50 protein-coding genes (1 of these 50 running past the window's edge) are annotated in these 55,778 nt (G+C 71.4%); 28 read left to right on the forward strand and 22 right to left on the reverse strand.

Annotation, left to right across the window (positions count from 1 at the left end; translation table 11 throughout):
* Positions 1–523, forward strand: a 523-nt coding sequence (locus tag ACLBYE_RS06815) for a DUF1236 domain-containing protein (RefSeq protein WP_447693570.1), incomplete at its 5' end; no start/stop codon positions are given.
* Between the two features lie 54 nt (positions 524–577).
* Here the strand turns inward: ACLBYE_RS06815 and hrcA are convergent.
* Positions 578–1,633, reverse strand: a complete 1,056-nt coding sequence (gene hrcA / locus ACLBYE_RS06820; RefSeq protein ID WP_020091867.1) for a heat-inducible transcriptional repressor HrcA — start codon at positions 1,631–1,633, stop codon at positions 578–580.
* A gap of 167 nt (positions 1,634–1,800) precedes the next feature.
* Between hrcA and rph the strand changes: the two genes are divergently transcribed.
* From rph to hemW, 3 genes are read left to right on the forward strand one after another with little or no spacing between them, the layout of a single operon-like run.
* The gene (gene rph, locus ACLBYE_RS06825) at positions 1,801–2,514 is read left to right on the forward strand and encodes a ribonuclease PH (RefSeq protein WP_447693571.1); all 714 of its coding nucleotides are present in this window, start codon (positions 1,801–1,803) and stop codon (positions 2,512–2,514) included.
* Positions 2,511–3,140 (forward strand): RdgB/HAM1 family non-canonical purine NTP pyrophosphatase, encoded by a 630-nt coding sequence (rdgB, locus tag ACLBYE_RS06830; protein WP_447693572.1) that lies wholly within the window; start codon positions 2,511–2,513, stop codon positions 3,138–3,140. The genes rph and rdgB overlap by 4 nt, the downstream gene beginning before the upstream one ends.
* Positions 3,141–3,166: 26 nt before the next feature.
* Positions 3,167–4,354 (forward strand): radical SAM family heme chaperone HemW, encoded by a 1,188-nt coding sequence (gene hemW / locus ACLBYE_RS06835; RefSeq protein ID WP_447693573.1) that lies wholly within the window; start codon positions 3,167–3,169, stop codon positions 4,352–4,354.
* On the opposite strand, the gene ACLBYE_RS06840 is transcribed toward hemW, so the two are convergent.
* Entirely contained in the window at positions 4,355–5,620 is a 1,266-nt protein-coding gene (locus tag ACLBYE_RS06840; RefSeq protein WP_447693574.1) for a penicillin-binding protein activator, read from the reverse strand.
* A 135-nt stretch (positions 5,621–5,755) separates the two neighbouring features.
* On the opposite strand from ACLBYE_RS06840, the gene rsmI reads away from it, so the two are divergent.
* On the forward strand, positions 5,756–6,727 hold the full coding sequence (gene rsmI / locus ACLBYE_RS06845; protein WP_447693575.1) for a 16S rRNA (cytidine(1402)-2'-O)-methyltransferase: 972 nt from the start codon (positions 5,756–5,758) through the stop codon (positions 6,725–6,727).
* Positions 6,724–7,113: a YraN family protein gene (locus ACLBYE_RS06850; protein WP_447693576.1), complete on the forward strand. Its 390-nt coding sequence runs from the start codon at positions 6,724–6,726 to the stop codon at positions 7,111–7,113. Before rsmI ends, ACLBYE_RS06850 begins: the two co-directional genes overlap by 4 nt.
* 38 nt (positions 7,114–7,151) lie before the next feature.
* Here ACLBYE_RS06850 and ACLBYE_RS06855 read toward each other — a convergent pair whose 3' ends face one another.
* The 3 genes from ACLBYE_RS06855 to ACLBYE_RS06865 form a co-directional block, all read right to left on the reverse strand.
* Positions 7,152–7,541, reverse strand: coding sequence for a response regulator (locus ACLBYE_RS06855; protein ID WP_012319888.1), 390 nt, complete (start codon positions 7,539–7,541; stop codon positions 7,152–7,154).
* Between the two features lie 270 nt (positions 7,542–7,811).
* Positions 7,812–8,921, reverse strand: coding sequence for a L,D-transpeptidase family protein (locus ACLBYE_RS06860; protein WP_447693577.1), 1,110 nt, complete (start codon positions 8,919–8,921; stop codon positions 7,812–7,814).
* 76 nt (positions 8,922–8,997) lie between these two features.
* On the reverse strand, positions 8,998–9,981 hold the full coding sequence (locus tag ACLBYE_RS06865) for an extensin family protein (RefSeq protein WP_447693578.1): 984 nt from the start codon (positions 9,979–9,981) through the stop codon (positions 8,998–9,000).
* A 183-nt stretch (positions 9,982–10,164) separates the two neighbouring features.
* Here ACLBYE_RS06865 and ACLBYE_RS06870 point away from each other — a divergent pair, with 183 nt between their 5' ends.
* Positions 10,165–12,234, forward strand: a complete 2,070-nt coding sequence (locus ACLBYE_RS06870; protein ID WP_447693579.1) for a M3 family metallopeptidase — start codon at positions 10,165–10,167, stop codon at positions 12,232–12,234.
* An 84-nt stretch (positions 12,235–12,318) separates the two neighbouring features.
* On the forward strand, positions 12,319–13,212 hold the full coding sequence (locus tag ACLBYE_RS06875) for a hypothetical protein (protein ID WP_447693580.1): 894 nt from the start codon (positions 12,319–12,321) through the stop codon (positions 13,210–13,212).
* 24 nt (positions 13,213–13,236) lie between these two features.
* Here ACLBYE_RS06875 and ACLBYE_RS06880 read toward each other — a convergent pair whose 3' ends face one another.
* Complete coding sequence (locus ACLBYE_RS06880) at positions 13,237–13,455, reverse strand: hypothetical protein (RefSeq protein ID WP_012319883.1); 219 nt, start codon at positions 13,453–13,455, stop codon at positions 13,237–13,239.
* A 174-nt stretch (positions 13,456–13,629) separates the two neighbouring features.
* Positions 13,630–14,022, reverse strand: coding sequence for a DUF2267 domain-containing protein (locus tag ACLBYE_RS06885; protein ID WP_012319882.1), 393 nt, complete (start codon positions 14,020–14,022; stop codon positions 13,630–13,632).
* Positions 14,023–14,238: 216 nt separating this feature from the next.
* On the opposite strand from ACLBYE_RS06885, the gene ACLBYE_RS06890 reads away from it, so the two are divergent.
* From ACLBYE_RS06890 to ACLBYE_RS06915, 6 genes are all read left to right on the forward strand, one after another.
* Positions 14,239–14,982, forward strand: coding sequence for a (Fe-S)-binding protein (locus ACLBYE_RS06890; RefSeq protein WP_447693581.1), 744 nt, complete (start codon positions 14,239–14,241; stop codon positions 14,980–14,982).
* Positions 14,979–16,550 carry a lactate utilization protein B gene (locus ACLBYE_RS06895; RefSeq protein ID WP_447693582.1) on the forward strand — a complete coding sequence of 524 codons (1,572 nt, stop codon included), beginning with the start codon at positions 14,979–14,981 and terminating at the stop codon, positions 16,548–16,550. The genes ACLBYE_RS06890 and ACLBYE_RS06895 overlap by 4 nt, the downstream gene beginning before the upstream one ends.
* Complete coding sequence (locus ACLBYE_RS06900) at positions 16,547–17,152, forward strand: LutC/YkgG family protein (RefSeq protein ID WP_447693583.1); 606 nt, start codon at positions 16,547–16,549, stop codon at positions 17,150–17,152. The genes ACLBYE_RS06895 and ACLBYE_RS06900 overlap by 4 nt, the downstream gene beginning before the upstream one ends.
* Positions 17,153–17,370: 218 nt before the next feature.
* Entirely contained in the window at positions 17,371–18,231 is an 861-nt protein-coding gene (locus tag ACLBYE_RS06905) for a transglutaminase-like domain-containing protein (protein ID WP_447693584.1), read from the forward strand.
* Positions 18,232–18,967: 736 nt separating this feature from the next.
* Positions 18,968–20,698, forward strand: coding sequence for a dihydroxy-acid dehydratase (gene ilvD / locus ACLBYE_RS06910; RefSeq protein ID WP_091677132.1), 1,731 nt, complete (start codon positions 18,968–18,970; stop codon positions 20,696–20,698).
* Entirely contained in the window at positions 20,685–21,587 is a 903-nt protein-coding gene (locus tag ACLBYE_RS06915) for a tetratricopeptide repeat protein (RefSeq protein WP_447693585.1), read from the forward strand. Before ilvD ends, ACLBYE_RS06915 begins: the two co-directional genes overlap by 14 nt.
* 7 nt (positions 21,588–21,594) lie before the next feature.
* Here the strand turns inward: ACLBYE_RS06915 and ACLBYE_RS06920 are convergent, their stop codons facing one another.
* Together ACLBYE_RS06920 and xth are read right to left on the reverse strand one after the other, a co-directional pair.
* Positions 21,595–22,218: a glutathione S-transferase family protein gene (locus ACLBYE_RS06920; RefSeq protein WP_447693586.1), complete on the reverse strand. Its 624-nt coding sequence runs from the start codon at positions 22,216–22,218 to the stop codon at positions 21,595–21,597.
* A gap of 23 nt (positions 22,219–22,241) precedes the next feature.
* Positions 22,242–23,036 carry an exodeoxyribonuclease III gene (xth, locus tag ACLBYE_RS06925; RefSeq protein WP_447693587.1) on the reverse strand — a complete coding sequence of 265 codons (795 nt, stop codon included), beginning with the start codon at positions 23,034–23,036 and terminating at the stop codon, positions 22,242–22,244.
* A 95-nt stretch (positions 23,037–23,131) separates the two neighbouring features.
* Here xth and ACLBYE_RS06930 point away from each other — a divergent pair, with 95 nt between their 5' ends.
* The 3 genes from ACLBYE_RS06930 to glpX all read left to right on the forward strand — a co-directional run bounded on the left by ACLBYE_RS06930 (position 23,132) and on the right by glpX (position 26,373).
* Entirely contained in the window at positions 23,132–23,818 is a 687-nt protein-coding gene (locus ACLBYE_RS06930; protein ID WP_447693588.1) for a ceramidase domain-containing protein, read from the forward strand.
* Between the two features lie 109 nt (positions 23,819–23,927).
* On the forward strand, positions 23,928–25,244 hold the full coding sequence (locus ACLBYE_RS06935; RefSeq protein ID WP_447693589.1) for a homoserine dehydrogenase: 1,317 nt from the start codon (positions 23,928–23,930) through the stop codon (positions 25,242–25,244).
* Positions 25,245–25,389: 145 nt separating this feature from the next.
* On the forward strand, positions 25,390–26,373 hold the full coding sequence (gene glpX, locus ACLBYE_RS06940) for a class II fructose-bisphosphatase (protein WP_447693590.1): 984 nt from the start codon (positions 25,390–25,392) through the stop codon (positions 26,371–26,373).
* A 57-nt stretch (positions 26,374–26,430) separates the two neighbouring features.
* On the opposite strand, the gene ACLBYE_RS06945 is transcribed toward glpX, so the two are convergent.
* The gene (locus ACLBYE_RS06945; protein WP_447693591.1) at positions 26,431–27,378 is read right to left on the reverse strand and encodes a L,D-transpeptidase; all 948 of its coding nucleotides are present in this window, start codon (positions 27,376–27,378) and stop codon (positions 26,431–26,433) included.
* 511 nt (positions 27,379–27,889) lie between these two features.
* On the opposite strand from ACLBYE_RS06945, the gene ACLBYE_RS06950 reads away from it, so the two are divergent.
* The 4 genes from ACLBYE_RS06950 to ACLBYE_RS06965 all read left to right on the forward strand — a co-directional run bounded on the left by ACLBYE_RS06950 (position 27,890) and on the right by ACLBYE_RS06965 (position 32,719).
* Positions 27,890–29,140, forward strand: coding sequence for an MFS transporter (locus tag ACLBYE_RS06950; RefSeq protein ID WP_447693592.1), 1,251 nt, complete (start codon positions 27,890–27,892; stop codon positions 29,138–29,140).
* 222 nt (positions 29,141–29,362) lie between these two features.
* The gene (locus ACLBYE_RS06955) at positions 29,363–30,655 is read left to right on the forward strand and encodes an MFS transporter (protein WP_447693593.1); all 1,293 of its coding nucleotides are present in this window, start codon (positions 29,363–29,365) and stop codon (positions 30,653–30,655) included.
* Positions 30,656–30,661: 6 nt separating this feature from the next.
* Positions 30,662–31,882 (forward strand): CaiB/BaiF CoA transferase family protein, encoded by a 1,221-nt coding sequence (locus ACLBYE_RS06960; RefSeq protein WP_447693594.1) that lies wholly within the window; start codon positions 30,662–30,664, stop codon positions 31,880–31,882.
* A 24-nt stretch (positions 31,883–31,906) separates the two neighbouring features.
* Positions 31,907–32,719: an enoyl-CoA hydratase/isomerase family protein gene (locus ACLBYE_RS06965; protein ID WP_447693595.1), complete on the forward strand. Its 813-nt coding sequence runs from the start codon at positions 31,907–31,909 to the stop codon at positions 32,717–32,719.
* A 252-nt stretch (positions 32,720–32,971) separates the two neighbouring features.
* On the opposite strand, the gene ACLBYE_RS06970 is transcribed toward ACLBYE_RS06965, so the two are convergent.
* The 4 genes from ACLBYE_RS06970 to dctP all read right to left on the reverse strand — a co-directional run bounded on the left by ACLBYE_RS06970 (position 32,972) and on the right by dctP (position 36,694).
* Positions 32,972–33,439: a YbaK/EbsC family protein gene (locus tag ACLBYE_RS06970; protein ID WP_447693596.1), complete on the reverse strand. Its 468-nt coding sequence runs from the start codon at positions 33,437–33,439 to the stop codon at positions 32,972–32,974.
* A 194-nt stretch (positions 33,440–33,633) separates the two neighbouring features.
* Positions 33,634–34,986, reverse strand: a complete 1,353-nt coding sequence (locus ACLBYE_RS06975; RefSeq protein WP_020091896.1) for a TRAP transporter large permease — start codon at positions 34,984–34,986, stop codon at positions 33,634–33,636.
* On the reverse strand, positions 34,983–35,675 hold the full coding sequence (locus ACLBYE_RS06980) for a TRAP transporter small permease (RefSeq protein WP_447693597.1): 693 nt from the start codon (positions 35,673–35,675) through the stop codon (positions 34,983–34,985). Before ACLBYE_RS06980 ends, ACLBYE_RS06975 begins: the two co-directional genes overlap by 4 nt.
* A complete protein-coding gene (gene dctP, locus ACLBYE_RS06985; protein WP_020091898.1) occupies positions 35,672–36,694 on the reverse strand; it encodes a TRAP transporter substrate-binding protein DctP in 1,023 nt (340 codons plus the stop codon). The genes ACLBYE_RS06980 and dctP overlap by 4 nt, the downstream gene beginning before the upstream one ends.
* Positions 36,695–36,887: 193 nt before the next feature.
* Here dctP and ACLBYE_RS06990 point away from each other — a divergent pair, with 193 nt between their 5' ends.
* Both ACLBYE_RS06990 and ACLBYE_RS06995 read left to right on the forward strand, forming a co-directional pair.
* Entirely contained in the window at positions 36,888–37,541 is a 654-nt protein-coding gene (locus ACLBYE_RS06990; RefSeq protein ID WP_056528436.1) for a GntR family transcriptional regulator, read from the forward strand.
* Between the two features lie 183 nt (positions 37,542–37,724).
* Complete coding sequence (locus ACLBYE_RS06995; protein ID WP_447693598.1) at positions 37,725–38,654, forward strand: class I SAM-dependent methyltransferase; 930 nt, start codon at positions 37,725–37,727, stop codon at positions 38,652–38,654.
* Between the two features lie 31 nt (positions 38,655–38,685).
* Here the strand turns inward: ACLBYE_RS06995 and ACLBYE_RS07000 are convergent, their stop codons facing one another.
* From ACLBYE_RS07000 to ACLBYE_RS07020, 5 genes are all read right to left on the reverse strand, one after another.
* On the reverse strand, positions 38,686–39,366 hold the full coding sequence (locus ACLBYE_RS07000; protein ID WP_447693599.1) for a GntR family transcriptional regulator: 681 nt from the start codon (positions 39,364–39,366) through the stop codon (positions 38,686–38,688).
* A 21-nt stretch (positions 39,367–39,387) separates the two neighbouring features.
* On the reverse strand, positions 39,388–42,375 hold the full coding sequence (locus ACLBYE_RS07005) for an FAD-binding and (Fe-S)-binding domain-containing protein (RefSeq protein ID WP_447693600.1): 2,988 nt from the start codon (positions 42,373–42,375) through the stop codon (positions 39,388–39,390).
* Positions 42,376–42,583: 208 nt separating this feature from the next.
* Positions 42,584–44,389 (reverse strand): IlvD/Edd family dehydratase, encoded by a 1,806-nt coding sequence (locus ACLBYE_RS07010; RefSeq protein ID WP_447693601.1) that lies wholly within the window; start codon positions 44,387–44,389, stop codon positions 42,584–42,586.
* 156 nt (positions 44,390–44,545) lie between these two features.
* Entirely contained in the window at positions 44,546–45,313 is a 768-nt protein-coding gene (locus ACLBYE_RS07015) for an SDR family oxidoreductase (RefSeq protein WP_447693602.1), read from the reverse strand.
* 2 nt (positions 45,314–45,315) lie between these two features.
* Positions 45,316–46,029, reverse strand: coding sequence for a GntR family transcriptional regulator (locus ACLBYE_RS07020; RefSeq protein ID WP_447693603.1), 714 nt, complete (start codon positions 46,027–46,029; stop codon positions 45,316–45,318).
* A gap of 119 nt (positions 46,030–46,148) precedes the next feature.
* On the opposite strand from ACLBYE_RS07020, the gene ACLBYE_RS07025 reads away from it, so the two are divergent.
* The 5 genes from ACLBYE_RS07025 to ACLBYE_RS07045 are packed head-to-tail and all read left to right on the forward strand — an operon-like array spanning position 46,149 to position 52,716.
* Positions 46,149–47,408 carry an ABC transporter substrate-binding protein gene (locus ACLBYE_RS07025; protein ID WP_020091906.1) on the forward strand — a complete coding sequence of 420 codons (1,260 nt, stop codon included), beginning with the start codon at positions 46,149–46,151 and terminating at the stop codon, positions 47,406–47,408.
* Between the two features lie 7 nt (positions 47,409–47,415).
* On the forward strand, positions 47,416–48,291 hold the full coding sequence (locus tag ACLBYE_RS07030) for a branched-chain amino acid ABC transporter permease (protein ID WP_447693604.1): 876 nt from the start codon (positions 47,416–47,418) through the stop codon (positions 48,289–48,291).
* Positions 48,292–48,305: 14 nt separating this feature from the next.
* Positions 48,306–50,864 carry a branched-chain amino acid ABC transporter ATP-binding protein/permease gene (locus ACLBYE_RS07035; RefSeq protein ID WP_447693605.1) on the forward strand — a complete coding sequence of 853 codons (2,559 nt, stop codon included), beginning with the start codon at positions 48,306–48,308 and terminating at the stop codon, positions 50,862–50,864.
* A complete protein-coding gene (locus ACLBYE_RS07040; protein WP_447693606.1) occupies positions 50,861–51,784 on the forward strand; it encodes a 3-hydroxyacyl-CoA dehydrogenase in 924 nt (307 codons plus the stop codon). The genes ACLBYE_RS07035 and ACLBYE_RS07040 overlap by 4 nt, the downstream gene beginning before the upstream one ends.
* A gap of 2 nt (positions 51,785–51,786) precedes the next feature.
* Complete coding sequence (locus ACLBYE_RS07045) at positions 51,787–52,716, forward strand: BKACE family enzyme (RefSeq protein WP_012319850.1); 930 nt, start codon at positions 51,787–51,789, stop codon at positions 52,714–52,716.
* Positions 52,717–52,892: 176 nt separating this feature from the next.
* Here ACLBYE_RS07045 and ACLBYE_RS07050 read toward each other — a convergent pair whose 3' ends face one another.
* The 3 genes in view from ACLBYE_RS07050 to ACLBYE_RS07060 are tightly spaced (at most 37 nt apart) and all read right to left on the reverse strand, a layout consistent with a single transcriptional unit that may run on beyond the window.
* The gene (locus ACLBYE_RS07050) at positions 52,893–53,174 is read right to left on the reverse strand and encodes a DUF167 domain-containing protein (protein ID WP_447693607.1); all 282 of its coding nucleotides are present in this window, start codon (positions 53,172–53,174) and stop codon (positions 52,893–52,895) included.
* A 10-nt stretch (positions 53,175–53,184) separates the two neighbouring features.
* Complete coding sequence (locus ACLBYE_RS07055) at positions 53,185–54,552, reverse strand: FAD-binding oxidoreductase (RefSeq protein ID WP_447693608.1); 1,368 nt, start codon at positions 54,550–54,552, stop codon at positions 53,185–53,187.
* Between the two features lie 37 nt (positions 54,553–54,589).
* Positions 54,590–55,778: the 3' portion of a fumarylacetoacetate hydrolase family protein gene (locus ACLBYE_RS07060; protein WP_447693609.1), read on the reverse strand. Its footprint extends 5 nt past the window's final position; only the last 1,189 of its 1,194 coding nucleotides appear in the window; its start codon lies off the right edge, out of view; the stop codon is at positions 54,590–54,592.

Raw genomic sequence — 55,778 nt, forward strand, 5'->3', positions numbered from 1 at the left:
GCCGGCGGGTCGCGGCGCCGAGGGACCGGGTCGCCCGGGCGGCGCGGCCGAGCGCAACGGACCGGCGGACCGGGGCGGCCCGGCCGCGAATCCCGGTGCCAACGAACGCGGTGACCGGGGAGGTGACCGGGGCGGTCGCGAGCCGGGTGCCGGACCCGAGCGGGGCAATCGCGACGCGGCCGGTCCCGAGCGCGGCGGTCGCGGTCCGGCCGGCGAACGGGACGGCCGTGCCGGTGCCCGCGACCGGGGCGCCGTCCGCGGCGCTGTCGGCCGCCTCGACACCCGCCAGCGGACCGAGTTCCGCAGCTCGATCACGCGTCTGGGCGTCTCGCCGCTCCGGGACGTGGCTTTCGGCTTGGCGATCGGCACCGCGATCCCGCGCTCGGTCAGGCTCCACAGGCTGCCGCCGGCGATCATCGAACTGGTGCCGGAATACGAGGGCTACGACTTCGTCCTGGTCCGCGACGACATCGTGATCATCGATCCCGACACCTACGAGATCGTGGACGTGATCCCGGCCTGATTCGGCAATCACGGCAACTTCGGCGTGCCGGGCGGATCCTCTGCCCGGCGCCCTCTACCGCCCGCCGTCGAGGAGCTTCGACACCACGCGCGCCGTGTAGTCGACCATCGGCACGATCCGCGCGTAGTTCAGCCGGGTCGGACCGATGACGCCGACGACGCCCACGATCTTCTGCGAGCCGTCGCGGAACGGCGCCGCGATCAGCGAGGATCCGGAGAGCGAGAACAGCTTGTTCTCCGAGCCGATGAAGATCCGCACGCCCTCGCCGCCCTCGGCGCGGGACAGGAGATCGATCACGTCCTTCTGGGTCTCCAGATCGTTGAACAGAAGGCGGATCCGCTCGAGATCCTCCACCGCGCGCAGGTCGTCGAGCAGGTTTGCCTGCCCGCGCACGATCAGCTGGCGGGCCTCCGTCGGGCCGACCGGCGTGGCGAGCCCGGCGTCGACGAGGCGCTCGGTGATCGCGTCGAGCTCCCGCTTCATCGCCTTGCGGCCGGCCTCGATCTCGGCGCGCAGCGTGCCGAGGGTGCGGCCCTGCAGGCGCGCGTTGAGGAAGTTCGTCGCCTCCTGGAGGGCGCCGGCCGGCAGGCCCGCCGGCAGGTCCACGAGGCGGTTCTCCACCGAGCCGTCGTCCGAGACGAGGATGACGAGGGCGCGGGCCGGATCGAGGCGCACGAACTCGATGTGCTTCAGGTTGACGTTTGCCTTGGTGGTCAGGACGACCCCGGCGCCCCTGGAGACGCCGGACAGCATGGTCGAGGCCTCGGCCAGGGCCGAGTCGAAGGTGTGACCCGAGGCGGCGGCGCGCATCTGCGCCTCGATGCGCGCCTGCTCGTCCTGGCTGACGTCGCCGAGCTCGAGCATCGCGTCCACGAAGAAGCGCAGGCCGAGCTCCGTCGGCAGGCGGCCGGCGGAGGTGTGCGGCGCGAAGATGAGGCCGGAATGCTCCAGATCCGCCATGACGTTGCGGATCGAGGCCGGCGACAGCGCCATCGGGAGGATGCGCGCGAGATTCCGGGAGCCGACCGGCTCGCCGGTCGTGAGGTAGCTCTCGACGATCTGCCGGAAGATCTCCCGGGCACGCTCGTTGAGGGCGGCGAGCGCCTGCATCGCTTGGCCGTTCGAGAAGTTGGGACTGGGGTGTGTCACGGGGTCATCCTGTGGTCCGATCATGTCCAACCGTCCCGCGCGGATCAATCCGTACGGCGATGCTTGCCCGCGGTGGCGCGGCGGCCTAAGAGCCCGGCCCTCGACACTCTCGACAGAAGGGGCCCGCGATGCGGCCTTCCAAGCGTGCCGCCGACGAGTTGCGGCCCGTGAGCCTGGAGCGCGCGGTCTCGCGCTACGCCGAGGGCTCCTGCCTCGTCAGCTTCGGCAACACCCGGGTGCTCTGCACCGCGTCGCTGGAAGAGCGCGCGCCCCCGTGGCTGCGCGGTTCCGGCAAAGGCTGGGTCACGGCCGAGTACGCCATGCTGCCGCGTGCGACGCACGAACGCACCCGCCGCGAGGTCGGTTCCGGGAAGCCGTCGGGGCGGACCCAGGAGATCCAGCGGCTGATCGGCCGGTCGCTGCGCGCCGTCACCAACCTCCCGGCCATGGGCGAGCGCCAGATCACGATCGATTGCGACGTGATCCAGGCCGACGGCGGCACCCGCACCGCCGCGATCACGGGCGCCTGGGTGGCGCTGCACGATTGCTTCGCCTGGATGCGGACTCGCTCGATCATCTCCGTCGACCCGCTGCGCGACCACGTCGCCGCCGTCTCGTGCGGCCTCTACAAGGGCATGCCGGTCCTCGACCTCGACTACGCCGAGGATTCGGCGGCCGAGACCGACGCCAACTTCGTCCTCACCGGCCGCGGCGGCATCGTCGAGGTGCAGGGCACCGCCGAGATGGAGCCCTTCACGCAGGAGCAGCTCCTCGAGCTGCTCGGCCTCGCCCGCGCCGGCACCGAGCGGCTGGTCGCCCTGCAGAAGGAGGCGATCGCGTGAGCCGGCGTCTGACCGGGAAGGTGGTGATCGCCACGCACAATGCCGGCAAGCTCGCCGAGATGCGCGACCTGCTCGCGCCGTTCGGGATCGAGGCCGTGTCGGCGGGCGAGCTCGGCCTGCCCGAGCCCGACGAGACCGGCACGATGTTCGCCGAGAACGCGGCGATCAAGGCGCGGGCGGCGGCCGACGCCACCGGGCTGCCGGCCTTCGCGGACGATTCCGGCCTGTGCGTCGACGCCCTCGACGGCGCGCCCGGCATCTTCTCGGCCCGCTGGGCCGGCCCGACCAAGGACTTCACCGGCGCGATGGCGCGGATCTTCGCCGAGCTCGACCGGCGCGGCGCCTCCGACCGCCGGGCGCACTTCGTGTCCGCCCTCGTGCTGGCCTGGCCGGACGGGCACACCGAGCTGTTCGAGGGGCGGGTCTTCGGCGACCTCGTCGCCGCGAAGGGCTCCGCGGGCTTCGGCTACGACCCGATCTTCCGGCCAGACGGCCACGACCGCACCTTCGGCGAGATGAGCGCCGAGGAGAAGCACGGGGTCGACTGGCAGAAGGGGCTGGGCCTGTCGCACCGGGCGCGGGCCTTCGTCGAGCTGAGCCGCGCCTGCCTCGCGCCCGGCGCCTGATTGCCAAACGGGTCGCGGGCGCTCACATGCCCGCCATCATGTCATCGACCGGCCCGGACCATCCGACCCGCGACGCGGGCTTCGGGATCTACCTGCACTGGCCCTTCTGCGCCGCGAAGTGCCCGTACTGCGACTTCAACAGCCACGTCCGCCACGCGGGCGTGGACGAGCCGCGCTTCCTGGCGGCCTTCCGCGCCGAGATCGCCCACAGCGCCGCCCGCACGCCGGGCCGGACCGTGACCAGCATCTTCCTCGGCGGCGGCACGCCCTCGCTGATGCGGCCCGCGACCGTGGCCGGCCTGCTCGACGCGGTGGCGGCGCACTGGGCGGTCGCGCCGGACGCGGAAGTGACCCTCGAGGCAAACCCGTCGAGTGTCGAGGCGGGCCGCTTCCACGGCTACCGCGCCGCCGGGGTCAACCGGGTGTCGCTCGGGATCCAGGCCCTCGACGACGCCTCGCTGCGGACCCTCGGGCGCCTGCACGACACCGCGCAGGCCCTCGACGCGATCGCGCTGGCGCAGTCGGCGTTCGCGCGGACCTCCTTCGACCTGATCTACGCGCGGCCCGGACAGACGCCGGAGATGTGGCGGGCGGAGCTTAGCGACGCGCTCGCGCGGGCCGCCGAGCACCTCTCGCTCTACCAGCTCACCATCGAGCCCGGGACGCCGTTCCACGGGCTCGCCGCCGCCGGCAAGCTGGTGACGCCGGACGACGAGGTCGGCCGCGCCCTCTACGACGTCACCCAGGAGCTCTGCGCCAAGGCCGGCCTTCCGGCTTACGAGATCTCGAACCACGCGCGGCCCGGCGCGGAATCGCGGCACAACCTGCTCTACTGGCGCTACGGCGAGTATGCCGGGATCGGTCCGGGCGCCCACGGACGGCTCGTGACGGGCCGGGGCCGGATCGGGACCGTGACGGAGCGGTCGCCCGAGGCGTGGCTCGCCCGCGTCGAGGCCGAGGGCCACGGGATCGTCGAGACCGAGACCCTCTCGGCCGCCGACCAGGCCGACGAGTTCCTGGTGATGGGCCTGCGCCTGCGCGAGGGGATCGATCCCGACCGCTACGCGGCGCTCAAGGGCCGGCCGCTGAACGGCAACCGGATCGGCGTGTTGATCGGGGACGGCCTGCTCGAGCGGCTGCCGGGCGGCCGCATCGCCGCCACGGCGCGGGGGGCGCTGGTGCTCAACGCCCTGGTCGCCGAGCTCGCCGCCTGATCAGATCGCGGGCTTGGCGAGGACCCGGGGTGCCGGGCTGACGGGCGTCGCGGCGTTGTTGCGGATCTCGTAGACCGCGAGGGACCGCTCGCTCTGACCGTCCGGCCGGAACCGGAACGTCCCGTCGACGCCGGCGAAGCCCAGGCCGTTGGTCAGGGTGCTCTCGGCAAAGCGCTGCGAGCCGTAGCGCCGCGACAGGGCCGCGGCGAGCAGCACCGCGTCGTAGGCGAGCGAGGCCACCCGCGGCGGGACGGCGCCGAACCGGGCCTGGTAGCGCGCGCTGAAATTCGAGAAGCCGACGCGGTCCGGCGCGGCGAAGCGGCCGCCCTGGAGGGCCGGCAGCGCGAACAGTGCCGGCTCGTTCCAGAGGGCGGTGCCGAGGGGGCGCACCCGGGCCGGCGAGAAGCCCGCCTTCGTCAGCGCGGCCGCCACGGCGGGCATCGCGTCCGCGGTCTCGGGGATGAACAGCGCGTCGGCGGTGGCGCCGGGCCCGGCGATCACCCGCGCGAGCCGCTCGACCGCCGGGCCGGGCGCGCCGGCCGGGTAGCGCTCCACGGCGGCGACCCGCGCGCCCTTCCGGGCGACGACTTCCCGGAACGCCGCCTCGACGGCGTTGCCGTAGGCGGTCTCGGGGATCAGCGCCGCGAAGGACCTCTTCCCGCCCGCGACCGCGTCCTCGACCACGCGGTCCACCTCCGGCTGCGGCAGGAAGCTCAGCAGGTAGACCCCCTGGTTCGCCACGGTCGCGTCCGTGGAGAAGCCGATCACCGGCTTGCCGGCGGTCCTGGCGACGGCCGCGGCGGCCTGCACGCTGCCGGCGAAGAGCGGGCCGAGCACGATCTCGGCGCCCTGCCGCAGCGCCTCCTGGGTCGCCTCCCGGGCGCCGTCTGGACTGCCCCGGTCGTCCTCGACGATGAGCGTCAGGTCGGGCTGCTGGGCCTCGTCGTAGGCGAGCTGCGCCGCGTTGCGCATGGCGGCCCCCACGGTCGATCCCTGGCCGGTCAGCGGCAGCACCAGGGCGACCTTCACCGAGCCCGCCCCGATGCGACCGCCGCCGCCCGCGGCCGGCATCGGCGGCGCTGCGGGCGCGGCGCCCGGCGCATCCGGCACGGCGGCCGGCGGTGACAGCTCGGCCTGCGGCCCGGTCGCGCGCCGCGCGAGGTCGCTGCCGACGCAACCGCCGAGCGAGAGCAGGATCGCGCAGAGCGCGGCGGTCTGGGCGGTGACACGCACGAGACGGTCCCGCGCGCTTGTCGGGCGCGCCATGGCGCGTACTCCTTCGGGCAGGCTCCGCAGCCTGACCGGCGGATTCTCAAATGTAAACGCGGCGGCGGGGACTTGCCCCCCGGCCACGCGGCCTCGCCGCGACGAGAGGCGACCAGTGTGGCAAGATCGCCGGTGATGACCCGCAGATTCGACGACCCGGGGCCCGCCGCCCCGACCCGAGCTCCGTCCCAGAAGCTCGCCCCCGACCGCCCGCGCAGCACGACCTTCACGGCCTTCGGCCTCGCGAGCGAGACCGAACCCCTGTCGCCCGGCCTGCACATCGTGGCGACGCCGATCGGGAACCTGCGCGACATCACCATCCGGGCGCTGGCGACCCTGGCGGCCGCCGACGCGGTCCTGGCCGAGGACACCCGCGTCACCCGGAACCTGCTGGCGCATTACGGGATCACGACGCCGCTGCTCGCCTATCACGAGCATTCCAACGACGCGGTGCGCGAGCGGATGGTGGCGCGGCTCGACGCCGGCGAGGCCCTGGCGCTGGTCTCGGATGCCGGGACGCCGCTCGTCTCGGATCCCGGCTACAAGCTGGTCCAGGCCGCCATCGAGGCCGGGATCGCCATCACGCCCGTCCCGGGGCCGTCCGCGGTGATGACCGCGCTGGTCGCGGCGGGCCTGCCGACCGACCGGTTCTTCTTCGAGGGCTTCCTGCCGCAGAAAGCCGGAGCACGGCGCAATCGCCTGGAGGCGCTGATCCAGGTTCCCGGCACCCTGGTCCTGTTCGAGTCGCCGCATCGCCTCCCCGACATGCTGACCGACGCCGCCGCGGTGCTCGGTCCGGAGCGGCCGGCGGCCGTGACCCGCGAGCTGACCAAGCTCTACGAAACCATCCGGCGCGATACGTTGGGCAGCCTGAGCGCGCGCTTCGCCCAGGAGGGACCGCCGAAGGGGGAGATCGTGGTGATCATCGGTGCGGCGACGGCGCCGGAGCGCAGCGCGGATTCGGATGCCGCCCTCGACGCCCTGATCCTGGCGGCGCTGGAGCGGCACTCGATCAAGGATGCCGCCAGCCTCGTGTCCGACGAGACCGGTCAGCCGCGGCGCCTCGTCTATACCCGGGCGCTGGCGCTGGCGCGGGACCAGGGATGACCGGGGCCCTGCCGGATCGGGCCGGCCGGCGCCGCGCCGCCTACCGGCTCGGCCACCGCGCCGAGTGGCTGGCGCTCGCCGCGCTGATGCTCAAGGGCTACTGGCCGATCGGCCGGCGCGTCAGCGTCGCGGGCGGCGAGATCGATCTCGTCGTCCGGCGCCGGAAGACCGTCGTGTTCGTGGAGGTGAAGGCGCGGGCGCGCCGCGACGACGCCCGGGAGGCGATCGACGCCGCCAAGCGGCGGCGTTTCTCCCGCGCGGTCCGGGCCTGGATCGGTCGCAACGCGTGGTGTGCCGGGTCGACGTTCCGGGCCGACGCCGTGTTCGTCGGATCCCGCACCTGGCCCGCCCATGTCGAGCGGGTCTTCACCATCGAGGGGCTCTGACGGGCGGCCCGACGCCGCCGGAGCCGCCGCGCCGGGTCTCAGTCCCGGGCGGCGCGGATCGCCCCGATCAGGGTCCGCTTCAGGTCGGCCTGGCTGAACGGCTTCTGGACGACGGGCCTGTCGCGGAACGGCTCGCGGATGCCGGCACCGCCGTAACCGGTCGAGAAGACAAGCGGAAGGTCGCGCTTGGCGATGGCCTCGGCCACCGGGTAGATCGGCTCACCCGCCACGTTCACGTCGAGAATGGCGACCTCGAACGCTTCCTGCGACGCCATCTCCAGCGCGGAGGACAGCCGCGCGGCCGGCCCGACCACGGCGCAGCCGAAATCGAGGAGCATGTCCTCCAGCAGCATCGAGATCGCGGCCTCGTCCTCGACGACGAGAACACGGACGCCGTTGAGGACGTCGTCGTTGGGGTCAGCAATCACGCCGGGCCGTCTTCCCTTCGAATGCCCCCGTCGCCGGGGATCTTGCCATGCGGCTGGTCACGCCTTGCGCACCGCGTGAGCAGCGTCCGGACGGGTGAACGCGGCCCGAGGGTCAGCCCGCGAGACAACCTGAGGCGTCGCCCGTAATGCGCAATGTGTCAAGCGTTCCCGGCCCGTTCCGACACCCAGACCGGGCGCTATGTTAACCGATGATACATTTTTGTGCGGACGGCTTCGCGCGGGCGTACGCGTGTGCCGCCACGCGGCCGCTCAGTCGTCCTTGAACGAGACCTTGGCGCCCCGTGTCACATGCGCGGCGAGGTCGCGGGCGTTCCAGTTGGTCAGACGGATGCAGCCGTGGGACTCCGTCTTCCCGACCTTCTCGGGCTCCGGCGTCCCGTGGATCCCGTAACTCGGGATCGCCAGGTCGATCCAGACCAAGCCGACCGGGTTGTTGGGTCCCGACTGGATGGTGAATTTGTGCTGCGCCTTCACGCCCTTGAACGCGTATTTCGGGTTGTAGGTATAGTCCGGGTCGAACGCGACGCCCTTCACCTTGGTCTCGCCGCTCGGGGCCGGCTTCTCGGCACTGCCGATCGACGCGGGATAATAGGCCACGAGCTTCCCGTCGGCGCCGTAGGCGCGGACGTCGCGGCTCGACTTGTCGACCTCGATGCGTTCGACCTTCGGCTCCTGGGGCAGATCCTTGGCCTTCGGCTTGTCCGTGCCCATCGGGTCCACCGCCGCGACCGCGATGGTCGTGCCGGCCTTGTCCAGGGGCTTGCCAGGATTGAGTGCGCTGACGAGGTCGCGGCTCATGTGGAAGCGCTCGGCCAGCATCTCGCGGGGATTGGTGTAGCCCAGCGACTTGAGCTCGGCCTGCTCCTCCATCTTGGGCGGGATCCGCTCGACGTAGGGGCCCGCGGCGTCGGCCTCGGTGAGCGTGTAGTCCGTGACAGCGGGCTTGTCGCTGGTCGCCTGGAGCTTGTCCCAGATCTCGGGCGTCAGGGTCTCGCCGGCGGGAAGCCCCTGGGCCACCGCGAAGGCCGAGAGGGCGTGCCGGTAATTGTCGCCCTTCCGGCCGTCGATCGCGCCGGGATAGAAGCGCGCGCGATCGAGCAGCACCTGGGCCTTGACGATCAGCGGATCGGGCTTCTCGTCCGACGACTTGACCCGACGCGCCTTCTCGGACTTCGAGCCCTCGGTCTTCCCGGCGCCCGCCTGCGCCAGGGTCGCGGCGTTCACCGCCTCGGCGGTCAGCGCCGGCGGCTGCGCCGTCTCGGCCTTCCGGCCCTTCCCCGTCCGGGCAGCCGCGCCGTGTGCGGCCAGACAGCTCGCCAGGAGAGCCACGCAGACCGGCCGCCAAGGTTTCGGGATCATCGCCGTCGTCATTCCAGGGAGCGGGCGCGCTCCCGAGCCGAGAAATGCCGGACCTGCGGGAACGTTCCACGCCGCTCTACTGGCACAGGCGGTGACCGCCGTTGCGCTCTCGCTCGTCGAGGTGGAAATGGTTGGCGTGGGCGGCGTTCGAGCCCGGGCCGAGGACGGTGCGGAAGAAGCCGCAGGCCTTGGCGCGCACCGCGCCGATGAACTGCGCCTCCTCGGAACCGTCCGGCATCGCCTTGACGGGGATGCTCGCGCGTCCCGCGAAGGCGAAGCCCATGATGTCGGCGGCGTTGGCGAAGGCGTGCTCGCTGAGCTTGGCGTCGACGTCGTGGTTCTGTCCCCGGCAGACATAGGAACCGCCGAGTTCGAGCGCGCTCAGCGGATGCTTCAGCGTTCGATCGGCCTCGATCTGCACTTCCGTGACCCAGCGCGCCAGAGCCTCGGCGGTCCGGCAGGTGAGCGTGGCGCCCTGCGGCAGCGCCACCCCGTCGGCGAACTTCGTCACCTTGAGCGGCAGCGGCGCGGTGCACTGGCCTTCGGAGATCGCCGGCAGCGGCTCGAACTCGACCCCGAGACGCTTGAGGCGCGTCCGGCAGGCGGAATCGTCCGGCGGTGTCACCTTGAGCGCCAGGGCGGCCGCGCCCGACAGCTCGGGCGGCCGCGCGGGCGGCGCCGGCGGCGGTGAGGGGATCTCGGGCTTCGCGGTTTCCTTCGCGGTTTCCTTCCCGGCTTCCTGACCGACCTCCGGCGGCTTGTCCCGGCCGGTCTCTCTCGACGGCTCCCGGGCCGGGTCCTTGCTCGGCTCCTTGCTCGGCTCAGCCACGGCGGGTTTCAGCTCGGGCGGCCGCGCCGGCGGCGTCGGTGGCGCTGGCTCGGCGACGGGCGGCTTCAGCGCCTCGGGGCGCTCCGGCGGCAGGGGCGGGGGCGTCGGCACCGTGGCCGCCGGCGTTTCGACGGCGTCGACCGGCGTGGCCGGGAGGGCGAGCCCCGCGGCGAGGGCGCCGCCCGCCAGGAGCGTCGCGGATCGGAGGATCGACAGGCTGCGTCCCGGCATGGGGCCTCGAAGCGTGGGCGTTGGCCTCTACAACGGGCGAGACGCCATTCGGATCGCCCGGACCCGGTTGACGGCCGCGCCGATCGGACCACTGTCTTCCGGATCGCGCCGGCACACCCCATGTCGGCGGACCGGCGGCGCGAACGCTCGCGCCGTCGCGTGGACGTCGAGATCGAGGACTGCATGTCGGACGCAGCTGATGCCGGGCTCCCGAGCCTGCCGCCAGACAATCCCTTCCGCGAGGCGCAGTGGAGCACCCCGCACGGCCTCCCGCCCTTCGAGCGGATCCGGCCGGAGCATTACCGGCCCGCGTTCGACGCCGCCCTGGCGGCCCACGATTCCGAGATCCGCGCCATCGCGAACCAGTCCGCTCCCGCCACCTTCGGCAACACCGTCGAGGCGATGGAGCGGGCCGGCCTCGCCCTCGAGCGCGTCGCCGGCGTGTTCTACAACCTGACCGGCAGCCACACGAACCCCGAGCTGCAGGCCATCGAGCGGGAGATCGGGCCGAAGCTCGCCCGGCACGGCAGCGCCATCTACCTCAACCCCGAGCTCTGGGCCCGGATCTCGGCGATCGACGCCGAGGGCCTGAGCGCGGAAGAGCGCCGGGTCCTCGACCGGTACCGGATCCGCTTCCGCCGTTCGGGGGCGGATCTGGGACCCGAGGACAAGGCCCGCATCGCCGAGATCGCGGCGCGCATGTCGGAGCTCGGGACCACGTTCAGCCAGAATCTCCTGGCCGACGAGAGCAGCTTCACCCTGCCGCTGCAGGGCGAGGAGGATCTGGCCGGCCTGCCGCCGTTCCTGCGGGCCGCGGCCGAGAGCGCCGCGAAGGAGCGCGGCCTCGACGGTCACGTCATCACCCTGTCCCGCTCGCTGATCGAGCCGTTCCTGGTCTGCTCGACCCGGCGCGACCTGCGCGAGCGCGCCTACGCGGCCTGGACGCGGCGCGGCGAGAACGGCGGCGCGACCGACAACCGGGCGATCATCGCGGAGATCATCCGGCTGCGCGCCGAGCGGGCGCGGCTCCTCGGATTCGAGAGCTTCGCCCATTTCGCCCTCGACGACACGATGGCGGCGAGCCCGGACGCGGCGACCGGGCTGCTGCGGGACGTGTGGACGCCGGCCCGCGCGCGGGCGGCGGAGGAGCGCGACCGTCTCCAGGCCACCATCCAGGCGGAGGGGCACAACTTCGCCCTCCAGGCGCACGATTGGCGGCACTACGCCGAGAAGGTGCGGCGCGCCGAGCACGACCTCGACGAGAGCGAGATCAAGGCGTACCTGCCGCTGGAGCGGATGATCCAGGCGGCGTTCGACACGGCCTCGCGGCTGTTCGGGCTGACCTTCACGGAACTCGCCGACGTGCCGCGCTACCATCCCGATGTCCGGGTCTGGCGGGTCGGCAATCCGGACGGGTCCGAGGTGGGCCTGTACCTGGGCGACTACTTCGCCCGCGCCTCGAAGCGGTCCGGCGCCTGGATGAGCGCCTTCCGCTCGCAGGAGCGCCTGAACGGGACGGTCACGCCGATCATCGTCAACGTCATGAACTTCGCCAAGGCGCCCGACGGCGAGGCGACGCTGCTGTCCTTCGACGACGCGCGCACCCTGTTCCACGAGTTCGGCCACGCCCTGCACGGGCTGCTCTCGGACGTGACTTACCCGCTCCTGTCCGGGACGGCGGTGTCGCGCGACTTCGTGGAGCTGCCCTCGCAGCTCTACGAGCACTGGCTGGAGCAGCCGGAAGTCCTGCGGACCCACGCGCGCCACCATCGCACGGGCGAGCCGATGCCCGACGCCCTGCTGCGGAAGCTGCTCGCCGCGCGGACTTTCAACCAGGGTTTCGCCACCGTGGAGTACACGTCCTCGGCGATCGTCGACATGACCCTGCACCTCTCGGCGGAGGGCGAGGGCGGTCTCGACGTGCCCGCCTTCGAGGCCGAGGCGCTGCGGCGGATCAGCATGCCGGCCGAGATCAGCATGCGGCACCGGACGCCGCACTTCGCCCACATCTTCTCGGGGGACGGCTACGCCGCCGGCTACTACAGCTACCTCTGGTCTGAGGTGCTGGACGCCGACGCCTTCGACGCGTTCCGCGAGGCCGGCGACATCTTCGATCCGGAGACGGCGAAGCGGCTGCGCACCTTCGTGTACGGGGCCGGCAACCTGCGCGACCCGCGCGAGGCCTACACGGCCTTCCGCGGGCGGATGCCGAGCATCGAGCCGCTCCTGAAGAAGCGCGGGCTCGCGGCCTGAGCGACTGGCGTGCGGTAAGGGTTTCGTAAACAAACGTCCTTAACGAACGCTTGCAGCGCGAGGCCGCGTGCGGAGTTCGGGGCGATGACGAAGATCGAAGCCAAGCAGGGCGTTTCCCAGGGCATCTCGCCGGCCGACCTGCTCAAGGCCGCGGTGACCGGCAAGACCGACGCCGCGGCCGCCGCGACCGAGACCGCGGCCTCGCCGGCCAGCGGGAAGTTCGCGCTGGCGTCGCTGTCGCACCTGGATCCGAAGCGGTTCGCGGTCCCGGGGGCGACCCTCGCGCTCGGCGTCCTCCTGGGCGGGGGCGTGATGGCGCTCTCCCGCCCGGCCTCGGTCCGGCCCGACGCGCTCGCGGCCCTCGAGACGACGCTCGATGCCGGCCGCACCGAGACCGTGCGCCTCGCCGCCGACATCGCGCAGCTCCACAACGTGCTCGCGGACCTGCGCGCCTCGACCGACGTGGCGCGGAAGGAGGCGGCCAGCCGCAGCACCGCCCTCGGCGAGCGCCTGGCGCAGGTCGACAAGGGCCTGAACGGCAAGATCGCGGCCCTCGGCGAGCGGCTCGATCAAGTCGAGCGCGACCACAACACACGCCTCAGCGGCCTCGCCGCGCAGCTCGACCGCCGCGCGGCCGCGACCCCGGCCGCCGCGAAGGCGGAGCCGACCCAGACCGGCAGCATCGGGGAGCCCGCCCGCGCCGCCGAGGCGAAGCCCGAGGTCAAGGTCGCGGACGCCAAGGTGGGCGAGCCGAAGGCGAAGCCGGCCGCGCCCGACAAGCCGCCGGTCATCGAGGGCTGGGCCCTGCGGGACGTCTACGAGGGCACCGCGATCCTGGAGAATCGCCGGCGCCGCCTCGTCGAGGTCGCGCCCGGCGACGTCATCCCGGGCGTCGGCCGCGTCGAGGGCGTCGAGCGCCACGGTCGGGAATGGGTGGTGGTGACCCGCCAGGGTCTCGTCACGGCGCAGGCCTGGTAGGCCTCGGCGCGACCGCCGGGTGCCTCAGCGGCCCGTGAACCCGGTCGGCGCCAGCTCGCCAGGCGCGATCGGGAAGCGCGGCTCGATCGTCATCGGATCGGCCAGAGCCGCCGCGCGCTCTGCCCGCCTGCGCCCGTGCCGCAGGGCCCGGGTCTGCGCCGCGCGGGTCGGGTGCAGGATGGCAGCGAGCAGGGACTGCCCTTCGAACTCGCTGTCCAGGTTCTTGGCTTCGAAGACGGGCATGGCCGGCCTGCTTGAGTGCGGTGCCGGACACTGCCGAAGGCGTCGATCCGGGCCACATCCCCAATAACGGGGATCGCGTGGACAGGTTCCGTCAAGCTTTCGCTCCGCAACCTCTTTTTTACTTTCGTCCAGGCGTCACCCGAATGCAGTGCGGCCGCGCACACCGGCCCGCGGTCAGACGAACTGGTTCAGCCCCGGGATCGAGCCGATGATCGGGCCCATCGCGTCCTCGCCGACCTTCTCGCGGCCGAAGGCGAACAGCTCCTGGCCGAGCGGCTGCATCTGACCCATCGGCACGCCGGCGGCCATCAGCTTCTGGCCGAGCGCCATGACGCCGCCGCCGCCCATCATGCCGCCGAGCATGCCCATCAGGCCGCCGCCGCCGCTCTCGCCGGCATTCGACTCGGCGATCAGCGCCTCGGAGCCCGGCAGGGCCGCCAGGAGCTGGCCGACCTCGGCCGCGGGCCCTTCCTTCTGCAGGAAGGCCAGGATGTGCCCGATGGCGGTCTGAGCGGTCGCGGCGTCGAGCCCGGTGCGGGTGGTGACGCGGGCGAGCAGTTCTTCCATGGTGATGATCTCTTCGGAACGCTTCCAGACGTCCTTCGACTCTGAGGCGTCGGAAATCAAGCGCGCGGCATCGCTTCCCAGGAAAACTCCCCGGTTACAGCGGGCACGGTGCCGCAGCGCGCGACCTCGCCAAGGGCCGCCCCTTCCGGTAGACCCTCGGTCAGTCTTGAACCGTTCCAGGCCGCCGGGCCGGGTGATCCAGGGAGTTGCCGGACCATGCGGGTCGGCCTGTTCGTGCCGTGCTACGTCGACGCCTTCGAGCCCGAGGTCGGGATCGCCACCCTCGAGCTCCTCGAGCGCCTGGGCTGCACGGTCGAGTACCCGTTCGACCAGACCTGCTGCGGCCAGCCGATGACCAACACCGGCTGCCACGCCGAGGCCGCCGCGACCGAGGCGCTGTTCGTCAAGAACTTCTCCGGCTTCGACTATATCGTCGCCCCGTCGGGCTCCTGCGTTCACCAAGTGCGGGAGCACCTGACGGCGATCCCGCAGACCGACGAGGTCCGCCACGTCCGCGCCAGCACCTACGAGCTCGTGGAGTTCCTGCACGATGTGCTGAAGGTCGAGGACCTGCCCTGGGCGAACTTCCCCCACAAGGTCGCCTATCACACCAACTGCAATGCCCTGCGCGGCATCCACCACGCGCGGCCGACCGAGCTGGTGAAGCCCTACTACTCGAAGCCCCTCGACCTGCTGCGCCTCGTGAAGGGGGTCGAGCTCGTCGACCTCGCCCGGCCGGACGAGTGCTGCGGCTTCGGCGGCACCTTCTCGGTGTTCGAGCCCGCCGTCTCGGCGAAGATGGGCTACGACAAGGTCGCCGATCAGAGCCGGGCCGGGGCCGCCTACGTCGTCTCGGCGGATTCCTCCTGCCTCATGCACCAGAAGGGCTGCGCCGAACGGCTCGGCTTGCCGCTCAAGTACATCCACATCGCGCAGGTGCTGAACGGAGCCGCCGCATGAGCGCCGAGGATCTCAACTCCCGCGAGCGCGAAGGCGTCATCCACCCCGAGGTGCGGGCCGGCCACGACGAGAGCGAGCGGGCGCCGGACGGCCGGCGTCTCCAGCACGCGGAAGCCGCCTCGAAGCCGATCCGCGCCCCGCAGACCCGGGAGCCGCAGCCGCGCGGCGCGAAGATCCGGGGCGACCGGCCGATCAACCAGTCGGAGGCCGCCGAGCGCTTCCTCGCGGCGCCGCTGCACCAGGCCGCCCACGACGAGCGCCTGTGGGACCTGCGCAAGAAGCGCGACGCCTCCGCGCACGGCATCCCCGAGTGGGAGGAGCTCCGCGAGCTTGCCTCGCAGATCAAGACCCACACGCTGAGCCACCTCGACCGGTACCTCGAGCAGTTCGAGGCGGCCGCGAAGGCCAACGGCGTCCACGTCCACTGGGCGAAGGACGGCGCCGATCACAACAGGATCGTGCTGGAGATCCTGCGGAGTCACGGCGCGAAGACGCTGGTGAAGTCGAAGTCGATGCTCACCGAGGAGTGCGGCTTCCGCCACCACATGGCGGCCAACGGCATCGAGGTCATCGAGACGGATCTCGGCGAGCGGATCCAGCAGCTCGACAACGAGGAGCCGAGCCACGTCGTGGCGCCGGCCGTCCACAAGACCCGGATGGACGTGGCCGAGGTCTTCGCCAAGACGCTCGGCACCGATCCGGACAACGACGACGCGCACTACCTCGCCGAGAGCCAGCGCGAGACCACCCGGCCCTACATCCTGAAGGCCGATGCCGGCATGACCGGATGCAACTTCGCGATCGCCGAGACCGGCACGGTCGTGACCTGCACCAACGAGGGCAACGCCGACCTGTCCGGCAACGTGCCGCCGCTGCAGATCCACTCCATCGGCATCGAGAAGATCATCCCGAAGGTCGAGCACCTCGGGGTGTTCATCCGCCTGCTGTCGCGCTCGGCGCTGGGCTCGCCGATCACCCAGTACACCTCGCATTTTCGCGGCCCCCGCGCGGGCACCGAGATGCACATGGTGCTGGTCGACAACGGCCGCTCCGAGCGCCTCGGCATGGAGGAGTTCTGGACCTCGCTGAAGTGCATCCGCTGCGGCGCCTGCATGAACACCTGCCCGGTCTACCGGCGCTCGGGCGGCCTCTCCTACGGCGCGACCTATTCGGGGCCGATCGGGCTGATCATCGATCCGACCTTCAACAAGCGGAAATACTCGACGCTGCCGTTCTCCTCGACGATGAACGGCTCGTGCACCAACGTCTGCCCGGTGAAGATCAACATCCACGAGCAGATCTTCGCGTGGCGGAAGGTGCTGGTCGAGGAGCACCAGATCCCGGCGCTCAAGCAGGGCATGATGAAGGCCGCGGGCGCCGTGCTCTCGCGCCCGGCCGCCTACCGGGCGGCGATCGGCGCGGCGGATTCCGCCCTGAAGGTCCTGCCGCGCTTCGCGGTCTACAACCCGCTCAACACCTGGGGGAAGAAGCGCGAGATGCCCGACGCGCCGCGCCAGACCTTCCACGCCTGGTACAAGCAGAACCGCATGAAGGACACGGGTCGATGAGCGCCCGCGACGCGATCCTCGACGGCATCCGCAGGAACCGGCCGGCCGGGGACTTCCCGCTGCCGGAGGTGCCGCTGTTCGCGCCGCTGGTCGGCGAGGACCTGGTCGCCGAGTTCGGTGAGCGGCTGAAGCGCATGGGCGGCCGCGTGGCCGAGCCCGGCGCCGGCGACGTGTTCGCCGGCGTGCGCGAGCGCCTCGACACCGCCAAGGTCGTCGCCTCCGCGGTCCCGGAGTTGACCGGCAACCGCGACCTGCGGGGCGTGCGCGCGCCCCATGAGGTCGAGGACGTGGACGTGGCGGTAGTCCGCGCGGTGTTCGGCATCGCCGAGACCGGCTCGGTGCTGTTCACGCAGGACCAGCTGATCGTCAACGCGGTCGCCTATCTCGCGCAGCACCTCGTCGTGCTGCTCGACCCGGCCGACATCGTGCCGAACGTGCAGGCGGCCTACCGCCGGCCGGAATTCGGCCGCTCGGCCTACGCGGTGCTGCATACCGGCCCGTCGGCCACCGCCGACATCGAGGGTGTCCTCATCCACGGCGCGCAGGGCGTGCGCTCGCTGACGGTGGTCCTGCTCCCGCGGGATGCCGCCGAGCGCGGCTGAGACCGGTTCCATCGCTCCAGCCGTCCTTGCGAGCGGAGCGAAGCAATCCAGGGACGCGCCGCCCTGGGTCGCTTCGCTCCGCTCGCGATGACGGTAGAGCGGTCCGCTCCGCGCGGCGCCCCTGTCTAGCCCGCGACTCCCCGATCGAGCCGGAACCGACGGTCGGGCGCGCCCCTTGCTTGGACGGCGGATGGGCCGTCATCCGGCAAGGAGATCCGATGCGCTACACCCTCGGTTGCAGCCTGTCCTACAACATCCTCTCGGACACCACCTTCATCTTCAATCTGGAGATGGCAAAGCTGAAGAGCGTCGAGATCCTGACCGAGAGCCTGGTCCTGACGCCGAACCTCAAGCGCGATCTCTACACGACCCCCGACCTCCAGAACCGCTATCTCGCGGTCAACGTCCCGACCGGTCAGTTCGCGCTGGAGTACAATGCCGAGGTCGACCTGACCGTGCACCGGGCCGACCCGGCGACCGTCAACGAGACGCCCATCGGGCAGCTGCCCCTCGACATCCTGCCGTTCCTGCTGCCGAGCCGGTTCGTCTCCTCGGACCGGCTGACGCCGTTCGCGCTGGCCGAGTTCGGGGCGCTCCCCAAGGGCCACGCCCGCGTCAACCAGATCTGCAACTGGATCCACGACCACATCGCCTACCAGCCCGGCTCCAGCGACGGAGAGACGACCGCCCACGAGTCGCTCCTGAAGCGCGCCGGCGTCTGCCGCGACTTCGCGCATATCGGCGCCGCCTTCTGCCGGGCGCTCGGGATCCCGGCCCGGTTCGTGAGCTGCTACGCCCACGGCCTCGTCCCGAGCGACTTCCACGCGGTGTTCGAGGCCTATCTCGACGGGCGCTGGTGGCTCTTCGACGCCACCCGGCAGGCCGACCTCGACGGGCTGGTGCGGATCGGCGTCGGGCGCGACGCCGCGGAGATCGCATTCTCGACGCCGTTCGGCAACATGCAGCCGGTCAATCAGCAGGTCCGGATCCAGCGCGCGGACGGGCAGGGCAGCCCGATGCCGCGCACGGTGGACGCCATCTCGACCGAGATCCCGGCGCCGCACGCCGGAGCGGCCTGAGCACGGATCCGGCCGGGATCACGTCGTCCTGTGATCCCGTGATCCCGGGCGCGCCGCGGCGAAGCGGGTGCCGGTGCAGGACGCCCGATTCCAGCCTCCGTCGGCGGAGAGCGGCGCGTCGGCCGCGAAGCGCGGCACGCGGGCTCCCTTCGATCAGGCCCGCGACGCCGCCACGGACGCGCGCCGGCACCGCCGTTCCGCGCGATTGAGGACCGCGCGGCATGAAAGCAGATTGGCGCGCCGGACCAGCCGCGGCGGCGGCGCGACATGTGTTCCGCACGTCGGTCCGCGTATTGCCGGCGCCGGTGCCGCGCAGGGACAGTGATACGGCGACTTTCCGGGTGCCGGATTGCCGCGTCCCGCCCGTATCGCGGCCGGGAAATCCTCGGCTTGCCCGAAGACAAGTTGCGTCGCGCAGGAGCGCCTCGGTAGCGCCGCGCCATTGTCCTTCATCTTGTCGTCGCCGCCGAAATCGCCGCAAGCGTGGCTGTGGCGGGGTCGCAACACCGTAAAACGATCCCCGCTCCGCCCCGAGACCTGCCCGTAAACGCCGCGATCCCGCCATAGTCCGGGCCCACCTCAACCTCCGCGGTAAACGGCAAATTCGACAACGGTTTACCGTTCGGAAACGAGGACTTCCCGAGCACGCGGACGGATCTCCCGGCGCCTCGCGAACGGCGACGCGCCGCGGTTCAACGCACCCTCGGGATCGGCTGCGAAGGCTTGGTCTGAAGTCATGGTGACGCGTTTGAACGACAAGTCGAAGCTGCCGAGTCGCCACGTCACGGAGGGGCCCGACCGCGCCCCGCACCGCTCCTATCTCTACGCCATGGGCCTGACCCGCGAGCAGATCCACCAGCCGCTGGTGGGTGTCGCCTCCTGCTGGAACGAGGCCGCGCCCTGCAACATCTCGCTGATGCGCCAGGCGCAGGCGGTGAAGAAGGGCGTCGCCGCCGCCAACGGGACGCCGCGCGAGTTCTGCACGATCACCGTCACCGACGGCATCGCCATGGGTCATGGCGGCATGCGGGCGTCGCTGCCGTCGCGCGAGGTCATCGCCGACTCGGTCGAGCTGACCATGCGCGGCCACGCCTACGACGCCCTCGTCGGCCTCGCGGGCTGCGACAAGTCGCTGCCCGGCATGATGATGGCGATGGTCCGGCTGAACGTGCCCTCGATCTTCATCTACGGCGGATCGATCCTGCCCGGCTCGTTCCGCGGCAAGCCCGTGACCGTCCAGGACCTGTTCGAGGCGGTCGGCAAGGTCGCCGTCGGCGACATGAGCCTCGAGGACCTCGACGAGCTGGAGCAGGTCGCCTGCCCGTCGGCCGGCGCCTGCGGCGCGCAGTTCACCGCCAACACCATGGCGACCGTCTCCGAGGCGATCGGCCTGGCGCTGCCGTACTCGGCCGGCGCCCCGGCTCCCTACGAGATCCGCGACAAGTTCTGCGCCACCGCCGGCGAGAAGGTGATGGAGCTCCTGGAGAAGCGCATCCGCCCGCGCGACATTGTCACCCGCAAGGCGCTGGAGAACGCCGCCACGGTGGTGGCGGCCTCGGGCGGCTCGACCAACGCGGCGCTGCACCTGCCGGCGATCGCCCATGAGTGCGGCATCGAGTTCACGCTGTTCGACGTGGCCGAGATCTTCCGGCGCACGCCCTACATCGCCGACCTGAAGCCCGGCGGGCGCTACGTCGCCAAGGACATGTTCGAGGTCGGCGGCATCCCGCTGCTGATGAAGACGCTCCTCGACCACGGCTTCATGCACGGCGACTGCCTGACGGTTACCGGCCGCACCATCGCGGAGAACATGGACCGGGTGACCTGGAACCCGGACCAGGACGTGGTCTACCCGGCCAACCGCCCGATCACCCCGACCGGCGGCGTCGTCGGCCTCAAGGGCAACCTCGCCCCCGAGGGCGCGATCGTGAAGGTCGCCGGCATCCCGGCCGAGAAGCAGGTCTTCACCGGCCCGGCCCGCGTGTTCGACGGTGAGGAGGCCTGCTTCGCGGCCGTCCAGGCCCGCAGCTACCAGGAAGGCGACGTCCTCGTGATCCGCTACGAGGGTCCGCGGGGCGGCCCCGGCATGCGCGAGATGCTGTCGACCACGGCGGCCCTCTACGGCCAGGGCATGGGCGACAAGGTCGCGCTGATCACCGACGGGCGCTTCTCGGGCGCGACCCGAGGCTTCTGCGTCGGCCATGTCGGACCCGAGGCCGCCGTGGGCGGCCCGATCGGGCTGCTGCGCGACGGCGACGTGATCACCCTCGACGCGATCCAGGGCACGCTCAGCGTCGCCCTGTCGGACGCGGAGCTGGCCGAGCGGCGCAAGGCCTGGACCGCGCGGCCCAACACCGCGACCTCCGGCTACCTCTGGAAATACGCGCAGGGCGTCGGCCCGGCCCTGTACGGCGCCGTCACCCATCCGGGAGGTGCCAAGGAGACGCAGAGCTATGCGGACGTCTAGGACTGACCTCAGCCGGCGCAGGGCGCCGGCCGGGGCCGATCCCGGTCGGTTCCGGTCCGTCGGCGGCCTCGCGGTCGCGGCCTGGGCGCTCGCCCTGGTCGCGCTGCCGGTCGCGCCGTCGCGCGCCCTCGACGCCAATGTCCGCACGCCCGTGCAGGTCCCGGTCGCCGACAAGAGCTACCGCTCGGCCAAGGACGCGCTGCGCGCCGGCATGCGCGAGTACAATGCCGGCGACAAGCAGGGCGCCGCCCGCGCCCTGGAATACGCGGCCGGCCAGGGCCACGCCCTGGCGCTGTGGAAGCTCGGCCGGATGTACGCCGACGGCGACGGCGTCCCGCACGACGACCTGAAGGCGTTCGAGTTCTTCTCGCGGATCGCCGATGCCAGCACCGATGACGGGCCCGATCCGCAGAACTCGGCGGTCCTGGGCAGCGCCTTCACGGCTCTGGGCACCTACTTCCTGGAGGGGATCAAGGGCACCTACGTGCGCCCGAACCCCGAGCGCGCCTACGACATGTTCAACTACGCGGCGTCCTACTACGGGGACCCCAACGCGCAGTACAATCTCGCCCGGCTCTACCTCGACGGCACCGGCGTCGAGGCCGACCCGCGACAGGCCGCGCGCTGGTTCAACCTCGCTGCCGAGAAGGGCCACCACCCGGCGCAGGCGCTGCTCGGCGACATGCTGGTCAACGGCCTGGGCGGCATCCCGATCCAGCGGGTGCGGGGCCTGATGTGGCTCTCCCTCGCGCGGGAGGGCGCCGAGAGCCGCAAGGACGACTGGATCGTCGCGCTCTACGAGAAGAACTGGGCGGCCGCCAGCGAGGACGACCGCGCCGAGGCGCAGACGCAGCTGCAGACCGTGGGCTCGATCCGCAAGCGGCGCTGAGCGGCCTTCAGCTCTTCGCCGCGGCGATCGCCGCGGTGAAGGACGGCCGCTCCAGCGTCGCCGCCACCCAGTCGGCGAGCTTCGGCCAGCGGGCGCCGTCGACCGCGACCTTGGCCAGCCGCAGGTTGTGGAACGGTGCCGCCACGGCGATGTCGGCGATGCCGAACCGGCCGCCGACGAGGTAGGGCCCGTCGATCTGCGATTCGAGGTAGTCGAACAGCGGCGGCAGCGCCGTGTCGACGGTCCGCTGCGCCAGGGCCTCGTCACCCTCGACCTTGAACAGGCGGGGCTTGAGGAAGCGCTCGACGAACGGCACCAGCACCTGCCGGGTCAGCTCGCACTCGCCGAACTTGTCGAACCAGCGGGCCCGGGCGGCGTCCCGCGCGTCCTCGGGGATCAGCGCGGGCGCCGGATGCAGCCGCTCGAGGTAGTCCACGATGGCGCTCGAATCGGCGAGGCGATACCCGGCATCCTCCATCGCGGGGATCTTCCCCATCGGGCTCGCGGCCCGGAAACCGGGATCCGCCGCGTGGAAGCCGACCGGGCGGTGCTCGAAGGCGACGCCCTTCTCGTAGAGCGCCGCGAGCACCTTGCGCACGTAGGGCGACACGCTGCTGCCGTAGATGATCATCGTCGTTCCCCCCGATCGCGGCTCTAACCGGCCGCCAGCTCCGCCGTGACCGGCACGTGGTCCGACGGCTTGTCGAGCCCGCGCATGTGCTTCTGGACCGAGGCCGAGACCAGGCGGTCGCCGGCCTGGGGCGAGAGCAGCAGGTGGTCGATGCGGATGCCCGCATTCCGCTGCCAGCACCCGGCCTGATAGTCCCAGAAGGTGTAGAGCCCGTCGCGCGGGTCGCAGGCGCGCAGGGCGTCGGTGTAGCCCTCGGCGAGGATCGCCCGGAACGCCGCCCGGGTCGTCCCGAGGAACAGGGCGTCCGAGCGCCACGCCTCCGGATCGGCCGCGTCGGCCGCCTCCGGGATCACGTTGTAGTCGCCCGCCAGAACCACCGCGATCTCGTCCTCCAGCAGCGCCCGGGCGTGGAGCCGCAGCCGCTCCATGAACGCGAGCTTGTACGGGTATTTCGGGCTGTCCACCGGGTTGCCGTTGGGCAGATAGATCGACGCGACGCGCACCGGGCGGGTGTCCGCGCCCGAGATCAGCGCCTCGATGTAGCGAGCCTGCTCGTCGGCGGCATCGCCCGGCAGCCCGCGCCGGATCTCCGACATGGCCAGCGGCGCCCGGACCAGCAGCGCCACGCCGTTATAGGCCTTCTGGCCCAGCGTCTCGACCGCGTAGCCCGCCGCCTCGATGTCGGCGCGCGGGAAGACCTCGTCCTGGCACTTGAGTTCCTGCAGGCAGACCACGTCGGGCCGCGCCTCCTCCAGGAAGCCGAGGAGGTGCGGCAGCCGCTGCTTGATCGAGTTGACGTTCCAGGTGGTGATCCGCATCGCCTCGCTTCCGGTCGCCGCCCGGCCGTCATCCGCGCTTCGCGTCGCGCTGACAAGGCCATCCCGGCGCAAGGACGGGGAAGTAGGGTCGGCGGATGAACTGGTTCGAGCCGGTGTCGGCTTACTGCGAGCGCCGCGGTCCGGACTTCTGGGCCGAGCCCGCGAACGCGCTGTCGAACGCGGCCTTCCTGCTGGCCGCCGCCGCCGCGGCGCGGCGCGCCGCCGCGGCCGATCCGCCGGACCGGATCTGCCTCAGGCTGGCGGCCCTGATCGCCGTGGTGGGCGTCGGCTCGTTCCTGTTCCACACCCTGGCGGTCTACTGGGCGATGCTCGCGGACGGCGTCCCGATCGCGCTGTTCATCTACGCCTACCTCGCGCTGGCCCTCTCGCGGTTCCTGCGCTTGGCGCCAGTCCGGGTCGCGGCGGCGACGGGCGGCTTCGCGCTCCTCGGATTCGCGCTCACGCCGCTGCTCGACGGCCTCACCGGCCTCGATGTCGCGCGGCTCACCAACGGCTCGGTCGACTACCTGCCCGCCCTGCTGGCGCTGTTCGGCGTCGCCTGGGCGGCCGCGCGGCGGCCCGAGGAGCGCTTCGTCGGGACGGGGCGGCGGCTCGCCGGCATCGGCCTGCTCTTCCTGATCTCGCTCGCGGCGCGGACCGCGGACCGGGCGGCCTGCGCGCTGCTGCCGACCGGCACGCACCCGCTCTGGCACGTGCTGAACGCCGTCGTCCTGTACGCCCTCGTGGCGACGGCGATCCGACACCGGGAGACGGCCGGGTGACACGCCCCGCGGTCCCGGGCCAATTCCTTGCGGGCGGGGCGGATTTCTTGCAGAAGTGCGCCGCATCGGGCGCCCGGCCCATCGCGGTCGCCCGGGCACGGAAGGGGTCATGACAGTGAGCTTTCGCCTCGGGATCGCCGGACTCGGGACCGTCGGTGCGTCCGTGGTCCGGATGGTCGAGCGCCGCAGCGCCGCCTTCGCTGCGGCGGGCCTCGACATCCGCGTCACCGCGGTCTCCTCGCGCGACCGCGGCCGGGACCGCGGCCTCGACCTGTCCGACATCGCGTGGTTCGACGATCCGGTGGCGCTAGCCCGGTCGAAATCCGTGGACTGCGTGGTCGAGCTGATCGGCGGCGCCGAGGGACCGGCCAAGGCCGTGGTCGAGGCGGCGCTCGCGGCGGGCAAGCCGGTGGTGACCGCCAACAAGGCGCTCCTCGCCCGCCACGGCGCCGCCCTGGCCGCGCAGGCCGAGGCGAAGGGCGTGGCCCTCGCCTTCGAGGCGGCGGTGGCCGGCGGCATCCCGGTGATCAAGACCCTGCGCGAGGGCCTGCCGGGCAACGCGGTCTCCCGCGTCTACGGGATCCTCAACGGCACCTGCAACTACATCCTCAGCCGCATGGAGCGCGAGGGGCTGACCTTCGAGGCCTGCCTGAAGGACGCGCAGGCCCTGGGCTACGCCGAGGCGGACCCGACCTTCGACGTCGAGGGGTTCGACACCGCGCACAAGCTCGCGATCCTGACGAGCCTCGCCTTCGGGACCGCCGTCGACGCCGACGGCGTGTCGGTCGAGGGCATCTCCCGGGTGCAGCCCCTCGATCTGCGCATGGCGGACGAGCTCGGCTACCGGATCAAGCTCCTCGGCGTCGCGCAGGCGACCGAGGCCGGCATCGAGCAGCGGGTCCACCCGACCATGGTGCCGAAATCCTCGGCGATCGCGCAAGTCATGGGCGTCACGAACGCCGTGACGATCGACGCGGACGCGGTGGGCGAGCTCACGCTCATCGGTCCCGGCGCCGGCGGCGAGGCCACGGCCTCCGCGGTGGTGGCCGACATCGCCGACGTGGCGCGCGGCGTGATCCGCCCGACCTTCGGCGTTCCGGCCGCGGCGATGCGCGCCAGCGAGCGCGTGGAGATGCAGCGTCACGAGGGCGGCTACTACATCCGCCTCACCGTCCACGACCGCCCGGGCGTCGCGGCCGGCGTCGCGCAGCGGATGGCCGAGCGATCCATCTCCCTGGAGAGCATCCTGCAGCGCCGCGTCGAGGGGCCGGAGGCCGATCCGCGCGGCCGCTCCGGCCGGCCCGTGCCGCTGGTGCTGATCACCTACGCGGCGACCGAGGGCAACATCCGCGACGCGCTCGACGCCATCGGCGCCGACGGGCTGCTGGCGGAGCCGCCGCAGCTGATCCGGATCGAGCGTGAATAACAGTGCATACGGTAGCGTGACCCGCCACCGCTTGATGCAGGATAGTGGGCATTAGCGAACCGGCGTATACGCTGCGCGGCCGTCATCCGACGGTATCCATCCGGGATCCGACCCCAAGATCGGACCCGGCCAGAGGCAGGAAACCATGGAAGAGGCCCCCAAGCCGGCATCGCGCGGCGTCCCGCGCACGCTCGCCCTCGAACTGGCCCGCGTGACGGAGCGTGCCGCCATCGCCGCCGCCCGATTGCGCGGCCAGGGCGACGAGAAGGCGGCCGACCAGGCGGCGGTCGACGCGATGCGCGACGAACTCAACGGCCTGCCGATCCGCGGCACCGTGGTGATCGGGGAGGGGGAGCGCGATCAGGCGCCGATGCTGTTCATCGGCGAGCAGCTCGGTCTCGGGGAAGGGCCCGAGGTCGACATCGCGGTCGATCCGCTGGAGGGCACGACCCTCTGTGCCAAGGACATGCCCGGCGCCATCGCCGTCATGGCGATGGCCGAGCGCGGCTCGCTCCTCGCCGCGCCCGACGTCTACATGCAGAAGATCGCCATCGGGCCCGGCTACCCGCCCGACCTCGTCGATCTCGACGCCAGCCCGACCGACAACATCGTGGCGCTGGCCCGGGCCAAGGGCGTCGACCCGAAGCAGATCACCGCGCTGATCCTCGACCGGCCGCGCCACGCGGCGCTCGTGGCCGAGGTGCGGGCGGCCGGCGCGGCGGTGCGCCTGATCTCGGACGGCGACATCGCCGGGATCATCTTCACGGCGAGCCCCGAGGAGACGGGCATCGACCTCTATCTCGGCACCGGCGCGGCGCCCGAGGGCGTACTGGCGGCCGCCGCGATGCGCTGCATCGGCGGCCAGATGCAGGGACGCCTGATCCTCGACACCCCGGACCGGCGGCGCCGGGCCGCCGAGATGGGCATCGCGAATCTGGACCGGAAATACGACCTGACCGATCTCGCGAGCGGCGACGTCATCGTGGCCGCCACGGGCATCACCGACGGCGCCCTCCTGCGCGGCGTGCGCTTCCGGCCGGACAAGATCCAGACCGAGACTCTGGTCTACCGGTCCGAGGCCGGCACGGTGCGCCGGATCCTCGGCGAGCACCGGCGCGGGCTGACCTGAACCGGTTGGCCGCCGGTCCCGGACCGGCGGCGCACGGGCGGGGGGCTTAGCCCGGCCTCAGTTCAGCACCACCACCTTGCTGCCGACGCCGACCCGGCTGAACAGGTCGATCGCGTCCTGATTGATCATCCGGATGCAGCCCGACGACACGCTCTTGCCGATGGAGAAGGGCTCGAGGGTTCCGTGGATGCGGAACAGCGTGTCCTTGTTGCCCTGCCAGAGGTACATGGCGCGGGCGCCGAGCGGATTGCGCAGACCGCCGGCGACGCCGAGGCCGCTCTGCAGCTTGTCGACCTCGCTGGCGAGCTTCGGGCTGCGGGCGATCATCTCCTTCGGCGGGTACCAGTCCGGCCACGCCTGCTTGGAATTCACCGTCGCGGTGCCCGACCACGAGAAGCCCTGCTTGCCGACGCCGACGCCGTAGCGGCGGGCCCGGCCGTTCGCCTCGACCAGGGTGAGTTGGTGGGCCCGCGGGTCGACGATGATCGTCCCCGGCTCGTAGGGACCGTGATAGGCGATCTCCTGACGGAGGAACGCGGGGTTCATCTTCTTGTAATTGAACGCCTGGACCGGGAACACGTCGTCCGTGATCGGGCCGTAGATCTTGGCGTAGTCGATCGGCTCGTTGTCGGGCGCGCGGAGCACGGCCTTGGCCTTGGCGGCCTCCAGCGGCGAGAGCCCCTCGGCCGGAGGCGCGCTGCCCGGGCGCGCCGGGACCGTCGGGTCCGTGTCCAGGTTGGCGGCCGGCGGCGGCGCGACCGGGGCCTGCGCGGCGGGCGGCGGGGGTGCCGGGCGCACGAAGTCGGTGCGGCCGGTATAGGGCAGGTAGCGGCCGCCGCGACGCACGTAGAGCGCGCCGTTCTGATCCTGGTAGAGCTGATTGTCGTCGCCGAACCCGTCGATCCCGGCATCGCCTACGGGGCCGCGGCCCTGGGCGTGCGCGGCGGAGGCGAGGGCGAGGACCGTGAAGCCGGCCAGGAGAAGGCGACGGATCGGGGCGGACATGGTTCGAATTCCTCGGGAGGCGTCGCCGGGGCTTGCCGCGACGCGCAGGCGAGCGGGCCGGCACGAAGTCGCGGCACAGCTCATCCCGGGGCTTAGCAAAGGTCGCGCTTTACCGCCAAGTTGCCGACGGTCATCAAAGGCAACTTACAGGGTCTTCCGGATCGTTTCTCGCCGCGTGTGTTGCCCTCGTGCAGCAACGATTTCGGCTGCGCCGCTCACCGATCCGTGAGGGCGCCGGGCGAGCGCCCGTTTACTCGGCACGCCTGCCTCGCCGAGCGGCAGCGACTCGGCGGTAGCGACTTGCGGAACGCGGTTCGGCGGCGGCGCCGCGACGGCCGAGCGATCCGATCGGCGGGATTCTGCCCGGGGTGGCACGCTTGCTGCATTGCCCGGTGAGCCGCGCCTGCTGCGGCGGCGGAGCAACGACGCTCCAAACAGCGGACGGTGTGAGTCCGGATCCCCGGCATGAGCGACCGCACGGCGGTTCGCCCACTTTCGACGAGCACCAGCTATGGCCAGCTTCAAAACGGTGATGAAGTCGGGTCACCCCCCGACGCTGTTCGCGGCATTTCTCTACTTCGATTTCTGCTTCGCCATCTGGGTCCTGAACGGCGCCATGGGTCCGTTCATCACCGAGACCTACAAGCTGACGCCGGCCCAGACCGGCTTCATGATCTCGCTGCCGATCCTCGCCGGTGCGCTGATGCGTTTCCCGCTCGGCGTCCTGGCCCAGTATATCGGCCGCAAGAACGCCGCGATCACCGAGATGGTCGTGATCATGCTGGCGATGGCCTACGGCTATCTGTTCGTCTCCTCCTACAACGACGTGCTCGCTATGGGCGTGCTGCTCGGCATCGCCGGCGCGTCCTTCGGCGTCGCGCTCTCCCTCGGCTCCGGCTGGTTCCCGCCGGAACACAAGGGGCTGGCGATGGGCATCGCGGGCGCCGGCAATTCCGGCACCGTGCTGGCCGTGCTGTTCGCCCCGCCGCTGGCCCAGGCCTACGGCTGGCAGACCACCTACGCCTTCGCGGGCCTCGTCATGCTGCTGCCGCTGGCGGTCATGATCGTGCTCGCCAAGGAGCCGCCGGATTGCGAGCACCAGTCCTTCAAGGAGCACGTCTCCTGCCTGTTCACGAAGGACGGCTGGGCGTTCTCGCTGATCTACGTGATCACCTTCGGCGGCTTCATCGGCCTGTCGAACTTCCTGCCGACCTTCTTCTACGAGCAGTTCGCGGTGACGAAGGTCGAGGCCGGGCGGCTGACGATGCTGGCGGCCTTCATGGGGTCCGGCATCCGGATCGTCGGCGGCTACTTCGCCGACCGGATGGGCGGCATCGCGGTGCTGTCGGTGGTGCTGCTGGCGGCGATCGCGACCCTGCTCTCGCTGACCGCGACCCCGTCGCTGGCGCTCACGACGCTCCTGTTCATGCTGTGCTTCGCCGCGCTCGGCGCCGGCAACGGCGCGCTGTTCCAGCTCGTCCCGCTGCGCTGGCCCACCAACACGGCGGTGGCCGGCTCGATGATCGGCGAGATCGGCGCGCTCGGCGGAGCGATCCTGCCGAACGTCATGGGCCTGTCGAAGCAGTATACCGGCTCGTTCTCGCTGGGCTTCGTCGGCTACGCCGTCTTCACCGCGATCGTGCTCGGCTGCCTCGCCCTCTGGCAGCGCAAGTGGGTCGGGAGCTGGGTCGGGCCGCGCGGCAAGGCGATCGGCACGCCGGCCGAGGCCGAGCAGGGTCAGCTCCGGCCCGCGACGGCCTGACCGGCGCCGCGGCGCCTCTCAACGACCGACACGAGACGGGGGCCCGGGCGGCCCCCGTTTTCAGTTGCACCCCGTGGAATGAATTCACGTGCCGGATGCACGTCGGCGGTTGCCTTCCGCCGCGCGACGCGTTTGAATAATGCATAACGAAAGAGCGCCCGGACCGAGAGCCGAGGCGCCCGGCGACCGCGCGAGGCGGCGCCCTCACGGGAGGAACGGTCGATGTCGAAGCGCTTCAGCGCCACGAACGGCGTGCTCGGCCTGCTCTGTCTGATGTACTTCATCACGTACCTGGACCGGGTGAACATCGCCACGGCCGGTGCGGAGATCATGCGCGATTTCGGCATGTCGAAGACCGATTTCGGTCTGATCCTGTCGGCGTTCGCGTACCCCTACGCGATCTTCCAGGTGATCGGCGGCTCGGTCGGCGACAAGTTCGGCGCCCGGCGCACGCTGCTCGCCTGCGGGGTGATCTGGGCCTCGGCGACCATCCTGACCGGCATGGTCGGCGGCCTCGTCAGCCTCTTCCTGGCGCGCGTCCTGCTCGGCTTCGGCGAGGGCGCGACCTTCCCGACCGCCACCCGCGCCATGCAGAACTGGACGGCGCCCGGCCGGCGCGGCTTCGCGCAGGGCATCACCCACGCCTTCGCGCGGCTCGGCAACGCGGTGGCGCCGCCGATCGTGGCGTTCCTGATCTACCATTTCGGCTGGCGGACCAGCTTCGTCATTCTCGGCGCCGTGAGCTTCGTCTGGGTCGCGATCTGGTGGCTGTACTTCCGCGACGACCCGTCCGAGCATCCGGCGATCACCGAGGCCGAGCTGGCGACGCTGCCGCCGCCCCGCCAGGTCGGCGCGAAGCAGAGCGTGCCGTGGGGCGCCCTGACGCGCCGGATGCTGCCGGTCACCGTCACGTATTTCTGCTACGGCTGGACCCTGTGGCTGTTCCTCGGCTGGCTGCCGAGCTTCTTCAAGGAGAACTACAGCCTCGACCTGAAGAACTCGGCCCTGTTCGCCTCGGGCGTGTTCTTCGCCGGCGTCGTCGGCGACACGGTCGGCGGCATGCTCAGCGACTCGATCCTGCACCGCACCGGCAAGGTGAAGCTCGCGCGCCTGTCGGTGATCGTCATCGGTTTCCTCGGGGCGGCCGCGAGCCTCGCGGGCGTGTTCATGACCCGGGACCTGACCCTCGTGGCGCTGCTCCTGTCCTCGGGCTTCTTCTTCGCCGAACTGGTGATCGGCCCGATCTGGTCCGTGCCGATGGACATCGCGCCGAAATACGCCGGCACCGCCAGCGGGCTGATGAACACCGGCTCGGCGGTGGCGGCGATCGTCTCGCCGATCGTCTTCGGCGTCATCGTCGACCTGACCGGGAGCTGGACGCTGCCCTTCGTCGGCTCGATCGGCCTGTGCCTGCTCGGCGCCGCGCTGGCCTTCACCATGCACCCCGAGCGGGAGTTCGTGGATCCCGTCACGCCGTCGGTCGGCCCCGCGGCCACCGTCCCGGCCGGGGAGTAGCGCGCGATGGCGGAGACGATGAAGCGGTCGGGTCCCCTCGCCGGGATGCGGGTGATCGAGCTCGCCCACATCATGGCCGGGCCGGTCTGCGGGCTGATGCTCGCCGACATGGGCGCGGAGGTGATCAAGGTCGAGAAGATGGAGGGCGACGACACCCGTCGCACCGTCCCGCCCGCCCTCGAGGGCGAGAGCGCCGCCTACATGATGATGAACCGCGGCAAGCGCGGCATCAGCCTCGACCTGAAGGATCCGGACGGCGTCGCGGTCCTGCGCCGCCTGCTCGAGGGCGCGGACGCCCTGATCGAGAACTACCGCGGCGGCACGATGGAGCGCCTCGGGATCGGGTACGACACCCTCAAGGTCGAGTTCCCGGAGCTGGTCTACTGCTCGCTCTCCGGCTTCGGCCGCACCGGTCCCTACGCCGACCGGGCCGGGTTCGACCTCGTGGCGCAGGGCATGAGCGGCCTCATGTCGGTGACCGGGGAGGGGCCGGGGCGGCCGCCGATGAAGTGCGGGCCGCCGGTCACCGACATCACCGCCGGCATCCTGGCCGCCATGGGCATCCTCGCCGCCTACGCGAACCGGCTCCGGACGGGCCGGGGCCAGGCGGTCGATACGTCGCTGTTCGAGGCCGGCATCACCCACACCTACTGGCAGTCGGCCATCGCCATGGCGACCGGGATCGCGCCCGGCCCGATGGGCTCGGCCCATCCGCTGAACGCGCCCTACGAGGCCTTCGAGACTGCCGACGGCTGGATCACGATCGGCGCGGCCAACCAGACCAATTGGCTGCGCCTGCTCAAGGCCATCGGCGCCGACGACCTCGCCGAGGATCCGCGCTTCGCGCTCAACCGCGACCGGATGGCCAACCGGCACGCGCTCGCCGCGACCCTCGCGCCGGTCTTCCGGGCCCACAGCTCGGCCGAGTGGCTCGCGCGGCTCGAGGCCGGCGGCGTCCCGGCCGGGCCGGTCCTCGACGTGAACGCGATGCACCGGGACCCGCAGACCCTCGCCCGCGAGATGGTGGTCGAGGTCGATCACCCGCGGGTCGGCCGCATGAAGACGCTCGGCCTACCGGTGAAGTTCTCCGAGACGCCGGGGCGCGTGCACGGGCCGGCCCCGTTGCTCGGCGAGCATTCCCGCGCGATCCTGGCGGAGGCCGGCTACGCGCCGGCCGAGATCGACGCGCTGATCGCGCGGGGCGTGGTCCGCGAGACCGCGGCCTGACGCCGCCACCCGGAGACGCCGCGCATGACTGCCAAGCCCGCGACCGACGAGCTGCTGTTCACCATCGACGAGGCCGGCATCGCCCGCATCGTCCTGAACCGTCCGCAGGCCCGCAACGCGATGACCTTCGCGATGTACCAGGGCCTGATCACCTGCTGCGAGGCGATCGCCGCGAACCCGGCCGTCAAGGCGCTGATCATCACCGGCGCGGGCGACAAGGCCTTCGCGGCCGGGACCGACATCGCCCAGTTCCGCGACTTCAACACTGCCGAGGACGCGCTGGGCTACGAGCGGTTCATGGACAAGGTGCTGGGCTCCCTGGAGCGGCTGCGGGTGCCGACCATCGCGGCGATCGCCGGGGCCTGCACCGGCGGCGGCGCGGCCATCGCGGCGGCCTGCGACCTGCGCATCGCCACGCGCGACGCGCGCTTCGGCTTCCCGATCGCCCGCACCCTCGGCAATTGCCTGAGCCAGGGCAACCTCAAGCGGCTCTCCGGCCTGATCGGCCCGGCGCGGGTCAAGGACATCATCTTCACCGCCCGCCTCGTCGGCGCCGAGGAGGCGCTCGCCATCGGCCTCGTGGGCGAGGTGGTCGACGATCGGATCGCGCTCACGGAGCGGGTCGACACGCTGGCGCAGCTCCTCGCCAACCACGCGCCGCTGACCATGCAGGCGACCAAGGAGGGGCTGCGGCGGCTCGCCGAGGAGGAGGCCGGCGCCGAGGGAGCGCCGCATCCCGGCGATGACCTGATCCTCATGTGCTACATGAGCCAGGATTTCCGCGAGGGCATGGAGGCCTTCCTCGGCAAGCGCCCGCCCAACTGGACCGGGCGCTAGAGCCGCACCGGAGGGTGCTGCGACGGTCCGGAGGGAAGGCGTCTTCGGTGTCGAGACAGCGGCGCCATGCCCCCTCTCCCGTGCGGGAGAGGGTCGGGGTGCGGGACGAGACCGTTCAGGATCAAGCGCGCGATCCTGCGTCGACGGCGCGCGCCTCGTCCGGACAGACCTGATCCCTCACCCTGTCCCTTTCCCGCACGGGAGAGGGGACCCGCGCCGCGTGCGGAGCGGGAACGGCGCTGACCGCGCCGCTCAGCCCGGCAGCGCGCAGACATCGACCCAGGCGGCGCCGGTCAGCTCGGCCATCCGCGCCGGCGCGATCCGCACCGAGCTGTGGGTGCTGCCGGCGGCCGGCACCACCTCGTCGAACGCCCGTAGGGAGACGTCGCAGTAGGCCGGCAGCGGCGTCAGCAGGCCGAAGGGGCAGACGCCGCCCACCGGATGGCCGGTGAGCGCCTCGACCTCGCCGAGGTCGAGCATCCGCACCTTGCCGCCGAAGGCGGCCTTGGCCTTCCGGTTGTCGAGCCGCGCGTCGCCGCGCGTCACCACCAGGGCGACCTGATCGCCGACCCGGATCGAGAGCGTCTTGGCGATCTGGGCCGGGGCGACGCCGTGGCCCTCCGCCGCCTCGGCAACGGTCGCGGTGCTGGTCTCCAGCACGATGACCGCGATGTCGGGCGCCTTCTCGGCGAAGAAGGCGCGCACGGAGGCGAGGCTCATGGTTCGGTCCGAAGCTCGGGATCGGGGCGGGGCGGCGCGCGCGCTGCCATAGGCGGCTCCGGTCGCGCCGGCCAGCGCGCCGACGCGGGCCGCCGCCGCGCGGGACGCGGCGCTCGCGCGACCGCCTCCCCACGCGCGACAGGCCCCTCTCCGGGCGGAGAGGGGCCTGCCTCGCACGGGCCGGGTGGATCGAGCTACCGCGTCGTCGTGAGCAGCAGGTCCGGCAACCACATCGCGATGCCCGGCACGAGGCACAGGATCAGGATCGCCACCGCCATCAGGATCACGAAAGGCAGGGTGCCCCAGATGATGTCCGAGAGCGGGATGTCCGGGGCGATGTTCTTGATGACGAAGATGTTGAGGCCCACCGGCGGGTGGATCAGGCCCATCTCCATGGTGATGGTCATCACCACGCCGAACCAGACGAGGTCGAACCCGGCGGCCTTGAGCGGCGGCAGGATGATCGGCGCCGTCATCAGGATGATCGAGACCGGCGGCAAGAAGAAGCCGAGCGCGATCACCAGCGCCAGGATGGTCACCAGCAGCACCCAGGGCGATAGCTGCATCGCGACGATCGCGGCGGCGGCGGACTGCGAGATGTGCAGGTAGCTCATCACGTAGGCGTAGAGCAGCGACATGCCGATGATGAGCATCAGCATGGTCGATTCCCGCAGCGTCGCCGTCAGGATCGGCGTGACGTCGCGGAACCGCCAGACGCCGTAGATCGCGGCGATCAGCGCCAGGGCCATCAGCCCGCCGAGGCCCGCGGTCTCGGACGGCGTGGCGTAGCCGCCGTAGAGCGCCACCATCACGCCGGTGAGCAGGACCACGAAGGGCAGGACCCGCGGCAGCGTCGAGAAGCGCTGCGCCATGCTGTACTGCTCGTCCGCCAGGATCGGCGAGGCCGGCCCGCCGCGCTCCAGGGCCACCTTCGCGGCGGCGTATTCCGAGCGGAAGCGCACCATCGACCACGCGGCGAACAGGCCCACGAGCAGGAGTCCCGGCCCGATGCCCGCGAGGAACAGCCGCCCGAGCGACTGCTCGGCCGCCACAGCGTACAGGATCATGGTGATCGAGGGCGGCAGCAGGATGCCGAGCGTGCCGCCCGCTGCGATGATCCCGGCCGCGAAGCCCGGCGAGTAGCCGCGCTTGCGCATCTCCGGGATGCCGGCGGAGCCGATCGCCGAGCAGGTGGCCGGGCTGGAGCCCGCCATGGCGGCGAACAGCGCGCAGGCGAAGACGTTGGCGATGCCCAGGCCGCCCGGGATGCGGTGCATCCAGGCGTGCATGGCCGTGTAGAGATCCTGGCCGGCCTTGGACCGCCCGATGGCCGCGCCCTTCAGGATGAAGAGCGGGATCGACAGCAGCGTGATGGAGGCCATCTCCTCGTAGACGTTCTGCGCCACCGTATCGAGGGAGGCGCCGGGCATGAACGCCACCATGAAGGCGAGCGCCACGAAGCCCAGCGCGAAGGCGATGGGGATGCCCGAGAGCATCGCCCCGAGGGTCGCGCCCGCGTACAGGAAGCCGATCGCGGCCGTGCTCATCGTTCAACCTTCGCGGAAACGGTCTGACCCATCGGGTCCGGTCCCCGGGGCGCGACCTCGGCCGCCCCGTGCATGTCGCGATTGACGTCGGCCCCGAGCCCGATCTTGGGCTGCGCCCAGCCGGCGGCCCGGGGCCCGTAGGCGAGGGCCTCGGCGATCTGGAGGACGAACTGGACGCACAGCAGGCTCATGCCGACCGACATCAGGGTGTAGGGGATCCAGAGGGGCGGCCCCCAGGTCGATTGCGAGACCTGCCCGTCGACCCACGCCTCGTGATCGAGGGACCAGCTCTTCCAGGCGAAGAACAGGCAGAAGGCGAGGCTGACGACGTCGGCCAGCAGGAGCCGGACCCGGTTGGCGGCGGGCGGGAGGAGGCCGGTCAGGGCCTCGATCGCGACGTGCCCGCGCTTGGCCTGCACGCCGGCCGCCGACAGGAAGGTGGCCCCGATGATGAGGAACACCGCCATCTCGTCCTGCCACTCCGTCGGCTCCTTCAGGAGGTAGCGGACGACGACGCTGTGGGTCAGGACGAGGCAGGCGGCCACGAGGCAGAGGCCGCCGATAGCGAGGATCAGCGAGTTCAGGAGGCGCATGCCCCGGTCGAAGGCGCCGAGGAGGCCTGGCACGCGGGGCTCGTCGGCCCCGCGCGCCTCCGGGGCGGCCGTGGCCGCGTCGAAGCCGTGGCTCACGCGACCTGCTCCGCGAGCTTCAGCAGTTCCGCGCAGTTCGCGTTCTTGGCGGCGTAATCCTTCCAGGCCGTGCTGCGGGCGAGATCACGCCACTGGCCGAGGGACTTCTCGTCGACCTGGACGACCTTGGCGCCAGCCTTCGCGAAGATCTCCTCGACGCGGGTGTCGTCCTCCTTCGCGCCGGCCTGGCCGAAGGCCTCGAGCTCCGTCCCGACCGCCATGATCAGGTCCTGCTGCTCCTTCGGCAGGCCCGAGAACACGATCTTGGACATCATGATCGGCTCGAGCATGAACCAGTAGGAGCGCTCGCGCCCCGAGGTCAGCGCCTTGGACAGCTCCTCCAGGCGGAAGGAGATCAGGCTGGTGGAGGAGGTGATCACCGCGTCGCAGGCGCCGGTCTGCATCGCCGCGTAGGATTCGTTCGACGGGATCGAGAGGGTGGCCGCGCCGGCCTCCTTCATCATCATGTCCATCTCGCGCGAGCCGCCGCGCACCTTCATCCCCTTGGCGTCGGCCGGCGCCACGAGGGCACGCTCCCGGCTCGCGACGCCGCCGGCCTGCCAGACCCAGGAGACCAGGATGATCCCCTTCGCGTCCAGGATCTCGGTGAGCTTGCGGCCGACCGGGGCCGCCTTCCACGCCACGGCCTGCGCGTAGGACGTCACCAGGGCGGGCATCAGGCCGATATTGAGTTCCGGAATCTCGCCGCCCGCGTAGGGGCTCGGGTAGAGCGACATGTCGAGCGCGCCCTTGCGCATGGCGCCGAACTGGGCGTTCGTCTTCATCAGCGAGGAGCCCGGGTAGACCTGGACGTCCAGGGCGCCCTTCGAGCGCTCGCCGACCATCTTGGCGAACTTCCGGCACATGCGGTCGCGGAAATCGCCCTCGTCGATCGTGCCGCCAGGGAACTGGTGGGACAGCTTCAGCGTCGTGGCCGCCTGCGCGCTGTTCAGGCCGAACCGCAGGATGGCCGGTGCCGCGAGCGTGGCCGCGATCAGCGATCGACGAGTTGGCGTCATGGAGCTCTCCCGCACCGCAAACAACGCGGCTTTGTTTTGTGCGCTGCAATAGTGCGGCGCCTCGTTGTATGCATGGAAAACCGGCTTGTATATTTTGTCAATGCTCCAGCATAATGTTCGCGCGCGTCGAACATCCGCCGGCCTCAAGGGCGGGGCGGCGCGCGACCCGTTCATCGGGGGAGGGAACGGCAGCATGAGCCACGCGCAGCGGCTGCGGCAGCGTATCGAGGATGAGATCGTCTCCGGCGAGCTCGCCCTGGGATCGCGGCTCGACGAGAACCAGCTCGCGGCCCGCTTCGGGGTCTCGCGCACGCCCATCCGGGAGGCGCTGCTGCAGCTCGCCGTCACCGGGCTGGTGCAGACGAAGCCCCGGCGCGGGGCGATCGTCAGCGCGCCCGAGCCGCACCTGCTGCTCGCCATGTTCGAGACGATGGCGGAGATCGAGGCGGCCTGCGGCCGTCTGGCGGCGCGCCGCCTCGTCCCCGAGGACGCCGCCGCGCTGCGCGCCGCGCTGGAGGGCTGCCGCGCCGCCCTGACCACCGAGGACACCGAGGCCTACTACGCCGAGAACTACGTGTTCCACACGGTGGTGTACCGGGCGAGCCGGAACGCCTTCCTGGCGGAGCAGGCGCTGTCGCTCCATCGCCGCCTGGCCCCGTACCGCCGGTTGCAGCTGCGCGTGCGCCAGCGCCTGCCGCAATCGCTGGCCGAGCACGAGGCGATCGTCGCCGCGATCATCGCGGGTGACGAGGCCGGCGCCGCGGAGGCCCTCCGGGGCCACGTGATCGTCCAGGGCGACCGCTTCACCGATCTGGTGGCCGGCCTGCGGGCGCCGAGCGCCGCCTGAGCGGCGGGGCGGCGCGCCGCCCGCGATAATTGTGTGGGCGGCCTGTCCGGATCCGGGCGCGGCCCGGGATCGTCCCTTCATCGCGCCCTAACCCTGCCGGCAGGTCGGACTGCGTAGGTGTTCCGCCTGACTCGACCATAAGTTGCAGTCCCGGCATTGTCGATCCGGAGCCGGGGACCGATCATGCTGAAGGACGTCGTCAGGAGCGCGGGTCGTCGCGCGGGGGTGGATATCTTCCGGGCCAGCCGGGAAGCCTTCCGCTGGAGCCACACGGTCCACGATTACTACCCCGTCGTGCCGTCCGCGCGCTGGTCGCCGGGCCGGGCGCCGCACGGCCAGCTCAAGGCGGTGCTCGCCCGGTCGCACGCGGCCTGCGACAGCTTCCTCACGGAACTCGAGGCGCGGGCGGACCTGCTGCACAGCGTCCCGCACGACGCGCCCGTGACCGACGGGGCGACGCCCCACTGGAACAACACGTGGTTCACCGCCCTCGACGGTGCCGCGCTGATGACGATGCTGGCCTGGAAGCGCCCGTCTCGGTTCTTCGAGATCGGCTCGGGCTGCTCGACCTGCTTCGCGCGGCACGCGATCGACACCCTGAACCTTCCGACGCGGATCACCTCGATCGATCCGATGCCCCGCCGCGAGATCGACGCGCTCTGCGACTGGACCGTGCGCAGCCCGCTCGAATCCTGCGATCTGAAGATCTTCGAGGAGTTGAGGGCGGGCGACATCCTCTTCTTCGACGGTTCGCACCGCTCCTTCGCGAACTCGGATGTGACGGTGTTCTTCTTCGAGGTGATGCCGCGCCTCGCGCCGGGGGTGATCGTGCAGATCCACGACATCTTCATCCCGGACGACTACCCGTCCGCGTGGAACTGCCGATTGTACAACGAGCAGTACCTTCTGGCGGCGATGCTGCTGTGCGGCGCGCCGCCGTTCCGGGTGACCGTGCCGGTGATGTATATCTGCCAGGACCCGGCGATGAGCGCCCGGGTCAAGGCTGTCTTCGCCGCCCGCGGCACCGGCCCCGACATCCCGTTCCTCTACGCGAACGATTCCCGCACGCCGGGTGCGTCGTTCTGGTTCGAGATGACCGGGACGCCCGGCTGATCGCGGGCGCGGTCTATCGCGGCCGAGGCGCTCAGGCGGTCTCGGCCGCACCGTAATTGGCGGCGATCACCGACTTCTTCCCGCGGATGTGCTCGCGCATCAGGACGGCCAGCGCCGCGCCGTCCCGGGCGCGCAGCAGCGCGATCATGCGCTCGTGCTCGGAGACGGCGCGGGCCCACTGATCGGGGGTCTGGTGGGCGGAGTAGCGCGAGCGCTGGATCCGGCCGGACAGGCTCTCGTAGATGTTGGCGAGGATCGTGTTGCGGCTCGCCGCCATGATCCCCTCGTGGATGCGCCGATTGTGGCTGAAGTAGCCGGCCTCGTCGCCCGACTTCCAGGCCTCGACCATCGCGTCGTGGTCGACCACCAGGGCGTCGATGTCGGCGTCGGTGATCGTGCGGCAGGCGAGGTCGCCGGCCGTCGCCTCGAGGCCGGCGATCACCTCCATCATCTCCTCGAGTTCGCCGTCCGAGATGCTGGCGACGCGCGCCCCGCGATTCGGTAGCAGCTCGAGCAGCCCCTCCGTCGCCAGGATCTTGATCGCCTCGCGGAGCGGGGTCCGCGAGATCCCGAAGCGCTCGGTCAGCTCGCTCTCGTTGATCCGCGCCTTCGGCTCCATCTCGCCGGACCGGATCAGTTCGCGCATGCGCTCGGCGACCTCGTCGTGGAGGTAGCGGCGGCTGATGCCGATCCCGGGCTCGATTTTATTCATGGTCCCCCGACACACGCCAGGTCAGTGCGACCTGTGGTCCATGTGTAGGTGCCCGGCAATGGAGTGTCGAGGTACGAGGGCCCGATCCAGCACGCGGGCCACATGTTCCGCCCGGAGACCCAGCCCGTCGTGGATCTGGTGACGGCAGCTCGTCCCGTCGGCCACCACGAGGTCGTCGAGCCCGGCGGCGCGCAGCGCCGGGAACAGCGACAGCTCGGCCATGGCGAAGGACGTCTCGATCGATTCCGGCCGGTAGCCGAAGGCGCCCGCCATCCCGCAGCAGCTCGATTCGATGACCCGCAGGTCGAGCCCCGGCACCGCCCGGAGCACGGTCTCGACCGAGCCCATGATGCCGAAGGATTTCTGGTGACAATGCCCGTGCAGGTGCGCGACCCGGCCGCCCTGGTCGGCGAGGGGCAGCGCGATCCGACCCGCCGACAGGTCGGCCGCCAGCAATTCCTCGAACAGGAAGGATTGCTTGGCGAGCAGCGCGGCCTCTTCGCCGGGCAGGAGCGCAGCGAACTCGTCCCGGAAGGTGAGCAGGCAGGACGGCTCCAGGCCGACGACCCGTGCCCCGGCGCGCAGGAAGGGCAGGAGCGCGTCGAGGGTGCGGCGCGCCTCCCGGCGCGCCCGGTCGGTCTGGCCGGCGGAGAGCCAGGTCCGGCCGCAGCAGAGGGGCCGCCGGCCGCGCGACGGGTAGACCCGGTGCAGCCGGTAGCCGGCGGCCTGCAGGACGCGCTCGGCCGCCTCGAGATTCTCCCGCTCGAAGGCCCGGTTGAAGGTGTCGCCGAAGAGGATCACGTCGCGGAAATCGCCCGCGACGTCCTGCGCGTGGGCGGGCTCGCCCTGCTCGCTCCAGGGCCGGCGCCAGCGCGGCAGCGAGCGCCGGGCCGAGAGGCCGGCGACGCGCTCCGAGAGGGCGGCGAGGGCCGGGTACCGGTCCCGCAGGTTGAGGAGCGGCGCCAGCTTCGCCGCAGCCCCGGCGTAGAGCGGCATCGTCGCGATCAGGCGCTCCCGCAGGGGCAGCCCGTGGCGGGCGTGGTAATGGTGCAGGAACTCGATCTTCATCTTGGCCATGTCCACGCCGGTCGGGCACTCGCGGCGGCAGGCCTTGCAGGACACGCAGAGATCGAGGGTGCGCTTCATCTCCGGGCTGGTGAAGGCGTCCTTGCCGAGCTGGCCCGAGATCGCGAGCCGCAGGGAATTCGCCCGGCCGCGGGTCAGGTGCTGCTCCTCCCGGGTCGCCCGGTAGGAGGGGCACATGGCGCCGCCGACGAGCTTTCGACAGGTGCCGTTGTTGTTGCACATCTCGACGGCGGAGCCGAAGCCGCCCCAGTCCGACCAGTCGAGGGCGGTCTTCATCGGCGCCGACACGGCGTAGTCCGGCATGAAGCGGAACAGGCCGCGATCGTCGAACTTCGGCGCCCGCACGATCTTGCCGGGGTTGAGCCGGTTATCCGGGTCGAACGCGTCCTTCACCGTCTCGAAGGCGCGGGTGAGCGTCGCGCCGAACAGCGGCTCGACGAATTCCGAGCGCGAGAGGCCGTCGCCGTGCTCGCCGGAATACGAGCCCTTGTAGCGGCGCACCAGCTCGGAGGTCTCCTCCGCGATCGCCCGCATCCGCCGGACATCGCCGGCCTCCTTCATGTCGAGGATCGGGCGGACATGCAGGCACCCGACCGAGGCGTGGGCGTACCACGTGCCGCGGGTGCCGTGCTTGGTGAAAACCTCCGTCACGGCGTCGGTGTAGTCGGCGAGGTGCTCCAGCGGGACGGCGCAATCCTCGATGAAGGAGACCGGCTTCGCGTCGCCCTTCATCGACATCATGATGTTGAGGCAGGCCTCGCGCACCTCCCAGACCGATTTCTGGCGCGCGGGCTCGACGACCTCCACGACGGCGTCCGGGAAGCCGTGATCGGCCATGCAGGCGTCGAGGCGCTTCAGGTCGCGCCGGAGCGACGCGAGGTCGTCGCCGGCGAACTCCGTCAGCAGAAGGCAGTTCGGCTTGCCCTTGGTGATGTCGGCGAGCGTCGTGCGGAACAGCGGGATGTCGGCGCCGAGCACGAGGACGTTGTTGTCGACGAGTTCGACCGCCACCGGGTCCAGGCCGACGATGTGCTGCGTCGTCTCCATGGCGGCCCGGAAGGACGGGAAGTGGCACACGCCCATCACGCGGTGCGTCGGCAGGCGCGAGAGCTTCAGCGTCACCGCGGTGGTCGCGGCCAGCGTGCCCTCGGACCCGACGAGCAGGTGCGCGAGGTTCGGCTGCGCCTCGATCAGCGCGTCGAGATTGTAGCCGCCGACGCGCCGCTGGACCTTCGGGTAGCGCGCCGCGATCTCGGCGCGGTGATCCTCGGCGAGGCCGCGCATCCGCGCAGCGAGCGCCGCGGCCCGATCCGACCCGTTCACGCCCGAATGCGCGTTTCCGGTCAGGCCGAAGCCGAAGGCCTCGCCGTCGTGGAGCAGCGCCTGGATCGCGAGGACGTTGTCGCTCATCTTGCCGTACCGCAGGGAGCGGGCCCCGCAGGAATTGTTGCCCGCCATGCCGCCGATGGTGCAGCGGGTCGCCGTCGAGGGCTCGACCGGGAAGAACCAGCCGTCGGCCTTCACCCGGGTGTTCAGGCGCTCCAGCACCATGCCGGGCTCGACCGTGATCGTGCCGGCCTCCGCGTCGTAGGCCAGGACGCCGTTGAAGTACCGCGAGCAGTCGACCACGAGGCCGGACCCGATCGGCTGGCCGTTCTGCGAGGTGCCGCCGCCGCGCAGGATCACCGGGGCGCCGTGCTCGGCAGCGATGCGCAGGGTGGCGGCGATGTCGGCGGCGGAGCGCGGTAGCACCACGCCGGCGGGCATGATCTGGTAGATCGACGCGTCGGTGCTGTAGCGCCCGCGCGTGAAGGCGTCGAAGCGCGCCTCACCCTGGAGCTGCTCCGCCAGCCGGCGCGGCAAACCGGCCTCGAGGCGCGCCGCTGCACGCGGCGCCGGGGCATCCGCCCTCGCTTCCGTCACGATCGATCCCTCCCGAGATGGGACGCGCCCACCCGCGGGGAAATGTATTCAAAATTCACTGCGGAGCAAATCGGCCGCGGTGTCACGCTGCAGACGGGCTGCCGGGGCCCGGTTCCGCGGTCGGCCTCGCGGGCTGCCGCGAACCTCGCCCGGCGCGCGGCCGGTCGCAGCCCCGCGTCCCCCCGCCGGGCGGGTTCCGGTAACGGCCTCAGTGGTTGTCCCGCGGCACCCCGGAGGCCTGCGCGACCTTCTGGAACTTCACCGCGCCCCTCAGCACCATGCCTTGGTCGAGCTGGTCGACCTGATCGCGGTAGATCTCCTGCCAGGGCGTCTGCGTCGCCGGGTAGGGATATCCGCCGCGCGCCGCCAGATCCGCGCGCCGGCGGGCGATCTCCTCGGCCGGGAGCAGGATGTCGGCGCTCCGGCGGTTGAGGTCGATGCGGATCCGGTCGCCGCTCTGCAACAGGGCCAGCCCGCCGCCCGCGGCCGCCTCGGGAGACGCGTTCAGGATGGCGGGCGTGCCGGAGGTGCCGGATTGCCGGCCGTCGCCGATGCAGGGCAGCGAGGTGACGCCGCGCCGGATCAGGGCGCCGGGCGGCTGCATGTTCACCACCTCGGCGGCGCCGGGATAGCCGATCGGACCGGCCCCGCGCATGATCAGGATGGTGTTCTCGTCGATGTCGAGCGCCGGGTCGTCGATCCGCGTGTGGTAGTCCTCGGGCCCGTCGAACACGATCACCCGCCCCTCGAAGGCCATCGGATCGTTCGGATTGCGCAGGTAGCGGGCGGCGAACTCCTCCGAGATCACGCACGTCTTCATGATCGCAGAATCGAACAGGCTCCCCTTGAGATTGAGGAAGCCGGCGCGCTCCATCAGCGGCTCTCCGTAGGCGCGGATCACGTCGCGGTTCCAGCTGTGCCGCCCGCGGTAGTTCTCGCCGACGGTCCGGCCGTTGCAGGTCAGCGCACTCTCGTGGACCTTCCCGGCCTCGATCAGCTCGGCGAAGACCGCCGGCAGGCCGCCCGCGCGGAAATACTCCTCGCCGAGCCAGCGGCCGGCGGGCTGCATGTCCACGAGGAGCGGGATCTCGAACCCGACCCGTTCCCAGTCGTCGCAGCTCAGCGGCACGCCGATATGCTTGGCGATGGCGTTGATGTGGATCGGCGCGTTGGTCGAACCGCCGATCGCGGCGTTGGCCACGATCGCGTTCTCGAAGGCCTCGCGGGTCAGGATGTCGGAGGGCTTGAGGTCCTCCCAGACCATCTCGACGATCCGCTGACCGGTGGCGTAGGCGGCCTGGCCGCGCTCGCGATAGGGCGCCGGGATCGCCGCCGAGCCCGGGAGGGCGAGCCCGAGCGCCTCCGCGAGGGCGTTCATCGTCGAGGCCGTGCCCATCGTGTTGCAATGGCCCGTGGACGGTGCCGACGACCCGACGATGTCCATGAACTGCTGGAAGTCGATATCGCCGGCGGCGTGCCGCTCGCGCGTCTTCCAGACGATCGTGCCGGACCCTGTCAGCTCCTTCTGGAAGTAACCGTTGAGCATCGGCCCGACGTTCAGCGAGATCGCCGGGATGTTGACGGTGGCCGCCGCCATCAGACAGGCCGGCATGGTCTTGTCGCAGCCGGTCAGCAGCACGACGCCGTCGAGCGGGTAGCCGTACAGCACCTCGACCAGCGACAGGTAGGCGAGATTCCGGTCGAGCGACGCGGTCGGCCGCTTTCCGGTCTCCTGGATCGGGTGGCAGGGAAACTCGAAGGCGACGCCGCCGGCCGCCGTGATCCCGTCCCGCACCCGCTTGGCGAGCTCGACGTGGTGGCGGTTGCAGGGCGACAGGTCGGAACCCGTCTGGGCGATGCCGATCAGGGGCTTGCCCGATCGCAGCTCCTCCGGCGTCAGCCCGTAATTAAGGTAGCGCTCCAGGTAGAGGGCGGTCATGCCCGGGTTGTGCGGGTTGTCGAACCAGGCCTTCGAGCGCAGGTCGGCGGGCGTGATCCGGCGTTTGTCGCTCATGGTCGCTTCCTCGCATCCTGGGGCCGGCGCTGGCGGCCCGGCTTCCGTCTTCCGCTGACGCCGCGGGCATCGCGACCACGGTCGCGGCGCCCCGGACTCGTTAGTGCAATACTCCGGCAATTCATCTGCCGCAGCATCGGCGGGCCTGAACTGATTTCAGGACAGCATCCGCGTATCACCGTCGATCGAGATGGCCTGACCCGAGATCGTCCGGCCGCGCGGCGAGCAGAGCAGCAGGATCTGGTCGGCGAGCTGCCGCGCCGTGACGTACTCCTTCACGGACACGAACGAGAACGCCCGCGCCTCCATGTCGGCGAAGCTGGTGCCCTGCTGCTGGGCCTTCGATTCGAGCACCCGGCGCTGCCGATCCCCGGCGACGAGGCCCGGCAGGATCGCGTTCACCCGGATCCCGGCGTTGCCGAGCTCGATCGCCAGGGACTTGGTGAAGCCGATCACCCCCCACTTGGCGGCCGCGTAGGGGCTGCGCAGGGCGAAGCCGAACTTGCCCGCGGCCGAGGAGAGATTGACGATCGAGGCGTTGGCGCTCTGGCGCAGATGCGGCACCGCCAGGCGCGCGCAGTTGAACTGGCTGGTCAGGCAGACCGTGAGGCAGCGGTCCCACTCCTCGGGGGCGATCTCCTCGACCCGGCCGGTCGGACCGGCGATCCCGGCATTGTTGACGAGCACGTCGAGGCCGCCGAGGAACTCGACCGCCTGGTCCATCATCGCGGCGACCGCGTCGCGGTCGGCGACGTCGTTCCGGCTGCGCCCGACCGCGTCCGGCAGCGCGGCCAGGGCCTCGGCGTCGATATCGCAGGCGAAGACGCGCGCGCCTTCGTCCAGGAAGGCGTCGACGATCTCGCGACCGATTCCGGCAGCGCCCGCCGTCACCAGGACGCGCAGGCCGGCAATCCCCAGATCCATGATCAATCCTCTCCCTGAACGTCCCGCAATCCGCCGCGGGTCAAGATGAACTCCGCGGCTTCCCGGATGTCGGCGGCGATCGCGGCCGCGGCGGCCGCGCCGTCCCGGATCTCGATGGCCGCCACGGCCTCGGCGTGCCGCCGGAGCGCGAAGCCCTGGAGCAGGCGCTCCGGGTGGGCCCGCAGATCCAGGTTGATCACCGGGCCGGCCTTCAGCCAGAGCCGCGCGATGATCTCCTGCAGGGGTCCCAGCCCGCAGGCGCCGTAGATGGCGAAATGCAGGTCGCGGTTGAGCTGGACGGCGCGCGCCCTGTCGGGCTCCGCCGCCTCTGCCTCGGCCCGGAAGGCCGCCTCGGCGCTCCGGATCGTCGCGAGCTCGGCCCCCGTCCGCAGCTCGGCCGCCCGCGCCACCGCGATGCCCTCGACCGCGATGCGGGTCTCGACCAGGGCCCGGAACGTGGCCGCGCCCATGACCGGAACCCGGATCACGCGATTCGGCGCCACTTCGAGCACGCCGTCCGCCGCGAGCCGGCTCACCGCCTCGCGCACCGGCATGACCGAGACGCCGAGCGCCGCGGCGCTCTGCCGGAGGGACAGCCGGTCGCCCGGCGCCAGCCGCCCCGAGGCGAGCAGGTCCGACAGGGCCTCGTAGACGGTGTCGGACAGGGTCCGCCGCGCGAGCTGGGGCAGGTCGGCCAGCGCCAAAGTGGAATTCATATGCCGACACTAGACGGATCCGGCACTATCGCGCTAGTGATCTGTGATCACAGTTCGGGTGAGGGCCGTCAGAGCCCGCCACAACAACCCGGCTGGAGGACACGCACGGGAGCGGAACGATGACGGACAGGTACGGGGATTCCCTTTCTCGCCGCAGCCTCCTGCGCGCCGGCGGCGCGGCGCTCCTCGCGCCGGCCCTCGCGAGCCCGGCGCTCTCCCAGGGACAGTCCGAGGTGATCCGGATCGGTCACCTCACGCCGCGGACCGGCTTCCTGGGGCCGCTCGGCGAGTTCGCCGTTCAGGCGGCGCAGCTCGCGGTTGAGGAAATCAACGCGGCCGGCGGCATCGCGGGTCGGAAGGTCGAACTCCTGTCGGAGGACAGCGTCAACCCGCAGACCGCCTCGGCCAAGGCCGAGCGCATGGTCCAGCGCGACCGCGTGGCGTGCCTCGTCGGCGAGATCAACTCGGCCTCCGCGCTGGCGATCAGCCAGGTCGCCCAGCGCGAGAAGATCCTGTTCATCAACACCGGCGCCAACTCGGACGCGCTGCGCGGCTCCGACTGCAAGCGCTTCATGTTCCACGTCGAATCGCAGAACACCATGATGGTGCGGGCCTGCGGCCGGGCGCTGCTCGACCGGGGCCTGATCAAGGGGCGCAAGGTCTACGCGCTCACCGCCGACTACGCCTTCGGCCACGACCTCCTGAAGCAGGCCAAGAAGTACTTCGCCGCCAACGACGCCACGCTCGTCGGCGAGGATCTGATCCCGACCGAGCTCACCGACTTCTCGCCGTTCCTGCTCAAGCTCCGTCAGGCCAAGCCGGACCTCGTGATCTGCAACCTCGCGGGCGCGCAGATCACCAACTTCCTCAAGCAGTACAGCGAGTTCGGCCTGCCGTTCCCGGTCGCCGGATTCGGTTTCGACACCGCGCTCGCCTGGGGCGCCGGGCCGGGGAACTTCCTCGGCACCTGGCCGGTGATCTGGCACCACCAGATCGACTCGCCCTCGGCGAAGAAGTTCGTCGCCGCCTTCAAGGCCAAGTACAAGAAGCCGCCGGAGAACCAGGGCTGGGGCGACTACACGGCGATGAAGATCGTCGCGCAATCGATGAACGAGCTCAAATCGACCGAGTCGATCAAGGTCGTGGAGCACCTGGAATCGGGCGCGAAATTCGACATCGCCAAGGTCCGCGAGGGCTATTTCCGCCCCTGGGACCACGAGCTGATGCAGGAGATGTTCGCGATCACCGCCCTGCCGGCCGATCAGGTCAAGAACCCCTACGACATCTTCACCTCGACCGGCCCGCTGCCCGGTCCCGGCGAGAGCCTGGAAGTGCTCGCCACCACCCGCGACGAGAACGCCTGCACCTTCCCGGCGTGAGGCGGCCATGCAGCTCGTCTTCATCCTGGAGCAGGTACTCAACGGCCTGCTGATCGGCGTGCAGTACCTGCTGATCGCGCTGGGCCTGTCGCTGATCTTCAGCCTCGGCGGGATCGTGAACCTCGCCCACGGCGCCTTCTACGCGATCGGCGCCTACATGACCGTGCTGCTGACGCCGACCATCGGCTTCGGCGGCGCCCTCATCGCCTCGCCGCTCGCGGTGGCGGTGCTCGGCCTGCTGATCGAGCGGTTCCTGCTGCGGCGCTTCTACCGCGGCGACCCGACGCTCGGCCTGCTCCTCACCTTCGGGCTCGCCATGGTCGCCGAGCAGGCGCTGCGCATGGCCTTCGGGGCGGCGCCGGTGCCCTTCGGGATCCCGCCCTGGCTGCGCGGGCAGGTCTTCATCGGCGACCTGATCTACTCGCGCTACCGGCTCTCGATCCTCGTGGTGGCCCTCGCCTGCGTCGCCGGCCTGTGGCTCCTCCTCACGCGGACGAGCTTCGGGCGCGTGGTCCGGGCCGGCGTGCAGAATCCCGACATGGTCGCGGCGCTCGGCATCTCGCTCCGGCCCTACATGACCGCCGTGGTGACGATCGCGGTCGGGCTCGCGGCGCTCGCCGGGACCATGATGGCGCCGGTCACGGGCGTGCAGCCCGCCATGGGCGCCGAGATCCTGACCTTCGCCTTCGTGGTGGTGGTGATCGGCGGTCTGGGCTCCTTCTGGGGGGTGGTGCTGGCCGCGCTGATCGTCGGCGTGGTCCGGGGCCTCACCGCCTACGCCTACCCGCCGGCCACCGAGGCCGCCGTCTACGCCCTCATGGTGCTCGTCCTGCTGCTGCGCCCGCGCGGCCTGTTCGGCGAGCACATCGCCCGGTTCGAGTGAGCGGAGAGCGTCCCATGTCCGGAACCGCCGAGCCGCTGCCGCTCGCCCTGCCGCAGCGCGGCCTGATCCTACGCGAGAGCCGCCAGCTCTGGGCGGCGCTCGCCGCCCTGATCGTCCTGCCCTTCGCCCTCGACGCGATCGGCCTGACGCTGATCACCGCCACCGACGTGGTGATCTTCGCCCTGGCGGTGCTCGGTCTCAACATCCTGGTCGGCTGGACCGGGCTAACCTCGTTCGGCCACGGGGCGTGGTTCGGGATCGGCGCCTACGCGGTGGCGATCCTCCAGACGCGCCTCTTCCCCGGCGACATGGCCCTGCCGCTCCTCGGCGCCCTGGCGATCACCGGGCTCGCTTCCCTGGCCGCCGGCGGCCTGATCCTGCGGCGGCGGGGCGTCTACTTCTCGCTCCTGACCCTCGCCTTCACGGCGATGCTCTACGCCATCGCGTTCCGCTGGACCGACCTGACCGGCGGCGAGAACGGCATCGGCAACCTGCACCGCTGGACGGCGCTGCAGGAACCCGGCGCCTACTACGCCGCGGTGTCCGGGATCGCCTTCGCGGTGCTGATCGCCCTGTGGCGCTTCCGGCGCTCGCCGATGGGCACCGTCCTGGTGGCGATCCGCGAGAACGAGCAGCGCGCCGGCTTCCTCGGCTACGCCACGAACCGCTACAAGCTCGCGGCCTTCGTGATCTCGGCGACGATCACCGGGCTGGCGGGCGCGCTCGCCGCCTACAGCCACCGCTTCACCTCGGCCGACCCGATCTCCATCGCGTTCTCGGGCGAGTTGCTCGCCATGGTGGTGATCGGCGGGATGCGCTCGTTCCTCGGGCCGGCGCTCGGCGCGCTGTTCTACATCCTGTTCCGCGAGTTCCTGTCGATCTACACCGCCGACTGGCTGCTGTATTTCGGCCTGCTGTTCGTCGCCTTCATCGTGTTCTCGCCGGACGGGCTCGTCGGCATCGCGGCGCGGCTGCTGAAGCCGTTCCGGCGCGTCCCGACCGAGGGCGCGGCCATGTCGGCCCGCCGCGCCGGCGCCTCGGGCCGCGTCCCGGCCCGCTTCATCGCGGAGGGGCGCGGTGACGGCCCGGTGCTGATCGCCGACGACATCCGGAAGAGTTTCGGGCCCGTGAAGGCGGTGCGGGGCGTGTCCTTCGCGGTCGCCGACCGGACGCTCCACGCCCTGATCGGACCGAACGGCGCCGGCAAGACCACCGCCTTCAACCTGCTGTCCGGGATGTTCCGGCCGAGCGGCGGCAGCATCCGCCTCGACGGAAGCGAGATCGCCGGCCTGGAGCCGCACGCCATCACCCGGGCCGGGATCGGGCGCTCGTTCCAGATCACCAACCTGTTCCCGGGCCTCTCCGTGGAGGAGAACGTCCGCCTCGCGGTGCAGGCCCGGCACGCCGCGCATTTCAGCCCCTGGCGGGACGCGCTGGCCGTCCGCGAGATCGCCGACGACACCGCCGAGCTGCTGCGCTGGACCGGCCTGTCCGGCATCGAGCGGGCCGAAGCCGGCAGCCTGTCCTACGGCGGCCAGCGGCTGCTCGACATGGGGCTGGCCCTCGCCACGCGGCCGCGCGTGCTGCTCCTCGACGAGCCCCTCGCCGGGCTCGCGGCGGCCGAGCGCGAGCGGGTCGGCGACCTGATCAAGGCGCTCTCAACCGACATCCCGGTGCTCCTCGTCGAGCACGACATCGACCGCGTCTTCCGCCTCGCCGACCGCGTCACCGTGATGGCCGACGGCGCGGTGCTGGTCGACGGCTCGGTCGCGGACGCCCGGGACGACGAGCGGGTGCAGGCGGTCTATCTCGGCTCGGGCACGGCGGCGATCGCCGCGAAGCCGCGTGCCAGCGCCGCCGAGGCCGAGACGCTGCTCGCCATGGAGGGCGTCGACACCTTCTACGGCAAGTCGCACATTCTAAACGGGGTGAACTTGGCGGTGCGCCGGGGCGAGGTCGTGGCGCTCCTCGGCCGCAACGGCGCCGGCAAGTCGACCCTGCTCAAGACCCTGATCGGCACCGCGCCGCCGGCCGCCGGCCGGATCGTGCTCGCCGGCAAGGACATCGCCGGCCTGTCGCCCGACCGGATCGCCCGGCTCGGGATCGGCTACGTGCCGCAGGGGCGGGCGCTGTTCGCCGGCATGACCGTCGCGGAGAATCTGGGCCTCGGCCGCCTGCGGCGGCTCACCGGCGCCGGCATCCACTGGGACGAGGAGAAGGTCCTCGAGTTCTTCCCGCGCCTGAAGGAGCGTTGGACCGTCGACGCGGCCCGCCTGTCCGGCGGCGAGCAGCAGATGGTGGCGGTGGCCCGCGCCCTCTCGGGCGACACGCGGCTCCTCCTCCTCGACGAGCCCTTCGAGGGCCTGTCGCCGGCCGTCACGGAGGAGCTGTTCGAGGCCTTCGACCGGCTGCGCCGGGAGATCGCGATCATCCTGGTGGACCACCACCTCGACCTCGCGCTGGCGCTGTCCGACCGCACCGTCGCCCTGGAGCGCGGCAGCGTGCAGTGGACGGGCGAGTCGCGTCTCCTGCGCGAGGATCAGGAGTTGAGGCGGAAGGTGCTGTGGCTATGACCGAGAGCGTCGCGATCGTCGGAGCCGGCCTGATCGGCCGGGCCTGGGCGATGATCTTCGCCCGCGCCGGCTGGGACGTGCGCCTGTTCGACCCCGCGTCGGGCGTCGCCGAGGCCGCGATCCCGCTCTGCGCCGAGGGGCTGCGCACCCTCGCGGCGAACGATCTCTGCGCGGATCCCGAGGGCGCGGCGGCGCGCATCCGCGCGGCCGGCACCCTCGCGGCCGCCCTCGACGGCGTCGCCTTCGTGCAGGAGAACGGACCGGAGCGGCTGGAGGTGAAGCGGAGCCTGTTCGCGGACCTCGACGCCGCGGCGCCGCGGGAGGCCGTCATCGCCTCGTCCTCCTCGGCGATCCGCTGCTCCCTGTTCACCGAGGATCTGCCGGGTCGGGCCCGGTGCCTCGTCGGCCATCCGGTGAACCCACCGCACCTGATCCCGCTGGTGGAGATCTCCGGCGCCCCGTGGACGGCGCCCGAGGCGCTGGTGCGGGCCCGGCAGGTCTACGAGCAGATCGGTCAGGTGCCGATCACCGTGCTGAAGGAGATCGAGGGCTTCATCCTCAACCGGCTCCAGGGCGCCCTCTTGGCGGAGGCGTTCCGCCTCGCCTCGGAGGGCTACGTGACCCCGCAGGACCTCGACAAGACCGTGGCGGACGGCCTCGGCCTGCGCTGGAGCTTCATGGGTCCGTTCGAGACGATCGAACTCAACGCGCCCGGCGGCATCGCCGATTACTGCGCCCGCTACACCGGCTTCTACAAGAGCCTCGCCGCCGACCCGGCGCCGCCCTCGGTCTACGAGGCGCCGGCCACCGAGGCGATCCTGGCCAACTGGCAGCCGCCGAACGATCTGCCCGCACGCATGAACCGCCGCGACGCGCGGCTGGCGGCGCTCCGCGCCCACAAGGCTTCACGGAAGGACTGAGCATGGCCTCACAGCGGAAAGTCATCATCACCTGCGCGGTGACGGGCGCGATCCACACGCCCAGCATGTCGCCGCACCTGCCCGTGACGCCCGAGGAGATCGCCGACGCCGCCATCGGCGCCGCCGAGGCCGGCGCCGCCATCGTCCACCTGCACGCCCGCAACCCGGAGAATGGCCAGCCCGACCAGACACCCGAGGCCTTCGCCAAGTTCCTGCCGGTGATCAAGCAGCGCTCGAACTGCGTGGTGAACATCACCACCGGCGGCGCGCCGACCATGTCCATCGAGGAGCGGGTGCGCCCGGCCGCGACCTTCCAGCCGGAGGTCGCCTCGCTGAATCTCGGCTCGATGAATTTCGGCCTGTTCGGCATGCTCGACCGCTTCAAGGACCTGAAGCACCAGTGGGAGCGGGACTATCTCGGCAACAAGGACATCATCTTCCGCAACACCTTCGGCCAGATCGAGCACATCCTGACGACCTGCGGCCCGAACGGAACGAAGTTCGAGTTCGAGTGCTACGATACCGCGCATCTCTACAACCTGAAATACTTCTTCGACCGCGGTCTGGTGCAGGCGCCGCTGTTCATCCAGACGGTCTTCGGCCTGCAGGGCGGCATCGGCGCGCATCCGGACGACGTGATGCACATGAAGCGCACCGCCGACCGTCTGTTCGGCGACCAGTACCGCTGGTCGGTGCTCGGCGCGGGCCGCAACCAGATGAACATCGCCGCCATGGCGGCCGCGATGGGCGGCAACGTCCGCGTCGGACTGGAGGACAGCCTCTGGGACGGTCCGGGCAAGCTCGCCGAGACCAACGCCGCGCAGGTCCGCCGCGTGCGCGCGATCATCGAGGGGCTGGGCCTCGCGGTCGCCTCGCCCGACGAGGCGCGGGAGATCCTGGCGCTGAAGGGCGGCGACAAGGTCGCGTTCTGACCGATCAGTCGATGGACGATGCGTCGCGGAAAGTGGGACGCATCGTTCGGGACCAACTGACGTTCGCGCCTGCCCGTCCTTGCGAGCGCAGCGAAGCAATCCAGGAGCGCCTCAGACCTCCGATCGCGCGCAACACTGGATTGCTTCGCTGCGCTCGCAAAGACGTCGAGAAGCCCTCACGGCGCCCCGAACACGCGGTCCAGATCCGCCTGCGCGACGCCCTCGATCTCCAGCATCTTCAGCCGGCTCTGATCGCCGGTCACGATGCGGACCGAGCCGCGGCTGACCTTCAGCGCCTTGGCGATCAACGCGACCAGCGCCCCGTTGGCCGCGCCCTCGACCGGCGGGGCGGCGACCCGGACCTTCAGGTAGGTCTGCCCCTTGTCGTCCCGGGCCCAGCCCTCCGCGGCGTCGCGGCCCCCGCGCGGCGTGAGGCGCACCGCCAGGCGGATCGTCACGGCGGAGCCCTCAGAAGATCTTGCCCGGATTCAGCCGGTTGTCCGGATCGAGCGCCCGCTTCACGAGCCGCATGACGGCGATCTCCTCGGGCGAGCGCGACAGCTTCAGCTTGGCCCGCTTCTCGAGCCCGATCCCGTGCTCCGCCGAGATGGAGCCGTTCAGCTCCGCCAGCGGCTCGTAGATCGCCGCGTCGATCGCCGCGTTGCCGGCGGCGTCGAGGCGGGTGGTGTTCCAGTGGAGGTTGTTGTCGCCGATGTGCCCGTAGACGACCGCCCGGCAGCCCGGGATCGCCGCGAGCCGGTCGAGCGCGCCGCGGACGTAGCCGTCCATCCGCGCGAGCGGCACGCTCACGTCGAAGGCCCGGTCGATCCCGTCGGCGTTCAGGTGCTCGACGCGGTCGCGGATCCGCCACATGCCGCGGCGCTGCTCCTCCGAGCCGGCGACCACGGCGTCGAGGATCGTGCCGTCGCCCATCAGAGCTTCCAGCAGGCTCAGGAACCGGTCCGATTCCTCGGGGACGCACTCGACCTCGATGATGGCGTAGAACGGGTAGTCCGGACCGAGCGGCGGGGTCGCGCGTCCGGGCGCCGTCATCAGCCGGTAGAAGTCGGGCCACAGGCCCTCGAACGAGGAGACACGCCCCTGGAAGGCGCTCTGCGCCGCCCGCAGCACCCGCGCGCCGTCGTCGACTCCGGGGCACGCGATCAGCGCCGTCGCGTAGCCGGCGGGCTCCGGGCGCAGGCGGATGACCGCCCGCGTGACGATGCCCATCGTGCCCTCGGTGCCGAGGAAGAGCTGCTTGAGGTCGAGCCCGGTGTTGTTCTTGATGAGCGGCCGCATCGACGACACGACCGTGCCGTCGGCGAGCACCGCCTCCAGGCCGAGCACCATCTCGCGCATCATGCCGTAGCGCAGCACCCGCAACCCGCCGGCGTTGGTGGAGATCGCGCCGCCGACCGTCGCCGAGCCGCGGGCCCCGAGATCGAGGGGGAAGAACAGGCCCGCCGCGGACGCGGCGTCCTGCACGCTCTCGAGCGTCGCGCCGGTGCCGACCACCACCGTCATGCCGAGCGGGTCCACCGGCTCGATGCCGGTCATGCGCTCGGTCGAGAGGGTGATCTCGTCCGGCTGGCAGAGCGTGCCGTCGACGAGGCCGGTGGCGCCGCCCCGCGGGACCACCGCGACGCCCGCCGCGCGGCAGGCGGCCATGACGGCGCTCGTCTCCTCCGTGCTGCGCGGGCGGACCAGCGCCAGGGCGGCGCAGGGCTCGGTCGGGCGCGTCCAGTTGGCCGAGCGCCCGCGCAGCTCCGGGCCGGTGACGAGACCGGACGGTCCGACGATCGCGGCGAGGCGGTCGAGGAAGGCGGTGTCGGTCATCGGCATCATCTCGGGGCTCGGTCCGGTCGCCGCTCTGTCACAGAATCCCGCGCGCGGCGAGGTTCCGCATCAGCGCGCGAGCGCCGAAGGTCCAGGGCTCGCAGGCGTCGCACGGGCGCATGCGGTTGACGAGGCTGCCCAGTTCGGGGCTCGCCACGACGACGCGGTCGCCGTCGGCGTGGGTGAAGCCGAGGCCCGGCCCGTGCCGGTCCTGGATCGGCGCGAACATGGTGCCGAGGAGGAGGAGGGCGCCGTCGGGGTAGTCGTGCGTCCGCCCCATCAGCGCCTCCGCCAGCTCCTCCGGGTCGCGGCTGATCTCGGAGAGCGGCGAGGTGCCCTCCAGCCGGAAGCCGTCCGTGCCGGTGACCTCGAGGGTCACGGTCGTGCGGCGGACGTCGTCGAGGCCGAACGTGTCGTCGAACAGGCGCAGGAACGGCCCCACGGCGCAGGAGGCGTTGTTGTCCTTGGCCTTGCCGAGGAGCAGCGCCGACCGACCCTCGAAGTCGCGCAGGTTCACGTCGTTGGCGAGCGTCGCCCCGACGATCCGCTGGTCGGAGGCGACCGCCAGCGCCACCTCGGGCTCGGGGTTGTTCCAGTGCGAGTCCGGGTGCAGGCCCGCGTCCGCGCCGCAGCCGACGGCCGAGAGCGGCTGCGCCTTGGTGAAGATCTCGGCGTCCGGGCCGATGCCGACCTCCAGGTACTGGCTCCAGGCGCCCTGCGCGACCAGCACCTCCTTGAGGGCCATGGCCTCGGGCGAGCCGGGCTTCAGCCGGCGCAGGTCGTGCCCGACCAAGCGCTCGACCTCGGCGCGGATCGCCGCCGCGGCGGCGAGATCGCCGCGGGCGCGCTCCTCGATCACCCGCTCCAGCATCGAGGTGGCGAAGGTCACGCCCGCCGCTTTCAGGGCCTGGAGGTCGACCGGGGCCAGGAGCCAGGGCTTGGTGGCGTCGCGCGCGTCCGGCGGCGTGTTGGCCAGCACCGCGTCGAGGCTGCCGAGGTCCTCGCCCTGGGCGCCGCGCAGGGCGGCGGCGGGGTCTCCGGCCTCGCACAGGTCGCTGACGGTGGGGAAAGCGGCGGTGACATCGACGATTCGGGCCGCGCCGTCCGCGCCGGCGCGGATCGCCACGACGCTCGGACCGGCCACGTCCGGCCGCCACACCCGGCCCACGAGGGCGCCCCGGCATCCGTCGGCGGGCAGGATCTCCCGCGCGCTCAGGCCCGATAAC

It is taken from the genome of Methylobacterium sp. A52T (assembly GCF_053346095.1).

Excerpts from the sequence above, each read along its gene's own strand:
- hrcA (WP_020091867.1), bottom strand. The coding sequence starts at position 1,633 with ATGCAGGCGCTCGCCGCCCTCAACGAGCGTGCCCGGGAGATCTTCCGG.
- rph (WP_447693571.1), top strand. The coding sequence starts at position 1,801 with ATGCGGCCTTCCAAGCGTGCCGCCGACGAGTTGCGGCCCGTGAGCCTG.
- hemW (WP_447693573.1), top strand. The coding sequence starts at position 3,167 with ATGCCCGCCATCATGTCATCGACCGGCCCGGACCATCCGACCCGCGAC.
- ACLBYE_RS06840 (WP_447693574.1), bottom strand. The coding sequence starts at position 5,620 with ATGGCGCGCCCGACAAGCGCGCGGGACCGTCTCGTGCGTGTCACCGCC.
- rsmI (WP_447693575.1), top strand. The coding sequence starts at position 5,756 with ATGACCCGCAGATTCGACGACCCGGGGCCCGCCGCCCCGACCCGAGCT.
- ACLBYE_RS06850 (WP_447693576.1), top strand. The coding sequence starts at position 6,724 with ATGACCGGGGCCCTGCCGGATCGGGCCGGCCGGCGCCGCGCCGCCTAC.
- ACLBYE_RS06860 (WP_447693577.1), bottom strand. The coding sequence starts at position 8,921 with ATGATCCCGAAACCTTGGCGGCCGGTCTGCGTGGCTCTCCTGGCGAGC.
- ACLBYE_RS06865 (WP_447693578.1), bottom strand. The coding sequence starts at position 9,981 with ATGCCGGGACGCAGCCTGTCGATCCTCCGATCCGCGACGCTCCTGGCG.
- ACLBYE_RS06870 (WP_447693579.1), top strand. The coding sequence starts at position 10,165 with ATGTCGGACGCAGCTGATGCCGGGCTCCCGAGCCTGCCGCCAGACAAT.
- ACLBYE_RS06875 (WP_447693580.1), top strand. The coding sequence starts at position 12,319 with ATGACGAAGATCGAAGCCAAGCAGGGCGTTTCCCAGGGCATCTCGCCG.
- ACLBYE_RS06880 (WP_012319883.1), bottom strand. The coding sequence starts at position 13,455 with ATGCCCGTCTTCGAAGCCAAGAACCTGGACAGCGAGTTCGAAGGGCAG.
- ACLBYE_RS06885 (WP_012319882.1), bottom strand. The coding sequence starts at position 14,022 with ATGGAAGAACTGCTCGCCCGCGTCACCACCCGCACCGGGCTCGACGCC.
- ACLBYE_RS06890 (WP_447693581.1), top strand. The coding sequence starts at position 14,239 with ATGCGGGTCGGCCTGTTCGTGCCGTGCTACGTCGACGCCTTCGAGCCC.
- ACLBYE_RS06895 (WP_447693582.1), top strand. The coding sequence starts at position 14,979 with ATGAGCGCCGAGGATCTCAACTCCCGCGAGCGCGAAGGCGTCATCCAC.
- ACLBYE_RS06900 (WP_447693583.1), top strand. The coding sequence starts at position 16,547 with ATGAGCGCCCGCGACGCGATCCTCGACGGCATCCGCAGGAACCGGCCG.
- ACLBYE_RS06905 (WP_447693584.1), top strand. The coding sequence starts at position 17,371 with ATGCGCTACACCCTCGGTTGCAGCCTGTCCTACAACATCCTCTCGGAC.
- ilvD (WP_091677132.1), top strand. The coding sequence starts at position 18,968 with ATGGTGACGCGTTTGAACGACAAGTCGAAGCTGCCGAGTCGCCACGTC.
- ACLBYE_RS06915 (WP_447693585.1), top strand. The coding sequence starts at position 20,685 with ATGCGGACGTCTAGGACTGACCTCAGCCGGCGCAGGGCGCCGGCCGGG.
- ACLBYE_RS06920 (WP_447693586.1), bottom strand. The coding sequence starts at position 22,218 with ATGATCATCTACGGCAGCAGCGTGTCGCCCTACGTGCGCAAGGTGCTC.
- xth (WP_447693587.1), bottom strand. The coding sequence starts at position 23,036 with ATGCGGATCACCACCTGGAACGTCAACTCGATCAAGCAGCGGCTGCCG.
- ACLBYE_RS06930 (WP_447693588.1), top strand. The coding sequence starts at position 23,132 with ATGAACTGGTTCGAGCCGGTGTCGGCTTACTGCGAGCGCCGCGGTCCG.
- ACLBYE_RS06935 (WP_447693589.1), top strand. The coding sequence starts at position 23,928 with ATGACAGTGAGCTTTCGCCTCGGGATCGCCGGACTCGGGACCGTCGGT.
- glpX (WP_447693590.1), top strand. The coding sequence starts at position 25,390 with ATGGAAGAGGCCCCCAAGCCGGCATCGCGCGGCGTCCCGCGCACGCTC.
- ACLBYE_RS06945 (WP_447693591.1), bottom strand. The coding sequence starts at position 27,378 with ATGTCCGCCCCGATCCGTCGCCTTCTCCTGGCCGGCTTCACGGTCCTC.
- ACLBYE_RS06950 (WP_447693592.1), top strand. The coding sequence starts at position 27,890 with ATGGCCAGCTTCAAAACGGTGATGAAGTCGGGTCACCCCCCGACGCTG.
- ACLBYE_RS06955 (WP_447693593.1), top strand. The coding sequence starts at position 29,363 with ATGTCGAAGCGCTTCAGCGCCACGAACGGCGTGCTCGGCCTGCTCTGT.
- ACLBYE_RS06960 (WP_447693594.1), top strand. The coding sequence starts at position 30,662 with ATGGCGGAGACGATGAAGCGGTCGGGTCCCCTCGCCGGGATGCGGGTG.
- ACLBYE_RS06965 (WP_447693595.1), top strand. The coding sequence starts at position 31,907 with ATGACTGCCAAGCCCGCGACCGACGAGCTGCTGTTCACCATCGACGAG.
- ACLBYE_RS06970 (WP_447693596.1), bottom strand. The coding sequence starts at position 33,439 with ATGAGCCTCGCCTCCGTGCGCGCCTTCTTCGCCGAGAAGGCGCCCGAC.
- ACLBYE_RS06975 (WP_020091896.1), bottom strand. The coding sequence starts at position 34,986 with ATGAGCACGGCCGCGATCGGCTTCCTGTACGCGGGCGCGACCCTCGGG.
- dctP (WP_020091898.1), bottom strand. The coding sequence starts at position 36,694 with ATGACGCCAACTCGTCGATCGCTGATCGCGGCCACGCTCGCGGCACCG.
- ACLBYE_RS06990 (WP_056528436.1), top strand. The coding sequence starts at position 36,888 with ATGAGCCACGCGCAGCGGCTGCGGCAGCGTATCGAGGATGAGATCGTC.
- ACLBYE_RS06995 (WP_447693598.1), top strand. The coding sequence starts at position 37,725 with ATGCTGAAGGACGTCGTCAGGAGCGCGGGTCGTCGCGCGGGGGTGGAT.
- ACLBYE_RS07000 (WP_447693599.1), bottom strand. The coding sequence starts at position 39,366 with ATGAATAAAATCGAGCCCGGGATCGGCATCAGCCGCCGCTACCTCCAC.
- ACLBYE_RS07010 (WP_447693601.1), bottom strand. The coding sequence starts at position 44,389 with ATGAGCGACAAACGCCGGATCACGCCCGCCGACCTGCGCTCGAAGGCC.
- ACLBYE_RS07015 (WP_447693602.1), bottom strand. The coding sequence starts at position 45,313 with ATGGATCTGGGGATTGCCGGCCTGCGCGTCCTGGTGACGGCGGGCGCT.
- ACLBYE_RS07020 (WP_447693603.1), bottom strand. The coding sequence starts at position 46,029 with ATGAATTCCACTTTGGCGCTGGCCGACCTGCCCCAGCTCGCGCGGCGG.
- ACLBYE_RS07025 (WP_020091906.1), top strand. The coding sequence starts at position 46,149 with ATGACGGACAGGTACGGGGATTCCCTTTCTCGCCGCAGCCTCCTGCGC.
- ACLBYE_RS07030 (WP_447693604.1), top strand. The coding sequence starts at position 47,416 with ATGCAGCTCGTCTTCATCCTGGAGCAGGTACTCAACGGCCTGCTGATC.
- ACLBYE_RS07035 (WP_447693605.1), top strand. The coding sequence starts at position 48,306 with ATGTCCGGAACCGCCGAGCCGCTGCCGCTCGCCCTGCCGCAGCGCGGC.
- ACLBYE_RS07040 (WP_447693606.1), top strand. The coding sequence starts at position 50,861 with ATGACCGAGAGCGTCGCGATCGTCGGAGCCGGCCTGATCGGCCGGGCC.
- ACLBYE_RS07045 (WP_012319850.1), top strand. The coding sequence starts at position 51,787 with ATGGCCTCACAGCGGAAAGTCATCATCACCTGCGCGGTGACGGGCGCG.
- ACLBYE_RS07055 (WP_447693608.1), bottom strand. The coding sequence starts at position 54,552 with ATGACCGACACCGCCTTCCTCGACCGCCTCGCCGCGATCGTCGGACCG.